The organism is Gracilimonas mengyeensis, from assembly GCF_900182705.1.
Lineage (GTDB): Bacteria > Bacteroidota > Rhodothermia > Balneolales > Balneolaceae > Gracilimonas > Gracilimonas mengyeensis.
On record NZ_FXTP01000014.1, the window covers coordinates 1 to 57671 of the forward strand.

Below are 57671 nucleotides of genomic sequence, written 5' to 3' on the forward strand. Positions count from 1 at the left end.
AGCTGCAGCTGCCCGTTGCCCGTGTTGGCAATCGTCCCGATCACGTTGCCACCGGCCGTTACCGTGCCCCCGCCGTTCGGACCGCCGGCTACCGTCAGGTTGCCGCCACTTGCCACCGACAGGCGGTCAAACCCATTGGCCCCGCCGTTTCTTGCAATGGTCAGGGAGGCCCCGGCGTAGTTGCCACTAGCCCCGTTCAGTGCGTCCAGCTCTTCGTCGGAGATCGTGACATCCCCGTCAAGGGTCACCGCACTACCACCTTCGGTGAAGGATGGAGTGGCATCAAGGCCTGTTAATACAGGTGTATCGTTGGAAGCAGTAATGTCAATATTTACGGTACCCAAATTTACATCTCCGGAACCAGCCCCGTCATTGGCTTCAACCGTTAAGGTAGCCACATCGTTACCTGACACATTGTTAGCCCCGGTATATTTAAGATTGGTGGCCGTATCCAGGTAGGTATTAATGTCTCCGGCAGCACCGGCAAGCGTAACCGTGGTGGCATTCACCAGGGTTTCTGTTACTCCAGCACCATCAACGGGAGTACTGAAAGTACCGGCCGAAGCGGTTAAGGTAACCGTAATATTATCACCGTCTATATCGTTGAATGTGGCCGATGACAGATTAACGTTACTTTCTGTGTCTTCTGTTACGGTAATATCGGTTGGCAGTCCGGAAACACCAGGGGGATCGTTTGTTCCTGTAATATCAATATTGACCGTACCCAAGCTGACATCCCCCGAGCCATTTCCATCGTTGGCTTCCACGGTGATGGTAGCCGCATCGTTGCCGGACGCATTGGAGGCTCCAGTATATTTAAGATTGGTAGCCGTATTCAGGTATGTGTTAATATCTGCGGCAGCACCGGCCAAGGTGACCGTAGTAGCATTGACCAAGGTTTCGGTTACTCCGCCACCTACTCCCGAGCCATCAACCGGGGTACTAAAGGTTCCAGCCGATGCAGTCAGGGTAACGGTTAAACTATTGCCCTCAAGATCGCTGAAAGTCATACCTGACAGATCCACATTGCTTTCCGTGTCTTCTGTTACGGTGATATCGGTAGGTATCCCAGAGACTGTTGGATCATCATTCACCGGGTTTATGGTGATAGAAGCATTATCCGTAGCAGTAGAGAAGGCGGTTGTTCCTCCATTTGTGGTTGCATCTGCGGTAGCTCCTGCGCTGCCTGAGGTTTTATCCCAGGCGCGGAAAGTGATGGTTGCAGAACCGCTATAATTGGCATCCGGAACAAAACGGATTTTTTGAGTAGATCCGCCACTCAATGTACCGTCTAACAGGCGTGCCGCACTGGAAATATCAACCGCACTGCCGGTGGTACCCGAGAAGTTGGACCAACTGCTTCCATTATCGGCGGAGTATTGCCAAACTCCATTGGTGTTATCCACATTGGTTACCGCGATGGCTTCCACTGCACTGCCATCGGGATCGGTGATGGAACCATCTACCACCATAGAAGCAACGGAAGTCCCGGGATTGTTAGAATTATTGATGGCGTCATCATCTCCATCGGCCCCGGAACCGTCATCGTCACCGGCATCTTCAGAAATAGCTGTCAGGGTCGGTGATTGGGCATTATCCAGCACAGGAGCATCGTTAGTCGTTGCAACACTGATGGTGCGCGTGTCATTGTTAGAGCCTGCGTTTTTATCGGTAGCCGTGAGAGTTACCGTCCGGTTTGAAGTGCCTGGGTTATCAGAGGTATTGCGATAACGTAATGACTGTAATACCTCCTGCACAATGGCATTGGTAGCATCTGCATCGAAGGTAATGGTAAGGGCGGTTCCGTTGGTAACCACCCCGCCTGAAACACTTAAGTCTCCGATATCGGTGGCATTCGCAAAGATATTCGTACCGCTGACGGTGATGGCCGTCCCATCCCCGTCGGTATCGGAAATACTGATTTCGTCACCCGCTTCATTGTTGGCGGTGATTTGGGCTTGAAGGGTCCCGCCGTTCCATTCAGCATCTCCGTTGGGATCATTAACCGTGCCTGCCGGATCAATCTGAGCGGCTGCATCGCCTTCGGTAAAGGCAAGCTTGGTATTATCAATGGAAATGGTGGGATTGTCGTTAACAGGTGCTCCAAGATTGGCTACCTGAAAATTGTCCAGTTTGATAAACATGGTAGCCGATGCATCAATAGTCAGGGATGTAATTCCGGTAACATTGGAGTATGTACTCAGGGATAGTGTTTTTCCGGCAAAAGAATTAAGAGTCTGAGAGCTGGCGACCGTACCTGCACTACTGAGAATATCAAAAGTGATTTGAGAACCTCCGCTGTTATACATATACAGGTTAGTTCCATCAAAAGCCTCTCCACCTGAAAAGGATAGCGTTACTGCGGTTTCTCCCGAAGAAGAATACACGTGCTGAAAGAAAGCACCATTATAAGCTCCGGTACTAAAGCTTTCACCATCTACAACGAGCGTATAATTCTTTGAAGCACTCTCATAAAATTCAGCGTTAATTGCACTGCTTCCTCCTGCATAGCTTCCCGTTGTTTTAACTTGGGTAAAATCAATAGTTCCGTTAAACTGCAACGTTCCCGTAAAATCCTTCATTGCAATAGATTCAGGCAATGGAGCAGCTTCGATATCTCCTTTCTGAATTTCCAATTCCCAGTTACCGCCAAAGGCTTCGTTCCCGGTTTTATCGATGGAAGCTGCTACATCGGCATGGGTGTTGTTTTTGATGATTTCGAGAAAGTCATTCCCTTCGTCACCCTGTGCTACATCACAGCCGTAAATCATTAAGTCACCACCCACGCGAATGGCTTTATTTATAGCAGCAAATCCGGCAACATCTTCCTGTAATTCTTTTTGGTCAATACGCTGTCCGCCCAGATAAATCGCTCCAGCTTCGGCATGTGAAACCAGATGCACTGCATCCAGATTAGTATAGCCAGACAGAATTTTCATCAGCTCTACCATACCATCTTTACCTTGTGGCACTTCCAAAATATCCACTCCGGATCTGGCTTGCTTGAAGATCATGTGCTTGTCTTCTACAGCTCCGTCCACAATAACAAGTTCCCGTACCTTTTGGCCTTTATTCAGTTCCAGATCCGAGCTTCTATTTTTAATCACTGATTGCAAATCTGCATCATTTTTGCTGATGGATGTAGATGCCAGCGGCTTGAGGTTAAGATTAGCCGTGATGGCGCTTCCGGGACTATAATGTCCACGCTGAGCACGATAATAGGAATGTCCACCACCGGAAAGTGCGGTAGCGGAAATAGCCAAATGAGCTGCTGTTAATCCTGCTTTCTTTAAAAAATTGGTACGTGATTGCATAGCGTATTCCGTTGAGGTAGTAGTGAATTAATTTTTTTCTTTTTTTGGAGCAATGACATGTGCGGCCGACCCTGAGGTATCTTCCCAGAATGCCATTTCACTGTATTTTTGAAAAAGGTCGGGGGGCAGAATGGTTCTGCGTGGAGTGAATTCTACTTTTCTTTTTACCGTGTGAAGGCCTTTGGCTCCCAAGTTAGCATCAAACTCATCCTGCGAATATTCCACATTGTCGAAATCGTGATCATAGTATTCTTCCCCTATAAATTGGTAGATCAGCTTTATCGTGTTTTCGGGGTGTTGCGCAAGCAGGTCATAATCTACCAGTAGTAAACGGTCGGAATATTCTCCGTAAAAGGCCTCCTTAAGGGCCGTCCAAGATGCCCCCACAGTACCACCGTTAATCATACTTTCGCAACGCGAATAGACCGTAGCTCGGTTACCCGCTCCGTAAATTTTGCTGTAGTCAAAAGGGTTTTTGCGATAGATCTTTTCAAAACTGTCCATCACCCAAGCCGGGTTACGTACACAGCAGATTACCTTAAAGTCATCGTATAATTCGGTAAGCTGGTGCAGCCGGGCAGTCCACATACGGTTGGTATCAAAAATAATGCGTTCATCTACATCCGCGTAGTAAGAGTCAAAAATTGAAGTGCAGACCCGCTTACGTTTTACTTCATCAAAAAAAGTATAAAATTCGCTGCCCGCCCCAATCTGTTCAAGCATACCATTTATAAGCGAACCCACCGGGCTGCTCATCCCCGCATGAAAATCCTGGTTTTGATTTAGAATTCCTGAAAGTAACGTGGATCCTGAGCGTGGGAGTCCCGAGATAAAGTGAAACTGCATATATCTTATTAATTTTGATGAAACCTGAATTTCTTAGTCTGCTACCCCTACCTATTTGATAAGCAGACACGTCAGAACATTAGTATTTTTTAATGTTAAAACCAACCAATACCTTATTAGCCTAAGCCTCATACGTTATTATCGGCAACCACCTCAGAAACTTAATTCTCTACCTTTAGCCTCTCTTTTCAAACTCAAATTCAAAAATAGTCCCATTTTCAGAATACCGTTTGCACTCTGCATTTAGTTGCTTGGCCAGCGTTTTGATGACCGTCATCCCCAAAGAGCTATGCACCCCATTTTCGGATTGATCTGGTAGGCCAATACCATCGTCTCGTAGTTTGAAATAAAGCTCGTTATTACTGCTCGTTAGCGAAACCTCAATTTCGCCTTTTTCCCGACCTTTAAAGGCGTGTTTATAGCTATTGGTTAAAATTTCGTTAAGCAAAAGTCCGCATGGTATAGCCTTTGTGATTGGCATTTTAACAGGGTCTATAGCAAGATTCACTTTCACGTCCGCTTCGGGTTTTTTAATATTTTTATGGATAGTTGCTGCCAGTTCCTCAAAATACTTGTCTACCCTTACCTGGGATAAATCCTCTGTTTGGTATAATTTTTCATGGACCATGGCGATAGAATGCACCCGCATCTGGCTGTCTTTCAATACGCTCTTGGCTTCTTTGTTTTGTACAGAAAATGCCTGCAGCTCTAACAAGCCGGTGATGACAGCCAGGTTATTTTTCACACGGTGATGGATCTCCGCCAAAAGCACTTCTTTTTCATGCAGCGATTGCCGTACCTGATCTTCTGCCTTTTTGCGGGCCGTGATATCCACGTAAATACCATAGATTCCCACAACTTCCTTTCCCACAACTACGGGAATGGCATAAATAATCATATCCAGGATCTTACCATCCTTGCGAATTCTCTTTTCCGTAACCTGCCTGATCCGATCCGACTCATTTAGTTTTTTGGCATCTTTATGTTTCTGATCCGGAACAATCACTTTATCCAGTTCTTTACCTTTAAGCTCTTGCTCGCTATAGCCAAAAAGATGCTCAAAGCCATCATTTACCATCTCTACTTTATGCTGTTCATCTAACAAGGCAATACCAATGGGTAAAGAGTTAAATAACTTTGAGAACAGGCCTTCCCTCTTTTTCAAGGCTTCCTGAGATTCACGTTGCTCCGAAACATCCCGCTCAATAACGATCAGTACATCTTTTCCAAAGTAGTTACCGCTGCTTACAATAAGGTCGGTTGGAAAAACCTGACCGTTTTTTCTACGCCCCCAGCCTTCATATTTGCCATTTTGTCCATTGTTTGCTTTTTCAATGATCTCATAAATACGATTTTCATTGTATTTATCGGGGTCGGCTAAGATGCGGGTGTGCTTTCCTACCACCTCGCTTCGGGTATAGCCAAAAGTTTTTTCGAGCCCCTCATTGGCTTCAACTATCATTCCCTCTTGATCCACTAAGTAAATGGCATCACCAATAGAATTAAATAAATCCTCATAGCTTTTGGTGCTTCGCTTAGCGTTTTCAAAGGCTAGCTCACGATCAGTTACATCATGAGCATAGGAGTATATTCCCGTCACTTCCCCACCCTGATCATATAAAATTGAATTATACCACTCACAATAAATCACTTCCCCATTACCGGTAATAACCCGGTTTATATGAGAACTATCCTGCTCTCCGTTGGCAATCGTATTCCTAATACTGTCCCTTACCACAGCAAGGTCTTCGGGATGGATAAACTTTTCAAGCAACCTCTCCTCTGATTTCGCTTGTTCAGCCGAGTAGCCAAATATCTCTTCTGCCTTCTTTGACCATTCCAATACATTTAAATTCGTGTCCCATTCAATTTCAGCCAGCGGAAAATTATTAAGCGCCAGCTTGCTGGAAAGCAATTCTTCGGGATAGGCTTTCCCGTTATTACCATTCATTAGTTGATGAGCCACAACCAGTTTGGCAGGCTTTCCTTTGTGATGTATCAGCTGGCTGGAAAGCTGAAAATAAATCTCTTCATCCCGGTTATTCCGAAAACACCATATAGTTTCATCAGAGAGCCGCGATGCATATCCGTTTGTAATCAGTGAATCGTCCGCAGAAATCCGGTTCCCTAATTCTGATAGTTTTTTCCCGACATAATGGGTTTTAGGATGACCAAAAACTTTTTCGGCGGCGGTATTAACGTCAAGTATAGCAAGATCAGACTGTGCACATACAAACATAGCCTGTGCATCGAAGAAACTCTCTTCGGATTTAAACTTCATGTAACAACTGTAGATGATTATTTCATTGCCGCAAGAATATTACGTTTATGAACATCTAAATCCAATGCTAATTGCTTTGAAATTATCGCAGGAATAAGGCTGTGTGTACATACTATTTTTTTTATCTTACGCAGCAAACAAATTTTGAGAACAATTATTGAATGGCAGACCAACAAATTACGCTTACACTACCCGACGGATCTGAACGTGAATATTCATCAGGGGTAACAGGACTTGAAGTTGCCCAATCTATCGCAGCCGGCCTGGCCCGTGCGGCCCTTAGTATTACGGTAAACGGAGATATTCGTGACCTGGATCGACCCATCACTGAAGACGCCGAAATTGCAATTAACACCTGGGACAGCGAAGAGGGTAAATATACTTTCTGGCACTCTTCCGCTCACCTTTTAGCAGAAGCTATTCAAGAGCTTTATCCCGAGGCAAAATTCGGCATTGGTCCGCCCATTGAAAATGGCTTTTATTATGATATCGACTTTGGTGACGAGCAGGTAACACAGGAAGACCTGCCGAAGATCGAGAAGAAATTCATCGAAAAAGCACGTCAGAAATCTGAATTCGAGCGCAGAAATGTATCTAAAGAAGAAGCCCTCTCCCACTACGAGGATAAAGGCAACGAATACAAAGTTGACCTGATTAAGGATTTGGAAGATGGCAACATCACCTTTTACACCCAGGGAGATTTTACCGATTTATGCCGCGGCCCTCACATCCCCAACACCGGCGATGTGAAAGCCGTGAAACTCACCAGCCTGGCAGGTGCCTACTGGCGGGGCGACTCGGAAGGCAAACAGCTGACCCGTATTTACGGCATCAGCTTTCCCAAGCAAAAGATGCTGAATGAGCACCTTGAGCGCATTGAAGAAGCCAAAAAACGAGATCACCGTAAGCTGGGCAAAGAGCTTGGCATTTATATGATTGACAAAATGGTAGGCAGTGGCCTGCCCCTGTGGCTGCCCAACGGCACGCTGATGCGTCGCACGCTGGAGGCTTTTCTGCGCGATGAACAGAAAAACCGCGGCTACCAGGAAGTGATCACTCCGCACATCGCCAATATTGAACTGTACAAAACCTCCGGGCACTATCCTTATTATAAGGATTCCCAGTTCAATCCCATGGAAGTGGATGAGGAAGAATACATGCTCAAGCCCATGAACTGCCCGCATCATCACCGGATTTATTCGAACGATTTGCGCAGTTACCGTGACCTGCCTTTGCGCCTTGCTGAATTTGGCACGGTATACCGATATGAACAATCCGGGGAGCTCAGCGGACTTTCCCGCGTACGGGGATTTACCCAGGATGACGCGCACATTTATTGTACACACGATCAATTAAAACAAGAAATCAAGAACGTAATTGAGCTTACCCAACTGGTATTTAACACCTTTGGGATGCCGGTTGACATCCGCCTTTCTTACCGGGATGAGAATGAGAAAAAGTACGGTGGAAACACGGAATATTGGGATCGTGCCCAACAAGAAATTCGGGAAGTAGCCGACGAGATGGAGCTGGATTATACCGTGGCTCCAGGCGAAGCCAGCTTCTATGGACCCAAAATTGACTTTATTATCCGGGATGCCATTGGACGTAAATGGCAGCTTGGAACCGTGCAAGTTGATTACGTTATGCCGGAACGATTTGATCTCACTTATGTGGGTTCAGATAACGAAAAACACCGTCCTGTGATCATTCACCGGGCACCCTTTGGTTCCATGGAGCGATTCATGAGTATCCTGATTGAACACTTTGCAGGAGACTTCCCACTGTGGCTAGCTCCGGAACAAGTTCGCATTTTGCCGATATCAGATGATCAGATACCTTATGCGAATGAACTGAAGGAATCTTTCGAGAATATCGATGTTCGGGTGTCGGTTGACGGACGAAGCGAACAGATTGGCGGAAAAATCCGTGATGCTGAAACGAGCAAGATTCCAATTATGTTAATAGTAGGTAGTAATGAAGTAGAAGACGGCACTGTATCCGTCAGAAGACATAAGCACGGAGATATTGGAACTTTCAAATTTTCTGAGTTTATTTCCGATGTCCACGAAGAAATTAAGACAAAAGCTTTACCTAAGAATCAAGATTAACTAAACAACGAGGTTACTATCGCAAGAAGAAACCACCGAAGACGACCACAAAACGATGATCGTCCTCGCATTAATGAAGAAATCAGAGCTGACCAGGTACGAGTCATTAAACCGGATGAGGGACATGAAGTCACTACGGTAGATCGTGCCCTGCAGATTGCAGAATCATATCAACTGGATTTAGTAGAAGTAGCACCTAAAGCCAAACCACCGGTTTGCAAGGTGATTGACTTTGGTAAATTCATGTATGAAAAAAAGAAAAAGGAAAAGGAAGCCAAGAAAAAGCAGCACACCATTTCGGTGAAAGAATTGCGTTTCCGTCCTAATACCGATGATCATGACCTTGAGTTCAAAACCCGCCATGCCCGCGATTTCCTGGAAGGTGGCGATAAAGTAAAAGCTACCGTGCAGTTTCGGGGCCGGGATATGCTTTACACTGAAAAGGGTGAATTGCTGTTGCTGCAACTGGCAAAAGAACTCGAAGATGTCGGCAAAATTGAGTCTAAGCCCACTATGGAGGGGCGCCGCATGATCATGATGCTGGCTCCATCGAAAAGTTAATTCCCTCGTTGCTTACCGCCACAATTCTCCTTACTTTATAAGTCTTTAAATTTTCACAAAAGTGGTGTATTTCCATGCCAAAAATGAAAAGTAATAGTGGTGCTAAAAAGCGGTTTAAGGTTACCGGTTCCGGTAAAATTAAGCGTAAAAAGGCTTATAAGCGTCACATCTTGACTAAGAAAAGTAGTAAAACTAAGAGACAGCTTGGAAAAGACACATTGGTGGATAAAGCCGATGAGAAGTCTATCAAAAAGCAGATCCCTTATAAATTTTAAATTCTAAAAACACGACAAAATGCCACGTTCAACAAACCTTGTGGCTTCCCGTCGCCGTCGCAAGAAGATTATAAATCAAGCGAAAGGTTACTGGGGCAAGCGTAAAAACGTTTACACGATTTCTAAAAATGCGGTTGAGAAAGGTCTATTGTACCAATACCGCGACCGAAAGAATCGTAAGCGTAATTTCCGTCGTCTATGGATCACCCGCATCAATGCGGCAGCAAGATTAAACGATACTACCTATTCGAAGCTCATCCACGGGATGAAGCAGAACAATATGGAGATCAACCGTAAGGTTCTTGCCGATCTGGCCGTACGAGATGCAGATACGTTTGCTGCTATTGTAAAGGAAGCCACTGCTTAACAGCATTGTTTTTATATAAGAAACCGGTAGATCTTTTTCATAAGGTTTACCGGTTTTTTTATTTTAGGGACTTATTAGTTTTTAGTTGATAAGGAAATAGGTAGATATGGGTTTGATACATAATTACTTATTCCCCAGTTATTTTTGGTTCCAACGCAGAGCGTAGGAACCAGTACACATATATCCTATTCTCCTCGCTCCACACGCTCCGCGTTGGAGTGAAAATATTCAAGTGACGGAGAACGCTGTACCCAAATCACTTATTTCCTTATTAACTTATTCCCTTATACACCAATCAACACAAAAAGCATCACATGCTTGATGACATAAAAGTTTTAGAACAAGAAGTTCAGGAATTTGAAGTAAACAACGAAGACCAACTGGAAGCCTTCCGGCTGGAGTTTCTTTCCCGTAATGGTAAAGTGCAGTCTATGTTTAAGAACATGGGCAAAGTACCTAAAGAAGATCGTGCCCAGGTTGGAAAAGCCATGAACCAGGTGAAGATGCTGGCTGAATCAAAGTTTGAGGATGCTCAGCAATCTTTGGCTCAGGATCAAAGCAAGGACCTGAGTGCTAAGGATGATCTCAGTCTTACACCTCCATCCTACCCTCTTGGCTCTTTACATCCGCTTACGCAGACTCTGGAGGAAATGAAATCTATTTTCTACCGGCTGGGTTTCACGATTGCCGACGGACCGGAAATTGAAGATGACTTTCACAATTTTACGGCTCTCAACTTCCCTCCTAATCACCCGGCACGGGATGAACAGGATACGTTCTTTATCCGAAAAAATGAGGATCCCGACGTACAGGATTTAGTACTGCGTACCCACACCTCCCCGGTCCAGATCCGCTTGATGGAAAATACGGAACCACCCATCCGGGCTATCATGCCGGGACGCGTGTACCGTAACGAGGCGGTATCTCCCAAATCGTACTTCCTTTTCCACCAGGTAGAAGCCTTATATGTGGACGAAAACGTAAGCGTAGCCGATCTCAAAGAAACGCTGGTAACTTTTGCCAAGCTCATGTTTGGCACGGATGTGAAATACCGTCTCCGTCCCGGTTTCTTCCCATTTACCGAACCCAGTCTGGAAATGGACGTTTGGTGGGGATCAGAGAAAGACGGCAAATGGCTGGAAATTCTTGGCTCCGGTATGGTGGATCCCAATGTATTTAAGCACTCTGGCGTAGATCCTGAGAAATACACCGGCTTTGCCTGGGGCATGGGCGTAGAGCGCATCGCCATTCTCCGACATGGAATTGATGACATCCGCACCTTTTACGAGAATGACGTGCGCTTTCTGGAACAGTTTAACTAAAGCGTTCCAACGCAGTGCGTGTGGAACGAGAAACTGCTTTACCTAATGAACAGTTTAATTGATCTCAGATTGCTTTATCTTCTTTAAATGGCTGTCAAAACCCTGCATACTAAAGATGAAATCCTGAAGCTTCTGGAAGAAAACCGGGAGCAGATTAAGGAGTTTGGTGTGTCTAAATTGGGGCTGTTTGGTTCGTATGCCAAGAATGAGCAGACTGAGGAAAGCGACATGGATTTTCTTGTACTCTTTGATGAAGGACAAAAAAACTATGATAATCTATTTCATACGGCAGAATATCTTGAATCCCTTTTTGGGTGTGAGGTAGATGTATTGACCGATAAATCCATATCCTCCTGGCTCAAGCCTTATATTGATGAACATATTGTCTATGTCGAATTTAACGATTGATTTCTTACGACATATTCTTAGTGAAATTGAGTTTTTATTGAATGAAACTTCAGGACTTAATTACAATAACTTTGTAAAGGATGAAGTCCGGAAAAGAGCCTACATTCGTTCTCTTGAAATCATTGGTGAAGCTGTTAAAAATTTACCCAAAGAACTTTTGAGAGAGTATCCTGATATCAATCTAAAAGGAGCAGCAAGAATAAGAGATCGGCTCATTCATGGATATTTTGACATCGACTATGCTATTGTTTGGGATGTTATCCAAAAAGACATTCCGAAGCTCCAACAACAAATAAATTTTCTAATTGAAGATCTTCAGAAACATAAATGAAAGTATCCTACAACTGGCTTAATGAATTTATTGACCTTCCGCTTTCGCCGGAAGAAACCGCAGAAAAACTAACGCTCATCGGCCTTGAGGTTGAAGAGATTGAAGAACATGGCAGTACGCTGGATGGCGTGATTGTGGGTGAAGTGCTGGAAGTGCGCGAACACCCCAATGCTGACCGGCTTCAGGTTTGTGATGTTAACCTCGGTGATTCCAAAACACAGATTGTTTGTGGCGCTAAAAATGTAGCGGCCGGACAAAAAGTGCCTGTAGCCACCGTGGGCTCTACCCTCCCTGTAAAGCTTGATGATGGAAACTATCTTAAGATCAAAAAAGCAAAATTGCGCGGGGAAGTTTCTGAAGGGATGATTTGTGCGGAGGATGAGCTTGGACTCGGACATGATCACTCCGGAATTATGGTGCTTGATGGAGACCTGGAAGTAGGCGTTCCCATTTCAGAAGTGTTCGACCTTTACCAGGATACCATCATCGACATTGCCATCACCCCAAACCGCCCGGATGCTACCTGCCACCTTGGAGTAGCCCGTGATTTGGCTGCAGCTCTAAACCTGGAGCTGAAAAAGCCAGAGGTTTCTGAAGGTACTGCCGTACAGGAATCCGATGACATCACCATAAAAATTGAAAATGCTGAAAAATGTCATCGCTATGTTGGTAAGATGGTGAAAGGCGTAGAGATCAAAGAATCCCCCAGTTGGCTGAGAAATAAGCTGGAAGCCATCGGTGTACGTCCCGTCAACAATGTAGTGGATGTGACCAATTACGTAATGTTTGAATTAGGTCAGCCCCTGCATGCTTTTGATTACACTACCATCCGTGGCAAAGAAATTGTAGTGAAAGATTACGACAAAGAGATTGAATTTGAGACGCTGGATCATGTGAAGCGCAAATGTTCGCCAGGCACCTTGTTTATTTGCGATGGCGAAGGCCCTGTGGCTATTGCCGGTGTGATGGGCGGCGTGGATTCTGAGGTAAGTGATGACACCACCGATATCCTCATTGAAAGTGCGTATTTCGATCCTGGTTCTATCCGAAAAACAGCTAAAGAACAAACCTTGCAAACCGATGCTTCCTATCGTTTTGAGCGCGGTATAGATCCCAATGTGCAAGCTATTGCTGCTGAACGTGCAGCCCAGTTAATCGCCGAAGTAGCGGGTGGAGAAGTTGCCAAAGAAACCATCGATGTACATCCTACTAAAACTGAAACCCACGAGCTTACGCTTCGCAAAAGTTATGTAAACCGTTTGCTGGGAACCGATTTTGACACACAAACCATCAGCAACATCCTGGATGGACTGGAACTGGTTGAAGTTGCTAAAGACGACGATACCATCACCTACGAAATACCCACTTTCCGTCCCGACCTGGAGCGTGAAGTAGATCTCATTGAGGAAGTAGGTCGCTTGTTCGATTACAATAAAATTCCTTCTCCGGGACATGGTATTTTTGTTTCATCAGAGCCGATTAACGATTGGGAAAAACTGAATCAAAAAATCCGGGAAACCGCCCTGCAGTTGGGTTTGCGTGAAATCTATTCGAACTCTTTGATTGCGGAGAAAGATGCGGCCCTGTACGGTGATCTTGATGACATGATTGACGCCCTGAATCCTCTGAATAAAGACAACAGCACGCTGCGACCTTCCCTGTTGCATGGATTTATGAAAGCAGCCTCTTATAACTTTAACCGACGCACAGAAGGAGTTCGCTTTTTTGAGCTTGGACACGTATTCAACAAATCCGAAGAAGGCACCTACTACCCCGGCATCGGTGAAGAAGTGCATGTACTGTTAGGCGTAGCCGGACTGAAACAAGGGGATCATTGGTCGCACGAAGCCGAGTCTTACTCTGCTTTTGACTTGAAGGCGCTGCTTCACGCATTCCTAAAAAAACTGAATCTTCTGGAGCATGTATCCTCCAAAACTACCGAAGATAATGTACTTGAATACTTTTGGGGTGATAAGAAAATTGGCCGTCTGTTTACTCCTTCCGAGGACTTAAAACAAGCCTACGACTTTGAACAGGATGCATTTGTGGCAGAACTTTCGGTGAGTCAGATTGCCGAAGCCCTGAGTGTGATTCCAGAAAACACCTTCAAGGCCGTTCCCAAGTTTCCCTCTTTTGAATTCGACTTTGCCGTGGTGATTCCCCAAACAGTGACGGCCGGAGAGCTGATGAAAGCCATCCGTGAGAAGGCAGGATCTCAGCTGGAACACATTGATATTTTTGATGTTTTCGAAGGCGAATCTCTCGGCAAAGGGAACAAGAGTCTGGCCTTCAGGTTAAACTTCATTGATCCCAACAAAACCTTGAATATCAAAGAAGTAGAACCTATTATTCAGAGAATTGTTAAATACCTCGAAAACGAGTTCTCAGCAAAACTTAGATCATAGCTTCTGCGCTCATGAATAAACTCACTCAAGAAACAGACCGGTTCCGACATCTGCTGGATGAAGTGGGTTCTGAGGTGGAAACCCTCAAGCAGGAGATTAAAGAACTGAAACGTGACAACGCAAAGCTCAAGGCCAAACTGGAAGAAGAGCATGAAAAACAGACCGATATATTTTCGGCCATCACCGAGTCGGAACGCCTTGCCCTGCGACAGCATATTCAGGACTTGATTTCAAAAATCGATCATCATTTAGGCAGCCATTCATGAAATCGATAAAAGTTACCATCCTTGGCCGTCAATACCCTCTCAAAGTGGAAGATCACGAAGAAGAGGCTATGGTTCGAATTTGCAATTTTGTAGACGATCGGTTTAAAACATACCGGCAGCAATTGGCCAAACAGCCCGAATCTACGGTAATGGTGCTGGCTGCCCTCAGCATTGCTGAAGAACTTTTCGAAGCCCGTAAAGCCAACAGTGAGATGGAAAGCAGTGAAGAAGTACTCATGGAACGGGTGAACAAGAGTTTGGAGCGTTTACTTTCCGATATCAGAGAATCATAGCAATCCCAATAGCATCATCATTCAGAGGAGTTTATTTTGGCTGAATCCATCAGCATTTTTTTTGTGGGAGATATTGTCGGCGATCCCGGCATCGAAATGGCTAACACCTTTCTTCCCAGTCTTATTAAAAAGTATAACGCCGATTTTGTAATCGCCAACGCCGAAAATTCCCATGAAGGCTTTGGCACCAACCGCCATATCATTAAAAACCTGCTGGATCTGGGTGTACATGTAGTCACCGGTGGCGATCATTCTTTCGACAAATGGAAAGTATTTGATTATATGCGGGAGCATGATCACATTTTGCGCCCGTTGAATTATCCCAAAGGTAATGCAGGACTCGGCTTTAGCATCTTCCCTGTTCCCGGAAAAGAAGAATACAAAGTAGGTGTGTTAAACCTGCAGGGACGTACTTTTATGCGAGCCATTGATGATCCGTTTAGCACCGCCGAATGGGCACTGGAAAAGATCCGCGAAGAAACGAACCTCATTTTTATTGACTTCCACGCCGAAGCTACTGCCGAAAAAGTATCCATGGGCTGGCATGTAGATGGGAAAGCTTCGGTAATAGTTGGAACTCATACGCACGTACAAACCAACGACGCCCGCATCTTGCCCCAAGGCACAGGCTATCTCACCGATGCCGGTATGACGGGCTCCTTCAACTCCTGCATTGGGATGGATAAGAAAGTGGCTCTCAAACGTTTTCAAACCGGTGTACACCAAAAATACCAGGCTGCTAAAGGCGATAACCATCTAAATGGGGCTTTTGCCAAAGTAGATCCTGAAACCGGCAAATGCGTGCACATTGAACCCGTTTCATACCCTGGGTTAGAAAACAGCAAATAGGTAAGTACACATCACTGATTGCTAATTCTATTTATTTCGTACTTTCATTTTTTATTATATACCGACAGCTATTAATAAATGAGCGAAGCAAAAACCGTTATTGAAGCCAAAGACCTCTACAAAAGTTTTGAGGGAAGTTCCGACAAGCCCAGGCTGGAAGTTTTAAAGGGAATGAATTTTACGTTGCCGGAAGCCAAAATCACTTCGGTCATTGGCTCCAGCGGCAGCGGTAAAAGTACTTTGTTGCACATTTTGGGAGGATTGGATCATGCTGATAAAGGACAGATTTTATGGGACGAGCGGGACATCACCCAATACAAACCCGATGACCTCGCTCAGCTCAGAAATTCCTACATTGGCTTCGTCTTCCAGTTTCATCACCTGCTACCAGAATTTACTGCTTTGGAGAATGTAGCCATGCCCGCTCTTATTGCCGGTAAAGATGCCAAACAGGCTTATGACCGGGCCCACACCCTCCTGGCCCGTTTTGGCGTTGAAGACCGTCAGGATCATCGTCCCGCACAACTATCCGGCGGCGAACAGCAGCGGGTATCTATGGCAAGAGCTCTCATGAATAATCCACGGGTAATCCTGGCTGATGAACCCACCGGCAATCTGGATGATACCAATACCAACATCATTCTGGATCTTTTATTTGAATTGCGCGATACCGAAGGCATTTCCGTTTTGCTGATTACGCATGAAAAGGATATTGCATATCGCTCCGATCATGTACTGGAACTTAAAAACGGTGTACTTACCTCGTAATTTTTTTCGAAAAATATTGCAAAATATTCACTTACGAATATAGATTAATAGCCTGAATTTTCACCTTAGAGGTGTAGTACTTTTGCATGATTCAGGCAACAGCTATTCTTACACCTTACAGTTACCCCCCTTATCCAGAGTACTGTGCAAATTTTCCCACTCTCAAACCGCTCTAAAAGTGTCATAAAAACACTTTAAATGCATTATCATAGAAATAGAGGTGGAAATTATTACCTGCAAAATTTGCATTTAAAAGCAATTAATTGCATAATATGTGCAAATAATTTGCATTAGCATTATTGGTTACCATTTTCCAAAAGAGTTTTGACAGGTATACATTTTGGAATGGTCTAACAGGGATTCTCTAATTTAGATTTTCGGAAACAATGGAAGCGATAGTGTAACTATCAAAGCTGCAAATCCACATATTTAAGATTGATGGAGTCGATTTTTATGTGTGGTTTTTGAATTGCCTAACTCTAAATGAATTCGGCAGCATAGAATCCAACAAGATTCACACAATTAAAAACCTAATTAATCGGGGGGCACATGAATGCGGAATAAGGCCCAAACCCGCTACATAACGGGACAAACTGGATCACTAACGAAGGCAAGGTATATACCCCTCTCTGCATTGCCATTTAATACCAAAATGCTTTGGTGTTTTAATTACACATCAAGCTGATATGTAGGTATTTCAAATCCTTTTAATTGCAAAACAACACTAACCAACTAACTATAATACCAATCAAACTGTATATGTTATGAAAAAAACTATACTAACATTAACGTTATTATTAACCTGGATATTTACCTATGGGCAGGACCTAACGGTAACAGGGACTGTAAGTGATGCTACTGACGGAGCACCATTACCGGGAGTAAATATAGTACTAGAAGGAACTATGACGGGTACCACATCGGACAGAGATGGCAACTACGAGATCACGGTTCCAGCGGATACATCCGTTTTGGTTTTTTCCTATATAGGGTATGAAACCACGCAAGTTTCTGTAGATGGCAGATCCAATATTGATGTACAATTGGTTTTGGAAACTCTTGAAGGGAGTGAAGAGCTGGTTGTTGTTGGATACGGTACACAGAAGAAAAGCTTGGTTACCGGCTCAATATCAACTGTAGATTCTGAGTCTATAACAGGACTTCCCGTTACCCGGGCTGAGGAAGTGTTGGAAGGCCGTACTGCAGGAGTTACTGTACTGCCTACCTCTGGTTCACCAGGTGCAGGCATGCAAGTTCGTATCCGCGGCACCGGCTCAAACCAAAGTTCACAACCGTTGTACATTGTAGACGGAATGAAAACCGGGGATATAAACCACTTATCACCTAATGATGTTGAATCTATAGAAGTACTAAAAGATGCGGCCTCTTCCGCTATTTATGGTGCAGAGGGTGCCAATGGAGTTGTACTGATTACTACCAAATCAGGTAATCGACGAGGTACCGAAGTTAGTTACGAACTGCAATTAGGTGTGCAAAGTGCAGGAGATATCACCCAGCCAATGAATGCAGATCAATATATTGCATATATGACAGCGGCAGGTAATGATGTTTCACCTTCGGTTTCCGGTACTGATACCGACTGGATTGAACAGACTTTTGAACCCGCTCCCTTTCAGAAGCATTATCTTTCATTTAGCGGAGGAAATGAAGCTTCCACATATCTTTTTTCCGGGTCTTATACCAATCAGGATGGTATAGCAGGTGGTGATAAAGCTAATTTCGAACGTTACTCAGCCAGACTAAATTCAACCCATGATATCAAAGACTGGCTACAGGTTGGAAACAATTTATCTTACACAAGTTTTGATCGAAGCACGATTGCAGAAGATGATGAGTTCAATGGCGTTATTTCAAACGCATTAATGTTTGACCCTACTGTGCCCGTCACCTACGGAGGCTCTCCTCCTTCTATCATCAGAAATGCTCTTGATGATGGAAATTTCCCGGTTCAGAACAGTAATGGGGAATATTATGGGGTTTCCACCAACGTTTTTGGGGAAATAGTGAACCCCCGAGCCATGTTCCAGACTACCAAGGGCTCAACCAACCAAGATAAGCTTCTGGGTAATGTATACGCCAGGATGACTCCTATTGAAAACCTTGAAGTCACCTCACGTATCGGTGTTGATTATGCTTCGCAATTGTATCATACCTGGACGCCTACCTACTGGTACTCAAGCGAACGATTAAATAGTGCCACTAACGTACGCGACAATCAGGATGAATGGTATACCTGGTTATGGGAGAATTTTGCGCAGTATCAAACCAGCTTCGAGAAACACAATGTGTCTTTCCTTGCAGGTTTTTCTGGCGAAAAATATACCCACAAATATCTTACCACATTATCTGGCCCTATGTTCAAAGAGGGTGACAGTTTTGCCCAGCATGGTGCTACCGAAATTGAAGGTCAGCTTAGCGGCAATCTAGCCGTTGAAAAGCAATCGTCTTATTGGGGCCGTATTAACTACGACTTTGACGATCGATACCTCCTTGAAATAGCCTTTAGACGTGACGGCACCTCACTGCTTGCTGAGCAAAATCGCTGGGGTAATTTTCCGTCTGTTTCTGCCGGTTGGGTACTTTCTTCGGAAGATTTCTGGACCACCGACGTACTTACCTTCGCGAAAATCCGGGCCAGCTGGGGACAAAATGGTAGTTTGTCTAACCTCTCCCCGGATCAATATCGTGGATTAATAACCACTGACGGCCTACGTTACCCCAATAATGCCGGCGGTTATTACACAGGTGCAGAACCAGACATCTTGGCTAATCCCGAACTTAAGTGGGAAACAAGTGAACAAACCAATTTTGGAGTTGAATTGCGAGCGCTTAGTGACCGACTGCAATTTACAGCAGATTACTATGTTAAAATCACGAAAGACCTGCTGACCCCCGGGGCTCCTCCCCTTTCGGTTGGTAACGATGCCCCTTTTGTTAATGCTGGAGATGTTACTAATAAAGGGTTCGAATTTGAAGCCAGTTTCTCTGAATACAAGCGAGACTTCAGCTATAATATTGATCTTAGCCTAAGCTTTAACAACAACGAAGTTACATACCTTAATCCACTTCTTGAACGTGTATCGGGTACACAGGTGGGTACCGGTTGGACGGCCACTTATTTTGAAGAAGGTAAACCCATTTGGTACTTCCGTGGATACGCAACCGATGGCATCTTCCAAAATCAGGCTGAGATTAATGCATACCTGAGCGAACAGGGTATTTCTTCAGAGGATTATAATCCCTCCCCCGGAGACCCAATTGTAGTCAATAGTAATGGCGACAACCTCATAAATGCGGAAGACATGGTTCAAATTGGAAATCCGCATCCTGATATGGTTTTAGGCGCTAACCTGAACTTCAACTACAAAGGAGTTAATCTGGGAGTTTTTCTTTCCGGAACCTTTGGTAACGATGTGTTGATGGGCTGGAACCGTGTTGACCGAGGTACTTCCAACAGACCCGCATTTTTCTATGAAGATCGCTGGACCGGCGAAGGAAGCACCAATTCCTGGTTTGCTCCTGATACAGAAAGTCCCTACGCCTATAACAGTGATTTAATGGTATTTGACGGATCATATGTACGCGTCAGAAATATTCAATTGGGTTATTCATTACCCGTAAGTCTATTAAGCGAGATCGGTCTCAAAAAAGCGAAGCTTTATGTTTCACTGAATAACTTCTTCACTTTCACCAACTACCCCGGGGTTGATCCTGTAGCCGGTAGTGGCAATGTGCAAAGTTTAGGCATAGACCGTGGTGTTTACCCCGTTTCCAGAAGCGTTATGACCGGTGTTTCATTATCGTTCTAATTTTTAATCAAATCTGGAAGCGATTTAACGATGAAATTTAGTCACTATGTATAACTCGAAATTTTCTCACATTATGAAAAACAAAATCTTGTCACTTTTTATGATGATTGTTCTGGCGATGTTCATGACAATCTCTTGCACGGACCAATTTTTGGATACCGAACCTATTGGTAAAGCTGGTATTGAGCAATTTTACCAATCGGATGATGATGCATTGAAAGCCATTATGGCAACCTATGATGTACTGCAATGGGGCTACGCCCGAGACTGGAACAGTCCCTATATGGTAAAAACACTCCCTTCTGATGAAGTAAATGCAGGTGGTTCAAGCAGCGGCGACCAGCCTCCTTATCAGCGGATAAATGACTTCAGCTTTTCTGCTGAAAATGCGCCTATAACTGCTTCGTATCAGTCTTTCTATTACGGAGTGTATCGTGCTAACCAGGTAATCAACAATGTAGACCCAAGTGCTTCGGCACAGCGTGAACAAATTGTTGCTGAGGCCAAGTTCTTGCGTGCATGGTTCTATTTTGAACTTGTTTCCATGTTTGGCGGGGTTCCGTTAAACCTCAAAGACCTGGCTCCCAGTGAGTATTCTCAACCAAGAGCCTCTGTTGCTGATGTTTACGCACAAATCGAACAAGATCTCACAGAAGCAATATCGGTACTACCGCTAAAAAGCGAATATCCGGTTGTTGATTCATTCCGCGCTACCAAAGGTGCAGCCCAAGCTCTTTTAGGTAAAGCCCATCTGTACCAGGAAGAATGGAGCGAAGCCGCTGTACAATTTGATAATGTCATCAGTTCAGGCGAATACGAACTAGTGGAAGACTTCAGCACGGTATTTCTTGAAGAGCAAGAATTTGGCTCTGAGTCAGTTTTTGAGATATCCTACGTTAAAGACGCCGGTTACGATTGGGGGAACTTCCCATGGGGTACCCGTGTGCAAGAAAGCAATATTCACTGGCAATTAACCGGCCCCCGCGTAGACAATTATACCGATGGAAATGGAACCGGCCTGCGAGGTGGCTGGGGATTCCTTTGGCCCACGGATGACATGTATCAGGCATATATCAGCGAAGGAGATAGCCTGAGACGCGTTAGCAGTCTGCTTAATGAAGCCGAACTGGAAGCACGCGGTGATACCATGAGTGGATCCCCTTATCAATATGAGGGATACATTCGTGTTAAGTATGGAACAATATGGGATGAAACCAGTGATGAAAATGGACAGGTGCCTGATCTTAATTATGGTACCAATATCCGTCTGATTCGATACGCTGATGTATTGCTTATGGCCGCTGAAGCCAATTATCACACCGGAAATGAAGCGGAAGCTCTGCGACTTCTGAATGGACACAACAGTGCATTATTGGGAGTTCGAGAAAGAGCGGGATTAGAACCTGTCACTTCCTCCGGAACTGCATTATTTGAAGATATCAAAGAGGAACGCAGGCTTGAACTGGCCTTTGAAGGCGTACGTTATTTGGATCTGATACGCTGGGGAGATGCGCCCAGGGTACTGGGGCCACGCGGCTTTGTTGAAGGAAAGCACGAATTATTCCCCATACCGTCGGATGAATTGAGAAGAAACAGCGCCATAGGAGAAAACAACCCCCGTTGGTAATACCCCATGTACTTTAGAATACAGTGACGAGGTAAAAAGCAGTAGTCTCTCTTAGCTTAATATCATTTACCTCATGGGTGCCTGCAGTTATTGCAGGCACCTTTTTATTGATATTTAAGTTGGGCAAACACTTAGGAATAATTTGAAGTAAATGATATTATGTAGATATGACATGTTAGGGAGATGTTCAGAAGTGATGATAGCCCTCACTTCATCTACATACTCTAAATAGCTCGTAAAAAATTTAAAATTACAATCAGAGCGCTTTGATTTAAAAATTTTAAGCACTTTGTTAAAAAATAATTTGTCCAACAATAGTTATACATTTGGACGTTGTTTTTGACTAATCAGCAAAATCAATGTATAAATGCTTTTCATTACTGATATAATGGAAATTATTTTGTACTTGCCTTATATCCTGCTAATGGAACACCCTAATTTATTTGTTTGACATAAAGAAGCGTTGCCCCCACTTAAACCAATAATCTACCGGCAGGTCTAAACTACATCTGTCGCTATATTATAATGTGGCGCAAGCTGTTATGCCTCAAAACAGGCATCAACATTGCAGAAAATAGGCCAAATTATCATCATAGCTCATGAAAGTTACACTTAAAGACATTGCAGAGAAGTCTGGATATTCTATCTCTACCGTATCAAGAGTTCTAAGCGGTAGCGGCAATATCAGCACTAAAGTCCAAAAGGAGATAACTAAAATAGCGGAAGAGGTTAATTATCCCTTTTCTAAGTCCAAAGTTCCCATTTATTCTTCTGGAAGACTTCACATAGCTTTGATTACTGATTTTAGAGAGGGTGAATTCTATGCCTCCTTTTTTTATGGATTTAGTATAGCTGCAAGAGAAACCGGCGTTAAGCTCTCCTTAATTGATGTATTCGATCATGAGGAAGATCTTATAGAAACTATCAATGATTTTGACGAACAAACAATAGATGGACTTTGCCTGTTTATGCCGGAAATGGATCACGAAGATTACAATAATCTTCTGGATAAAATAGACCAAAACCTTCCCATGGTTTCAAATGCCATGATTCAAAGTCCTGTAATTCCTACCATTACTTTTGACGGTTACAGCGGCGGGCACCTGGCAGCAGAACATTTTATTTCAAAAAACTATACATCATTTGGAATTATTAAAGGACCTTTCGAAAAAGCTGAATCAAGATTTCGTTATAACGGGTTTAAAGATCATCTGGAACAATCGGGGCAAACATTAACCTGGGAAGCCGATGGTGATTTTATGTTTGAAAGTGGAATTGATGCATATCAAAAGTACAAAAAACTGCAAAAAAAACCGGAAGCTATATTTATCAGCAATGACCTAATGACCAAAGGGTTTCTTGAAGCCGCAAAAGATGATGGGTTAAAAATACCCGAAGAACTTGCCATAATCTCTTATGATAATACTCCCATGTGCCGGGAAAGCTATCCTCCTATTAGTGCTATAAGTACCAATTTTATTGAACTTGGTAAAGAAACATTTAAAGTTTTAAAGGACATTTACGACAATAATCATCTTCAAAAAGGCACTCTCAACCTTATTCCTGTCTCTCTTGTTGACAGAGAAACTACTTGATAGAATTATACACAAGTATTTCATTCTCCTGGATTATATCACACCTGTTTACGGCTGTACAAAATATACTAACGAAACCAGCTCAAAATGCCACATGGAGAGATCATTTTCTTGTTGAAGTGATTTTGAAATACAAATCATTTTGTCTGTTTTTTAAAATAACATTTACACTTTGGTAAGTCCCAAAACAGTCCTATTTTTACAGCCCGAAAAATCACACTTATTTTAAATAGGAACACATGTCAAAAAGGCTTTCAAAAGAAGAATTAGAATCCGACCCGTTGATCGAGAATTATAACCGGGCGGTTAGTTTCTATCAAACCAACAGAACAGCTATAACCTCCATCGCCATTGCTCTTATTGTAGTTATTGGCGGAACCATCGGCTGGAACTACTATACTGCCCAGCAGGAAAATGAGGCCCAAAGCTTGCTCTCTATCGCAGAATCATACTACATGCGTGGCGAATACGAAGCCGCCCTGTACGGAGATGATTTCGAGCTCACGTATGGCTTCGAACAAATAGCCGATGAATATTCCGGAACCAATGCCGGCAATATGGCCAATTATTATGCATCCGTCTCCAGTTACGAACTGGGAGATATCGGAAATGCTCTAGAATTCATTCAAGAATTCGATGTACCTGAAGGTATTCTCGGCGTAGGTCCGCTTAGCTTCCATGCTAATCTGCTGTTGGAAAACGAAAATTACGATGCAGCCGCTGAAAAATACATCGAGGCCGCACAGTGGGATCAAAACGATATGACCACTCCCCTCAATCTTTACAAGGCCGCACAAGCTTATTATGAAGCGGATAACTATGATCGTGCCGAAGAGCTGACCTCTCGCATCATTGAAGAATATCCCAACAGCAATCAGCTGGTGGAAGCGCAGAAGCTGAGAGGAATGATTGCAGCTAATAACTGATCAGCTTTTAGCTCTCCCCTTTTATAGATTTTATAAAAAAGCTCCTTATTTCAGGGGCTTTTTTTATGTATGTATACCAATGGTTATGCAAATTTAGGAAAGTCCTTTCTTGTAATTCATTATTACCTTCATTGTGGAGTTTTTTTAAAGCAATCCCCGGGATATGTTCATTTAAGATGAAACAATAGTTAGATAAATACCGCTTTAAATTTACTCAACTGCTAAAACCCAACTAATTGTGCTAACAGCACCAGTATTCTATTCAATTATTCAGGGTACCCCTTCTTCTACCATTTTTTTCAACCAGACTGACTCATTCCAGCTTTAAAAGCTGCTAATCTCATTATTATTTAGCTCTTTTGATAATTATTCGCAATATTACGCAAAATATTTTCCTATTTTTGCACAAACTAAACAACCGCCATGAAACTAATCTATATCCTTTTGATCGGCGTGCCCCTGTTGGCCGCATGTACCGCTACAACCGATACTACTGAAAACTATGAGTTGGTATGGAGTGATGAATTTAACTCTACAGAGCTAGATACCTCTAAATGGGATTTTAACACCGGTACAGGAGCAGAAATAGGCCTTATTGGATGGGGAAATAACGAACTTCAGTATTATCGCGAGGGAAATAATAATGTTTCGGTAACCGATGGAAATCTGGTTATTGAAGCCCGCAAGGAAAATTATAGCGATATGGAATACACTTCCGCTAAATTAGTAACTCAAAACAAAGCAGCATGGAAATATGGGAAGGTTGAAGTGCGTGCCAAGGTTCCGGAAACACAGGGAATATGGCCGGCTATTTGGATGATGCCCACAGAGTCGGCATACGGCAATTGGCCCCGAAGCGGTGAAATTGATTTAATGGAATTATTGGGGCATCAGCCGGATACCGTGTATGGAACGGCACATTTTGGTAATTCTTTTGAGGATCGCGGTCACTTTACCAAAGCTATAACCCTGGAAGGGGGTGAGAATTTTTCCAACGCATTTCACACCTATGCTGTTGAATGGAAGCCGGATACCCTGAAATGGTTCTTGGACGGTGACCAATATCATACCATGAGTAGTTCAGATATTAAACCCTATAACTGGCCTTTTGATAAACCCTTTTATCTAATTCTAAATGTAGCCGTAGGCGGTAACTGGCCTGGGAATCCAGATGAAACCACCCGCCTTCCTCAGCAAATGAAAGTAGATTATGTCCGTGTGTATCAAAAAGCGGGTAATTAGGAATGAAATATCTATCCTTTCTACTTTTCTTTCTTTTTGCATTACATAGTTTGGCATCAGCCCAGCGATACGAACTTAGCTGGAGCGAGGAATTCAACCAGGAAGAGCTGGATGAAGATACCTGGATTAAATGGCATCGTACGGCTTATAACGAGGAGCATCAATATTATACCTCGCGTGATACGAATGTGTACCTTGATGATGGCATGTTACACCTGGTAGGATTGCGAGAAAACTTTGGTGGACGAAAATGGACCTCCGGCCGCATTGAGTCTGATAATAGATTTGAATTCCAATATGGACGGGTTGAGATCCGAGCCAAACTCCCCGAAGGCAAAGGACTTTGGCCTGCTTTTTGGATGTTGGGCAGTGATATCTCACAAATAGGATGGCCTTACAGTGGCGAGATTGACATTATGGAATACCGGGGACATTTACCCAGCCAAACTTCAGGCACCGTCCATTTTTCCAGTGTAGCACCACCAGGCTCCGGCAATGCAAATGCCGACCGACGGTATATCGGCTCCGACTATGACTTACCTTCCGGCTCTTTTTCGGAAGAATTCCAACTCTTTCAGTTTGAATGGACTGATTCCATGATGACCTGGTTTATCAATGATCAGGAATTTTTCCAGCTTTCCCGTGAAGAAATATTAGCTCAAACTAACTACTATCCGTTTGATCAGCCCTTTTACTTCATTTTGAATCTGGCAATTGGCGGAAATTTCCTGGGTGACCAACAGCCGGACGCTTCAACCCCCAATCGTAACGAAGTCTTAGTAGATTATGTACGGGTATATCAGGACATCAACAAAAAACCGGTGATTATAGCAACTTACGATAGCCTTCAAGCCGTTCAAACTTTAGAAGCCTTTGAGCTGGAAGCCGACGTGACTGATGAAGATGGTGAAGTGGAATGGGTGCGTTTTTATATCAACGATGAAAGAATAGGCATCGATACCGAAGCCCCGTATACCGCCACCTGGACTCCCAAAATAGACGGTTGCTATCCCTTAAAAATCGAAGCCTACGACAATGATAATGGCATCTCAAGCTACTCAGGTGAAGTTACCCTTGTAGCGGGCAGTGGCTGTGAAAAGGCATCTTTTGGAGAAGAACCGGCCCAATTTCCCGGCACCTTGCAACTGGAGTGGTATGATTACGGAGGCCTGGATGTTTCCTATTATGACACCACCCCCGATACCAACCTGGGTAATGGCTCAGGCAATGACTTCCGCACCACCGAAGCGGTGGATATCATCCCCGACGAAAATGAATCAGGCAATTACCTGATTTCCAATACCGAGATCGGAGAATGGACCAAATACCAGCTGGAGATCGAGGAATCCGGACTCTATGATATTGAGTTGCGGACGGTACCCGGAGAAGGTTCTGCCCGAATTGACTTCAAGCTTGACGGTAAGGAATGGATTTACTTTAACCGGATTTCAAGCAGGGAAGGAGAAAACTATCATATCAAGACCATCAGCGGCGAACAGCTTGAAGAAGGGACACACGAGCTGGAAATGTTCATTAGCATCGCTGGCGGGGTGCAACCCGACTACCTGAAAGCTACGCTCACCCAAAGCACCTCCACCGAGCATCCTTCTCAAGCATTCCCTGCCTCCATTACATTGGCCCAGAATTATCCCAATCCATTTAATCCTTCCACTGAAATTGCCTTCAACTTAAGTAAAGCGGAGAGTGTACATTTAGCTGTTTATAATAGCATTGGCCAGCATATTGAAACCTTGCGTTCTGGGCGCTTCCATGAAGGTTCTCACTCGGTGCGTTTTAATGCACAGAATCTAAGCAGTGGGATCTATTACTACCAGCTTAAAACGTCTGCCACAGTGATTACCAGAAAAATGATTCTGATGAAATAAGGCCATTACTAACAGTTCTTCCTGGTTAAGGAACTACGAACTATTGCCAGAGGTACTTTGAATTGCCTCGTAAGGCAGGATCATCCATATGATCCATAAGCTTTTCAAAGGAAGCGGTATCTACTTTGGTTGTTGATGAAGCTCTCAATTGCTTTAACTTATTCACCACATTGTAGTACCGTTTCATTTCAGCGAGCAACTCTTCCCTTGCCTCCTCAAAAGAGGTTTCCTTCTGCTCCCGGTCTTCTACATACAAAACAAAAAAAGTGTCATTGCTTCCTACAATCACTGGCGCTCCCATTGGAGCTCTGAAGATGTGAGAACTGAGTGTACCAAAGGTTTCTGCTTTTTCATTTTGGTACTGCTTATATCCATCAAACGATGCCGGAGTTCTTTCCCCTTCTTGAATTCGTTCCTTTATGCGTTTTGCGCCTGCAATATCTCCGGCATTTATTATCCAGCCGGTAAACCGTTTATTGGTTATGGTATTCATTCCCAAACCTTCAAATGCTTCTCTCTGCTCTTCTTCAGATATCTCAGGTACCGGTTGATTGGCCAGGTATTCTTTTACCCGGTATGCTTTATAAAAAGTAGTTTTGTATTCCACATTATTTGCTACAATAGGATCTTCCCCAATGTTTTGCTCCATCCCCGCTTCATAAAACACTTGATTCCTCAAAGCCCGGCCCACGGAAGCCATTGTTCGCGTACGAGCTTCTTCCATAGGGATGGTTTTTAGCCAGTCCGCATAATTTTCGGCAGTAAAGTATTTTTCTTCTCCCAGATGCTGATAACTCGCCAATATTGTTCCGGGGGTAAGGTCTTCTCTTACCGATTGCACTTCTGAAGTACTGGGGTAAGACTGTATTTGATCACTGCGATTCAGTGGATTATTTGTTTGTTGAGGCTTTAGGTTTTGTAAAGCCATAAAAAGTTGCTGTATCGCCTCCTGATCCACTTTCACGTCCAGGCTCTGCATGTAGGTCTGCACAAAAGCGTCCCCTTTCAGGTTTTTAATGCGATTTTTAGTGAGTCCTGTGATCCCCCTCTTTTTGTATTCAAATTCTGATTGAGTGATCAGCGGGTTTCCAATGCGGTGATCTACATAAATAATATGATAGCCCTGCCGTGAGCGTACAGGTTCGGAATATTCACCGGCCTTCAGCTGGTAAGCGGCCTCTCCAAAGGCATCATCTACATTAAAGTAGCTTATCTCCCCTATATAACCGGCTGTAGAATCGTATTTAGACAGATGATAGATCTCATTTGCCAGATCTAAAAATTTCTCCCCATCCTCCAGGCGCTGATAGGCTTGATGGGCTTTCTCCTGATTCGTAAAGAAAAGATGGCTAACATGCAGCTTAATTTTGCTGTTATAAAAAGCCGCTTGTATTTGCTCCTCGGTGGGTAACGACAGCGTGTCCAGGAAAGAGGATGAATAAAAGCGGTCAGCTATAGAAAGGCGACGTACCTGATCTTTATAATCGAAAAAGGCCTCATCCAATACATTAAATTCTTGCGCCTGCTGGGCTAATAACAATTCATCCCGTAGCTTTTGCAGAAAGCGATACCTGTTTTCCCGGGTATCGTTGGCACCGGTGTTGATCAGGTGTTCGATATACGCCTTTTCAAAAAAATGAGACCTGACGGTATCGGTATTAACAATCGCTACAACCGGCCCTTCACTAAAACTTTGCTGAGCTTGAGGCTGCCCATCACCGCATGAGCAGATATACAGTGAGATCAGGACTAAATAGATTGCTGTTCTCATATAGAAAATAATTCTTATTCGCGCTTTATTATTATTGAAAGCTGGATTAGGCGTATATGTCAGAAATGCTGGTTACTGATGATGAATAGTAAGGCTTAAAAACAAATCAGAAATAAATCCTGAAATCTATCATCCGTACATTTTCAAGATAATTTTGCTGAGCAATTGCGAAATCAAATCCTACCCGCAATGAGCTTAATGCCATATCCAGGCCGGCTCCGTAACTCAAATGATTATCAACATCATCAATAAACAAATCTTTATAGCCTACACGCACATAGAAATTTGTAGAATTGGTTGAAAATACGAACTCACTGCCAAAGTCTCCGTTCAAATACTGATCGTTGGTTTGATGTGATTCTCCCATTAACCGAAGCTCATAATACTCATCCTTTATCACCGGGACCATCACTCCAAACTTAAAAGAAAGTGGAAGCTTCCATTCCTGGGTCTCTCTTCGAACAAAAACCCGTTCGTTATTTCCCTCATAGTTTTCATCCGGGTCGTAAGTATCCCGAACATTGATACCATCCATCTGCATTTGTCCACCAAAATTCTGGATGGAAGCCGCAAGAGTGAGTCCATTGATGTAGTCGGTGATCAAAGTAAGACCAATATCTACCGCCACCGTGTTGGCGTTCATATCCCAGATGCGCTGGGTGATATATTTAGCTTGCCCGCCGATAAAGAAGTTACTGGTGAGCGGTTGGGCATAACTGATACCAAATACCATATCTGCCGCATCAAATAACTCTCCGTTGCCATTTGGGTTTAATTCTGTAGTAACCTCCATGGTTCCGTAATCCAACATGGCCCCACTGATACCAATTACGCCTTTTTCGGTTATTGGAAGGGTGATGCCCAGCGCATTGTATTCAATGTCTGCAAACATTTTGTAATTCGTCAGAAATACACCTCCGCGTTTGCCTTCGTGGGGAATGGCAATGCCTGATGCATTCCAAAACAGTGCGTCTACGCCCCGAGCTGAAGCTGTATAAGCATGGCCTAATGCTGAAGCCCGTGAACCGGTTCCCAAGGTCAAAAAAGGCGCGGCAGTGGTACCAACTTTACTTTGGGCCATGGCCTCTCCGGCTGCTAACAGCACGATAAAGACAAACAACAAACAGCTACGCAATGACTTTTTCATGATTTTGTTTCTAAACATCTAATCTATTTTACAATTGCAAATTTACCGGTCATCTCCCCTATTCCCGGGGCTTTTACATGATACACATACACGCCGTAGGCCAAGTCCAGACCATCCTTGGTGCGCAGGTCCCAGTCAAGATCGCCGTCATTGGTATTGGTGTTATGTTCCAGGGTTTGTATGGTCTCGCCCCGGACATTGAAAATTCTGATCGTACACTTCTGGGGCAGGTTGATGAACTTTATTTTGCGTTCTCCCCGTCCTTCCAGCGAACTACTAACTCTTGGCTCATATAAGGAATAGGATAAATATGGGTTCGGAACCACCTTGATATCCTTGAGTTCATCCGCCGCTCTTTCTTCATCAACAGAAGCTCTTGAAGTGGTAAACTGGAAGAAATCGCCGGTAGCAAAAGGCTTCCGGTTTGCAATCCGCAGTACTTCGCCCTCTCCAGGAGGAACCGAGCTTTCTCCGGCTGGCAGACGGAAGTTTATGTTATGGCGTAAAAGCCGCACGGCAGCCGAAGGTTGCTCCATAATGATCAGTTCATCGGCATAATCGAACTCTTCATTCTCGTTATGATCCAGAATCAATAACTCTGCCAACTCACCGGTTTTCAGGTTCACCGCAATCACATTCAGGGAATCTCTCAAATAGGTGGCAGTTTGAAAACGCGGTGGATAATAGATGTCTTCATCCGACCACCGAAGCTCAAAGTTGTCCGGCGTACGTACGCCATTCGGTGAATCGTTAACCTCAATTTCTGCCACCCAATTGGTTTCATAGCCATCTACACGGCGGGGATCAAAATTGTACTGTTCGTTCTCTTCTCCGTAGTTGCCAATCCAGCCAGACCTGCTCAGGTCATATCCTATTTCAAGATCATTCTGAAATTGAAGGATAATGCCTTCTGAAACCGGTGAAGATTCTTCCATCCCTCGATGGCGCAATAAGGTATCCCCTCTGGTCATGTTGATTAAGTCATAAAAAGCAGTCGTATAAAACTCAGGGCTGTCGCGGGTATCGGCAGAATCCTGAAATTGCACTTTGTAGGTATCTCCGAAGTTCACCTCTTCTTCGTCTACAATGGTAACTGACATGGATCCTGTACCTACTCCACCTGTAACACTACTAAGGTCTTCTTCCGTCCCGCTTTCAATGTATCCTGCCGGTTTCGCTCTCGGCGTCACAGCACGGGCATTTTGGGACGAGCCTGTAAGGTTGAAGAACTGGTCAACCCCGAAGTTGAAAACGTTTTCCTGTGGATCAATTTCCACTTTACCCGTCGAATCCACTACTCCACGGTCGTATGCAACCAAAGCGTAGTAATAAGTTACCCCATTGGTCACGTCTTCATCTACATAGAAAAACTGGAGACCGGTATCATCCCCCAAATCGTAGGATGCTGTATTGTCTAAAACCGGCAAGGTTCCGGTGACGCCGTTTACCAGATCCCACTGGGCCAGTGGTTTATAGAAGGTTGGCGTTCCGTTTACGTCTGTTATGGTACGAGCATCACTTAAGATATTATTGGTACCTTTGTAGAGCCTATATCCTTCAAAATCAAATTCCTGGGTAAACCGGTCAAAGCTTGCAACTGATACCGAATCCCACCCAAGCGTTACCTTGCCATCGCCAGCGATAGCCGTTAAAGTTGGGGCGAATGGAGGCTGGGCAAAGTTGTAATTGGCATCGTATATATTTTGTACGGTGATGCGGTTTTTGAAAAAATCAGATTCATTCTCACCAAACAACCACGACAAAGAGAAATAATCACTAACCCCGGGCGGCAGCACTACCGGACCTGAAGTAAACATGATAAATGGTTCGTTGTTATTGAGTACTTCCGGTTCTTTCCCAATCTCCCCAAACAGATTCTCCTTCACACTTTCCCAAATAAACTGATCTTCTGCCATGATGGTGTTTTCATAGTTAGAGCGAATACCCAGCTCAAAACCAGTTAATCCAATTTGGTCTGATTCGTTGATATCCAGACGGTCAAAATCTCTTTCGCCTTCCTGTGGAATACCATCGGCTTCACCAAAATCGGGGCCGTTGTACCCCAGGTCATTAGGTCCCAAACCGTCAACACCGGTATCATCATTTAAGAATTCTCCCGGATCCCACCGATCATTGTTATTGGCATCGTCGAAGGTAGTCCAGTTGCCGTTTTCATCCCCGGTCCAGAATAAACCGGCCTGATAGGCGGGCAGCTGTTCAATGGGGCCATAAAAACGCTCAAAGTTAAGCACGTCATAATTTCCTTCGATGTAAGTTCTGATGGCACTTTGTCCTTCAATCATCATCCCGGCACCAGAGTCACGTCTTTCATCCGCGATACCATCTTCATCGTTATCAAGTCCATCGAAGGGAGCCGCGGGACTTTCAAGAAATGCAAAACCCGTATATCCTACATCATAGGAACCTCCATTGGGCAGCTCACCAAGGCCATCACTGTCCCAGCCATAAGCAATATCCAGTTGGGCGTTAAAGGCTGCATTATCATCTGTTTCATCATTATCACCGCCTAATCCATAGTCATTGCCTTGTGCAAAAAAGAGGCTGTCGTGCTGGGTTTGCCCCACATTAGAAATACGATAAAGCATAAACATCACATCTTCAGCCAACACGTTGGCCCATTGAAGCAATCGTACCTCAATTTGCAGTCCTAATCCGCCTTTGGTAGAGTCGGTTGGGTCCGGGTAATACACGCCATATTCACTAAAAGGGTTGCCTGTTTCCGGGTCCAATTGATATCCCCGGTTATTTAAATCGTCCAGTACATAGTACGATTCAAGGTCAGCATTCAGGATTCCCTTACCGAAAAGCCCGTTCCATGAACCTGACCAACCGGGATCGTTGGGATTGTTCAATTTATCCGGCCATACATCCGGCCAGCTTTTGCTGTCGTTACTGATGGCCGGTATACGTTGGAAAGACCCGCTGATGGGGCTAATCCGATTTCTGTTTAAGAATCCTTCAACGGGCTGCATACTCCATAAGTCTCCCGAAGGACTTCTTCTCTGCCCCGTATCCCTGAAATTAATTGCAACCGGACTTAAGGTGGTATCTCGTTTACCGGGATAAAATTCCTGCCATTTTTCTCTTTCACCGGGCACTTTTCCTACAATAAACAATCCAATACCATCTATATGGCGGCCACCAATAGAACGCGGCCAGATGCCATGAGGGATATCTCCCCAGCGAGCCATTTCCCCGGTATTCCGGTAATTGGTTTCGATGAGGTTACCATTCATCACCCCTCTCGATATCCAGTCGGGATCGCCACGGTATTCATCCGGGATCGTAGTTTGAGCCTGTATTTCCGCGGCCCAGGGCAAGATGGTAAGCCCTGCTAATACAATGATAAATAATGACCAATACTTCTTGAACATAGACTTCATTAGATGCTAAAAATTGATACTTAATCCCAGAGTAATTCTCCGGGGAGCTGATAAAAACTCTGGTCTTGTAAACCAGTCATCATAGGTATTGAGGCCAATAAGCCGTCCCTGGCGGGCATTAATTTCATCCCGGGTAAAATCAGGTCTGCCGGAATCTGCATATACTTCCTGCGGAGCTTTGGAATCGAATATATTCTCAATCTGCAAAATAAGCTGGGCCTGTTGCCAGGGTAAGGTATAATACGCTCTCAAATCAGATAAGAAAGTGGTAGGCCGGTTCACGTTATTGGGGATATATGATCGGACTCCAGATCTCTCGCTGGTATAGGGGCGACCGGTATTTAATCGATTCACCAGTGTGATATTGATTTTGTTATTAGGCACATAGGTAAGCACGCTATTCAGTACATGTCTTCGGTCCCATCCCAGCCGGGAAAGTACCGTAATATCATCAAGACCGGCCTCGCGCCTTAATTGGCTATTACCAGAGATGAAGGCACTTCCGTCTGCAAATTGCAGCGTATAATCCACATTCCAGCGGATGGCACCTACCGGCCGCTTGGACAACGACAAGGTGAAACCGCGGACGGTGCCATAATCCTGGTTTTCGGGTCGGGTTACAATCCCTGAAGTGGCTTGATTACGTTCAATCAGCGTGGCCGTCAGGTTTCTGATATCTTTGGTAAACAAGGTTAGATCCAGGCCAATGTCCTCGGTTAGGCCTTGCTGCAATCCAATTTCAAATGTCGAAGTCTGCTCAGGATCAATATTGGGATTCCCAAAACTGGTAACAGATGAGCCTTCCAGTACAAAATATTCAGGATTCAGATATATGCTGTTGAACGAAGGAGTTTGAAAGAATAACCCATAAGAGAAACGTACCACGCCGGTCTCGCTAATGGGAAACGCAATACCTACACGTGGACTTATCTGAGTTTTGATCGAAGCCGGCTTCCGGTTGGATACAGAATCAGCCGGGTTGTTTATATCGGGGATGACCTCCTGCCCTCCCAAGGAATAATTTTTGGGTACTACAAAGTCCGGATCAAAATAGTCAAAACGGATCCCGGCGTTGATGATGATGTTATCCAACTCAATTTTATCCTGAATGTAAGCCGCAAATTCTACCGGGTTCACATCAAGATCTCTGAAGCCCGTTCCGGGATCTCTGCTGGGATTAATCTCCGGTTCAAAACCAGTGCTGGAATCAATGATTATACCATAGCTGTTACTTGATACATCATGCAAACGAACCTGCCCTCCCATTTTAACCTGGTGCACCCTGTTTATTTGGCTTGTAAGGCTCCCCACAATGGTATGGGTTTGGGTGATGTCGTTTCCGTAGCCTAAATCATTGCCTCCAATAGCAAATGCATATGCTCCCGTTTGTTGTCCATATCTTGGCCGAACCAGCCGGTCATCTAACACATCACTGTATAATTTACTCTCTGCTTCAGAGCGCAAATAACTGTAGGAAAGATTCCCGAATGTTTTAGATGAAAAAGCCTGACGAAGGCTCAGAATATGGGTCTGATTATAGGAATATTGAGTATTTCTTCCATCAGGAACGTATTTACGATCGTGGGCAAAGTAGGTACTTTCTCCATTCTGAAGGAAAGCATTATAATCTAATTTCGTTTTTCCGGTGAGATTATAGGTCAGCGACCCATTGATGGAATATCGTTTTCCGCCACTTAGCGGTACATAATCTCCGTTACCGGTAGATTCAATTATCCAGTCGTTCTCTGGATTTTCAGGATCGGTATATCCGCCCGGAGGCGATGACTGCAAATAGGAAGATGAGTCAGAGGGATTAAATAATTCTTTACCAAAAAGTGTCCCTTTATCATCTACATACCGGCCGGTTATCTGGAACCCTAATTTACCGGGAATGATGGGGCCTCCGGCATTTAACTGCAAATCTAGCCGGTTCGGAATGCCTGCCACTTCGTAATAAGGCACCTTTTCGGTTGTGAAATCTAAATAACTTAAATCAGAACCCGGTCCCCCTTCACGATCAAGGAAAATCAGTTTTCTGTTACTTGCTATAGCCCTGGCATAATTTTTAATATTGAAAGTCCAGTCCGAAGGCACATCCTTGGTGGTAATATTCACTACGCCCGAAAGAGCCTGTCCATATTCAGCATTAAAAACCCCGCTGATTACCTCCAGATTTGACACCATATTTTGTTCAATTTCAAAACCGGCACTGTTGGTATAGGCGTTATTGATGGGCACTCCATTCACCACATAAGCAACCTCTCCAATACGGCCGCCCCTGAAGTGTCCCTCTACTACCCCAGCCTGCAGGTTTACAACTTCGCCTACTGACTGAACCGGGAGGTTCTCAATCTCTTTAGAACTTACGTATGAAGTAGTGGTCGTGCGATCTTTTTCAACGATGGGCCGTTCTGCTGTAATAATTACTTCTTCCCCTTCAATCACCGATTCTCTCATAGTGGTACTGATTTCCGTAGTACGGTCGGTAATCACCTCTACGTTTTCTACACGTACATCTGCAAAGCCAATGTATTTAAAAACGAGAGTATAAATATCGGGATCTACATTTATCAAACTGTAATAACCATCGGGTTCCGTGATGGTACCCCGGCTTGTGCCTTCCAATATTATTTGAACGCCAACCAGAGGCTCTCCGCTTTCATCGGTTACACTCCCCGTTATTTTTCCTTTGCTCTGAGCAAATCCAACAAACGGTAAAAGCAAGAGTACTAAGAAAATACCAGTTGTTCGTTTTTTTAGAACCATGTAAATAATGTTGTAGTTAGTTGAATAAAGAGGGCACCTTCACGTGCCCTCTTAGCAAATTTATACTGTTATTTGATCAGCATCATTTTCTTAGTACTAATATAGCTTCCCGCTTCCAGCCGGTATACATACATGCCAGAACTCAGTGAACTTGCATCAAATTGAACTTTGTGGTTTCCGGATGCATACTTTTTAGCATTCACCAGGGTAGCCACTTTTTGCCCCAGGATGTTGAATATCGTCAGGTTTACTTCTGCCGCTTTAGGCAGGGTAAAGGCGATATTGGTGGTTGGGTTAAATGGGTTCGGGTAATTCTGTTCCAGGCTGAAGGTTCTTGGGGTTTCGCCCGGTGTAACTTCATTGCTGGTTGGGAGACCACTTCCTGCCATGGCCACAGTACCCAATGAGCTTAAACCATCTTCCCATTCGTTGTTACCGCCGCCGGCTATTGCTGTTGGATAGGCAATCACATGAGAAGGATTTTCCCACCAGTTGCCGGTATCACCGCTGTCTTTATCCCATAGTTCAAAACTAATAGGCAGGTATTTCAGCTCGTCTTGCGAGGGGAATTCGAGTGGTGCATCAATAGGGCTTCCACCATCGGTGGCGACCAATAAGTCAGACACATCGAATGCGACCATAGCCTTCCATCCTACACGAGTTTCTCCTTGCATAATGTTTTCATACAGAGAAGAGAATGTGAATTGATGGTTACTGTTATAGTACAAGGTATTATAAACTACATCTGGGTCTTCATAGTTATGTTCGGTAACCCAGAATCGGGTGAGCATTCCATCCGGTCCGGCTTCCAGGTCATCAGGGCTTACTTTAGGCTGTAATGACAAGAAGTAATCTGGCTTTTCACCACGGCTGCGGAACTCATTGGTCGTACCGGTTACGAAGTCTACATCATAGGTTCCAAAGTGAATTTTAAGCTGGTCTTTGAGATAGTAATTCCATTCCAGATCAATATCTTCATCAGCAATAGTTGGAATCCAGGTTGCTTCATTGGCCGGATCGGGATAAATGGTAGTTCCCAGCATATCAGAAGGAGCATTTGCCGGACCTGCTAATATATCATCGTCCATGGCTTCGGTGTAGATATACAAGGTTTGATAGCCTTCAGCACGACCAAAAGCCATCCATATTTTTGCAGAAGCGTCTGCCTCACTTACATCTGCTTCGTCACTAGTTAGCTCAAAAGGCTTGTATTCGTCGGTAGGCCAGCTTTCAGCATTGATAGTGCCACTTTCCAGATCAGAAATAATTTGCAGCTCTTGCTCTTCGCTTAGTTCAAAGATGTAAGGCATGCTTTGACCAGAAGCTACTACGCTTTCTGAGGCAAAATTAGTGGATGATTTAACACTGTACTGAGTAGTTGGTACTACCGCATAGTGATAGGTAACCCCCGAAACGGAGGGATGAGGTCGTTCCACAAAATGAGCGAATTCAAGATCATCCGTTGTTCTGAAGCTTCCAATAAATTTAACGCCTTCGTCTTCAATATCAGCAATTTCACTGCCGCTATAGAACAGTTCGTAGTTATAGATATTGGAGTTGGAATCATGCTCCCAGCTTATGCGAACGCTGTCATTTTCAGCAGTTGCAGAAACATTGCCTGGCAAATCAGGCAGACTTGTAGCTTCGCTTAAGTCGGTGGCTGATTTGGAGCCTACATAAAAATCATCTACATAAAAGGTTCCACTCTGATTGTTGCCCAAGCTTAATGCAATGCGGCCGAGGTTTTCCCATTCAGGATCTCCACCCAACTCAGGATCGTTCGGAGAGATATCAGCCTCACCATTCCAGGCTGTAGGAAATATCCAGTTCATCTGCTCTTCACTGTACTGCTCACTTTCTGGTAATGGATTTCCATCCAGATCGAGACCTTTCTTGGCAGAATCATGCTCCGCAATCGTTGGCTTTGGTAATGGAATAGCTAGCTCATGCCATTCATTGTCATATAATTCACCCGAAAAAGGATAGGAAATACCCCACTGTAAATTACTATTGGTTCCATTGGTAACATCGGCTAACACAAGGCTACCGGTAGAACGTAAATTTCCTTCTGCATCGGTATGATCGGCCGGATTGATTCGAATTCTGAAGTAAACCGTATCCACATCCGCCATGTTTTGAGTAAAATCAATTCCGCCGGAACCGCCCATATCCCAGAAATATCCAAGCTGGAAAAACGCACCTCCGGTAATACGATGTACGAGATTGCCTTCCTCAACCACATCTTCCACTACTTCACCATCGATATCGGGAATCAGGACATTAGGTCCTTCGACAAATAAGATTTTGTTGTCGCCAAATTCAGGATTTGGTGGAAGCGGTTCCCCGCTACTTAAAACTTCAACGTTATCAAGGTAGAAATCATCGTTGCTCAATCCAAGCTCAAAACCCAGCTTCATAGCAGAAAAGGCCTGAGTCACTTCCACTTTATAAGTGTAGGTTTCCATGCTGGTTGTAAGGGTAGTATCCTTAGCTGCGAGAGCAGTAAAACTCCCCCCGTCTTCTCCAAAAAACATCCTTATGGGCCGGCCTTCCACATTCGACCTGGCATCAAACTGAACGGTATATACTTCACCGGGCACCAGCATTCCAATTTGATCAGTGGTTAAAATCTGATTGAACTGTACATGCCAGGTTGCACCACCTGCACCTTCGATACTTGTTACTGCAGCTTCACCGTCCGTTACTCCAACCTGAGCAGAAACTCCCGCATCTGCATGAATGTATGTAGTCCATGCTGCGGGAAGTTCATCCTCAGCAAAATCACCATCCACGATAATATTATCCTGGGCTGATGCAGGCTTTGCTGCTATAAACAATGCAAAAGCAAAGCAGAACATCAGATATCTGGATATTGTAGCTTTTTTCATAATCATCTTATTGAGTTAAAATTTTTAGAGAAGCGCTTTTATTAAAGCTGACCCAATGTACTTTTTCGATAAGTCTGATGCAAATTTTAGAAAATATTTTGCGTTAATTTGCGTACATATTTTTCAACCTTCACGAAAATATTCTATAAATATGCTTTTTTTACAGTTACTTACGGTAATTATTAGTTCTTCACCTCTGTATAACCCTATAGAGTGGCAAGTAAAGACATCCCATAGTGAGATATTTAGGAAAATTTCTATCAAATATTTGCATTATATTCGGTAAAAATATTCGCGTAGGTTAGCCATGTTATTTTTTCACAATGGGTTTTCACTTTTTCCAATACAAACCCAACCTATTACCATGCAAGGACTTAATTGACCTTGCTACCATTTATATTACATTTTATTGACCTCCTCTTTCCTAAACACATGCACAGGAAGTAAACCTCTATCAAATTACTCATGAAAGTTACACTCAAAGACATTGCAGAAAAGTCAGGATATTCGATATCAACTGTTTCGAGAGTTTTAAATGGCAGCGGAAACATCAGTACCGAAGTGCAAAAGCAGATCATCAAAATTGCTGAAGAACTCAGCTACCCTTTCTCCAAGTCAAAAATCCCTATTTACTCCAGTGGCAGCCTGCATATCGCTTTAGTCACCGATTTCAGGGAAGGCGAATTCTATGCTTCTTTCTTTTATGGTTTTAGTGTAGCAGCAAGAGAAACCAATGTTCAGCTCTCCCTGATTGATGTAGTAGACCATGAAGATCACCTCATTAAAACCATTAATGACCTTGATGAGCAGATAATCGATGGATTGTGCCTTTTTATGCCGGAAATGAACCAGGAAGACTATCATAACCTGCTTAATAATATTGTCAGTGACCTGCCGATGGTATCAAACGCAATGATACAGAGCCCGGTAGTACCCACTATAACCTTTGACGGCTATAGCGGCGGTCATCTTGCGGCTGAACATTTTATAACTAAAGGATATAGCTCCTTTGGTATTGTTAAAGGCCCTTTCGAGAAAGCTGAGTCAAGGTTCCGTTATAATGGTTTTAAAGATTACCTGGCTCAATCAGGGTATGAGCTAAGCTGGGAAACCACCGGGGATTTTATGTTTGATAGCGGAGTAAATGCCTATCAACAGTACAAAGAGCTAAACAACAGGCCCAAAGCAGTTTTTGTAACTAACGATTTAATGACCAAAGGTTTTTTAGAAGCTGCTAAAAATGATGGCCTACAGGTCCCAAAAGATCTTGCGTTAATTTCATACGATAACACTCCTATGTGCAGGGAAAGCTACCCCCCAATAACCGCCGTAAACACTTCATTTTCTGAGTTGGGGAAAGAAACTTTTAAAGTACTTAAAGACATCATTGCCAAAAAACATACACAAAACGGCACTCTAAGCCTGATTCCGGTAGATTTAGTGGAGCGAGAAACTGCCTGAAAATTTTAGGCAAAATTTTGTTTATTTTTTGCATAAATTTGCATTAATTCTCATAGCAATTGTGAATTGCTGCTCAGATTAATCAAATTTAGCCTTGCCTAATGAAAACTCTCTTTCTATTCACCTTTTATTTGCTATTCAGTCTCGGAATTTCAGCTCAAACTGTTGAGCCTTACAAAAACCCCGACCTCCCCATTTCTGACCGCGTTGAAGATTTATTGTCAAGGATGACACTGGAGGAGAAAATTGGCCAAATGGATCAGTTAAATATTACCCTGATTAATACAACGGGTGAACAACGCGATGTGGAACTGGTAAAAAGCAAAGCCCGCGAATACATTCTCAATCATCATATTGGTTCTTTTTTAAATGGGGAAGCGGTTCCAGCCCAGCAATGGTATGAGTTCACCAAGGCTCTGCAAAAAATTGCTGTCGAAGAATCAAGGTTGGGTATTCCCATTATCTATGGCATTGATCACATGCATGGAGCCAGCTACCTGGCAGGGGCCACTATTTTTCCCCACAACATAAACCTTGCTGCTACTTTTGATGTTCAGCATTCCATAAACAACGGGCATATTACCGCCCTCGAATCCGCAGACCTTGGGCATCATTGGATTTTTGCTCCGGTACTGGATCTTGGTCGGAATCCCAAATGGCCCCGTCTGTACGAAACGTATGGTGAATCATATCATGTAGCCTCAGAAATGGGTAGCGCTTATGTAAAAGCACTTCAGAATAACCCCGATATAAGCCCTTATAAAGTAGCTGCAACAGGCAAGCACTTCTTAGGTTATTCAGATCCCAGATCAGGCTGGGACCGAACCCCCGTTGATTTATCCGGTCAATCTATCCATGAATTGCATGCACCCGCCTTTCAAGCTGCCATCGATGCAGGTATGAAAACCATCATGGTGAACAGCTCTGAAATTAACGGCATACCAGTTCATGCTTCCAAAGAAATTCTAACCAATCTGCTTCGCGGTCATATGGGATTTGACGGTGTGATTGTTACAGACTGGGACGATATTGGCAAACTGGTGAACTATCACTATACCGCAAAGGATTATACGCAAGCTACAGAAATGGCTCTGAACGCCGGAATTGACATGAGTATGACCCCTACCTCACTGGCATTTAGCGAATCAGTGATGGAACTTGTTAAAAGTGAACGAATTTCAGAATCTCGTATTGATGAATCTGTGAGAAGAATCTTAACCCTAAAATTTGAACTCGGTTTATTTGAACATCCTTATCCACGCAACGACCGCTTTGAGCGTATTGGCAGTAATGCGAACAAAGCCAAGGCAAGAGCTGCTGCTGAGGAATCTATCGTACTTCTAAAGAATGAAAATGCAGTACTTCCTCTTGTAAAATCACCTGAAAAAATCTTACTGGTCGGTCGCTCTGCAAACTCCAAGCGAAATCTTTCCGGTGGTTGGACCGTAGGTTGGCAGGGCGCTGAAGAGGAGCGTTATCCGAAGGATATGCATACCATTTATACAGCTCTGAAAGCTGAATTTGACCAATCTACCATTACCTTAATGCCGGAAAATACATCAACCAAAGACTTGCAGTCAGCTGCCAGAGAACATGACCTCATTATAGCTGCCATCGGTGAGGAACCTTATACAGAATTTGTGGGTAACTTAACCACACTTGAACTTCCTGCTGATCAGCAATCACTGATAACCACCGTAGCCGCTTCAGGAAAGCCCGTTATCGGAATATTTGTAGGCGGTCGCCCCTTAATTGTATCGGATGTATTGGATGAGATGGATGGCTATCTATGGGCCGGGCTTCCTGGTTTCGAGGGAGCTGAATCCATTGCTAATATTTTAAGCGGGGATGTCAATCCAAGTGGTAAGCTTCCCTTCTCCTATCCGATCTACCCCAGTCACTTTGTTCCCTACAATCATAAACCCAGCGATGTATATTTCTTTGATCCGGAAGAAGCCAATTCCATCACACAAGGAGAAAAAAATGTATGGCAATGGCCGTTTGGCTTTGGGTTGAGCTACACCGAATTTGAATACTCGGATTTTACCCTTTCTGCGAACACTCTTAGCGTAGATGAAACGATTACTGCAAGCATAACAGTGACCAATACCGGTGAAAGAGCGGGTAAAGAATCTGTAATATGGTATTTGCATGACCAGGTAGGCACGGTTACACGTCCCGTAAAGGAAGTAAAGCATATGAAAAAAATATTCCTGGAACCAGGCGAATCAAGCATCGTTCAGTTTACCATTGAGCCAGACAAAGATCTGGGATTTCCTGATGAAAATAGACGCTATAGACTCGAGCCCGGGAAGTATACGGTTATGGTTAATAACGAGAAAGTTGACTTTGAGCTTCTACAAAATCAGACCCCATAATTTACTTTTAGCGTCCTGCGATCCCTGAGTAAACAATTGTCTAAACAATAGCTTTAGTATAACTTGTCAATTACACTGTAATCTAATTTAGATTCCCCATATGACTGATCAGAACAAGTCTTACCGCACCGCCTTCATCGTTGTAACTGTACTATTTTTCATGTGGGGATTTATCACCGTTTTGGTCGATGCCCTAATCCCTCGTCTCAGGGATGTATTTGAGTTGTCTTACTTTGAGGCAGGTTTAGTCCAATTTGCTTTCTTCACGGCTTATTTTGTGTTTTCTATTCCCGGAGGCTACCTCATATCACGCATTGGATACAAAAAGGGGGCAGTCACTGGTTTGGTCACTATGGGACTCGCCTGCCTGATGTTCTATCCTGCTGCGGAATTCCGCGTCTTCCCCATTTTCCTGATGGCTCTTTTTGTGTTGGCCGGAGGCATTACCATTCTGCAGGTAGCGGCCAATCCGTATGTAGCCGCTTTGGGCCCCGACCGGACCTCATCAAGCCGTCTAAACCTTGCTCAGGCTTTTAACTCTTTGGGAACCACTATTGCCCCTTTGGTGAGTGCGGCCTTTATTCTCAGCAGCAGTGTGGCTTCCTCTCAAGAAGTTGCGGCTATGACTGAGGCTCAGCAACAAGCCTACTATCAAACGGAAGCAGCAGCCGTACAGGGACCCTTTATCGTACTGGCCGTAGTGCTGATTATACTTGCGGGCCTCTTTGCTGCCTTCAATCTGCCGAAGATACTGGAAGGTGATGAAAACAAAGGTGGTAGTTACCGGCGTGCCCTAAAGTCCAAACATCTGATGTTTGGAGCCCTGGGGATTTTCGTATATGTTGGCGCCGAAGTGACTATTGGCAGCTACCTGGTAAACTATTTCCTCTCTTTGGATATCGAAGCACTGGTAGCCTCAAGTGCTGCCATGACTTCCATAGCTTCTTTTCTTTCAACCATCTTTTCCGATGTCACCATTGCAAACATGACGCCCCCGCAACTTGCCGGCACCTTTGTATTCTTCTATTGGGGCGGAGCCATGATTGGACGATTTATTGGTGCCGGTTTGATGCAGAAGCTTAACGCAGGGAACCTGTTGGCTATCTATGGCGGCATCAACATTGTTCTTATTTCTTTCAGTATGATGAGCGGAGGCTTAACCGCTATGTGGACTTTACTCTGTGTGGGTTTGTTTAATTCTATCATGTTTCCCACCATTTTTACTCTTGCCATCAAAAAGCTGGGACCAGACACTGCCCAAGGCTCCGGAATTCTATGTACGGCTATTGTCGGAGGCGCTATCATCCCTCCTCTCTACGGTGCCTTAGCGGATTCTTTTGGATTACAGATTGCACTGCTATTGCCAGTATGCTGCTACCTGTACATTTCCTGGTATGGTAAGATAGGCTCTAAAATCGCTTTGAATACTGTCTAAGCTTAGTAATGTGAGTTCGATATAAACCCGTCATTGCTGTAGAGATTAGGTAATTAGGTAACAAAATTTTGTTAGTAAGACCCTGAAAGGGTTTAATACGAATAGCCCAGGGTAAAACCGCCTAAGCGGGAGCAACCCTGGGTAGCGTGTCAGCAATAAAGAACCCGAGGCTTGTAGGATGTTAAGTTATGAATGTTTGTCGAGGGTTTGGCAAATATGTGATCTTTGGGGGATTAGGTGCCCAAGCTTCGTTCATCGCCATCAACCTGTCTACCTTTGGGGCGAAGCTTGTTTTTTCTATCTCCGACACCCCGGGTTGCACCTGTTTGCTCCCCGCAAGCTGAGGCCCCTAAACAAGCTTACCCGGGGCTATTGATGTTTGACCCTTTCAGGGCCTTCATAGTAACTAAAAGTGTCTGCAAATTATCTAACATCTACAATTTGCGAAGGCTGCCGTGACCGGAGGGTGCACGACCTGTGGCAATCTCCAGTATAATGCCTTTGAGCGTTGTTTGGGAAATCGCTTCGATCCTAATTCCTCGGATGATGATCAGGCCTTTTTTACATCATTCTTATCTCAAACTCACGTTAGTTTTCTCTCTTTCTTAATAGACTTCCTAAAGCATAAGGGAATAACTAATCCTGTTGTATAAGATGAGGTATAGGATCTAAGAAATTCTGATGGGCGTTCATCTTTTCTTTTATGGACAACATTTCTTCTTTGTTTGAAAACTTTTCTTTAGTGACAAGAAATGCGGACCTGGCTTCATCAATAAGAATTTTAGATTCAATGCCAAATGTATCTTTTATCTTCCTGGCATAAGAAGTGGCTTCGCTTTTATTTTCGAACACACCAAGTTGCAGTCGATACTCAAAACTGGAGTTTAAAGTAGGAATCTCCCGTTCTGACTTTGAAATAAACAGGCTTTCTAAATCGGTAGATTCAAGCTGTTCTCTTTTATAGTCCTCTGCGGCCTCCTCAGAGTCGAAGTTGCCGGCTCGAACCATATACAATTTATTCTCCGGATCTTGTTCAACGAAAACCTTCGAAACTCCATAAGCTTTTTCAAGCTCGCTGAGATATGCTCTTGCTCGGTTAGCATTAGAAAAAGCCCCAAACTGTACGCTATAGCTGTTCGGTACATTTATCTTTCTTGCACTGCTATCATAGCCACAATTAGTGACCAAAGCCGCTTCTTTTTGGTCTTCAGAAACCGCATCAAATACTGAACTTACTTCCCCCAAAGATTGATAACTTTTCGTTCGGACCATGTACAAACCTGTGGCTTCGTGCATGATCACATGGGCCTGTTCTTTATTGAGTTGGTTGGCTACTGAAGATGCTCTACTTAATGTCTCAACAGAGCTCACCTGAACACAATACTCCTGCTTTCCGCTTTCAATTGATTCAGTGCCAATGTTGTATTCTTCCGATGCTCCTTCTCTTATATTAACTGGATCGTCCCCTCTACCCATACCCGTTTGTTCACCTTGAAGAGCATCTGAAGAAGACTCTTCATTTTGTTCTTCAGGCACCAACAAGAAATTTAATCCCTCTACAAAATCCCCTTCCGGGATAGCCTCAATTTCAAAACGCAAGGTATCAGGTACGGATTTGACCCCAAGTTTCGTGAGGTTTCCGCTATCAACCACCATGTAATACCGCCCCGGTGGTATCTCATAAGAATAAAAACTTCCGTCAGAGAAGGTTCGGATTTCTTCCTCGTAATCACCCTCTTCTTCACGCAGTAATAAGCGTAAACCAGCCACTCCTCTCGTGCTGCCATCAGCATATCTGCGTTCAACTACTCCTTCCATCACGCCCGACATATAAAAGGGAATCTCTACCTTCTTAAATCGATTGGGATCGGTAATCAAGCCAAACTGTTCGAATTCAGGAACCAGCATCGGATTGGCTAACGCCCCTTTATTCATTTCAAGATTGTAGTAATAGTAAGGCTGCATTTGGGTAAGATATAAAACCCCGTTTTTCATCACTGTCTGAGCACCGGAGCGTTGTACCCGAACGGCATTGGCATTTATCTCTTCATCCTCTGAGTCGTAGCTATTGTTGCCATTATTATCCACATATAATTTTACCGCCGTACCTGAGCGGCCGACCTGGTCCCGGCTGGTGAAAATGAAATTATCGTAGTTAGAGTCATACCCTATAGAGCCCCGGACATTTTGTGTAAAGTTGCCTGTATTTCGAATATTGCTGTAAGTGGAATTGGTACGAACTTTTCCAAAGTCAATCACCATGCTAAAGCGAATGGTGTTAAATCCGCCGGTAAAATTGCGTCCTGCTGCTACCTGGAAACGACCTTGTTGGAAAACATGCCTGGATAGCAAAAACTCTGCATTATCGACTTGCTGCAAGTTGGGTTGATAACGCATGGAAGCTCTAAGGAAGACGCCTCGCATGTAGGCTGGCAAATTTCTGTTCCGGGAGATGTTGTAGGTGGCAGCGCCCTCCATGTAGGCCGTTTGGGTAGGGTTCAGCAAATCAATAGTACCGGTATACCGGTCGCTATATCCCAGCCTTAAATTCAACTTACCCAGGCGCATATTGGCATCCAGGCGTACGGTTGCGGTATTCGCTGATTCCCGGATGCGTGAAAAAGTAGAAGCCCTCACACTTATGGGAATACCCAGAAGTTCTACCGGGTAAAAAACACTGGCCGTTATTCTTTTTTGGTCATTGGAAGGATTATAAAAGCCCACATTACTGCCTTCCATAAAATCGGTATAATCAATATTGATACTGGCAGAGTTTGGGTAAATAGCACTGAATATCCCACGATAATATACCTCAGAAGCCACTTCTGCAGTTAAGATATATTTCTTTAAGATGCGGGAAGATAGAGAGCTTGTGAATGTGGGTAACTCTTCATGATAATCTTCATAGTATTCCACTCCTGCTTTGGCCGTCAACCAGTCCGTGAGTCCATAGGAACCCGTACCCTGTGCAGTATAACTCAATTCCGTACTACCCAAAATCGGATTGTCCAGACGACCCGCATTTAAGGTGTAGTTAAACACCCCTTCAGGTTGAAAGGTAAACGGCACCTGTATACGCTGAGCCCGTTCAATAATCTGTCCTGTAGGGCCATAAATTCTAAGGTTTAGTCTTGACGTCCCATAGGTTATGGGTGTCAAAAAGCGATAATCCCCCATCTCATCCGCCTGTTGAAAATCAATGAGGGCATTGTTCAGGTATAGCTCAACTTCAGAGTCCGGAATCGTATTCCCCTCAATCTCAAACTCATCAAAAAGCCTACGGGGCTCAATAGGTTCGTTGGTCAGCCGTATGCCGGTATATTGGCTTCGGGTTACACCATCGGTGGTAGTTTGGCCTATAGTCAGCTTGCTAAGCCATGACTGATCACGATACATATATCGCCAACGGAGATTGTTGGTTCCGAAATTGCCAAACTCATCCGAATAACTCCCAAAAATGGCACCTTGTAAATCCCCACCATACAACTGGAAACCCACATTCGTATTAAAATTATACACATTTTGGGAAGTGGAAACATTAGAAGAAAGATTGTAATCGATGAACCCGGCATCCAGAAATGGGCGTTCCCGATCATATCGGAGATCGTAGCGTTGTTCTCTGAATTGATTCTGATCGGCCAGTTGACGGCGCTGTCTTCGCATGGCTTCTGCAATGGCAGGCAATTCGCGAAAGGTTTCCAGGTTCAGCGTCAAGTTGTTAAAATCGATGGTAAAATCCAGATCAAATGCTTCTGCAAATATATCCGCCCGGAGATATGAGTCTAACTCTTTATGAATATAGTCAACGGAGGATATCTCTGTTCTCTGCTCCCCAAACCGAATGACATTGGATTCAAAGTTGATTAGATAGGGAATTTGATCGACCCCAAATTGTCCTGCTATATTTAAGCCTTCGGAGCGGTGATCAATACTAAACAGGGAGAAAAGCTCACTGACTGGGAGAAAGAATTCGTTATCCCGATAATAGGTAATGACTACCGTATTAATTACCCCTCTGTGACGAAAGTCGAGGTAAACCTCAAACTCTTCCGGATCCTCGTTTTGTGCTTGTAACGGTTTCCAAAAAGCCTCGATGCTACAGAGACCAACTATTGCTGAACCTATGATTGCAAACCGCCAAAAATTTTGCACTTAGTCAGGGAATCGTTACCGTCGTGGTTGCAGTTACGGGTTGCATTTGGACGAGTTCGTCTGCGGGGATATCACTACGTCTCGTTTCATACTGTATTTCAATGGTATAATTTCCTGATTCTATATCATCTATCGTCAATTCTTCCCTGTGGGTACCATCAAAGTATAAAGTAGTAGAAGTCACATTTTCTTTAACTACATTGCCAGAATCATCTTTAAGCTGGGTTGTTATCGTTCCTAAAAAGGGTGAATTACCCAACCTTTGAAAGTCTGCTAAAACAATCAAGGAATCATTATTTATGAGTGGCCTGATTTCTTCTACTTCAATACCCGTACTTACCTCACCTTTCTTTAAAAATATTCCTGAGATTTGCTGAATATTTATTCCCACTCTTGCCGTAACATTGTCGGAAGATTCTACTTCGACAGGAGGACTGACCGGGTTAGAAGAAGTCCTAATTCGTGCCCAATAGGTTTTTTCATCAAGATTAGCTGGAGGATTAACCCTTATTCTTACAACCTGTCTGCGCCCCGGATTTAATGTAAAATCCTGAGGAAAAGCACGCATATATTCCACAAGTGAATACTCTGATGCAGTCGTAGAATCGTCAAATACCAAACTTCTTATTCCAAGACTATCAGTAGAGGTATAACCAAAAAGAAAATCAACTGATATCTCTTGGTTCTCCTGCGAATTATTAATTACCAGATACGTCGCAAAATTTGAATTAGCATCTATAAACAAATTTGTAGGTGCAATAGCAACTTGTGAATAAGCATTAGTTGCTATGAAAACCCCCATTACCAAAAATATATATCGCTTCAAAACTTTTTCCATCATAGTATATTTTAGTATTAATCAACTAGAAGCTAATAAAAAAAGACCAACATTAATTATTTAACCAAAAAAAAGTCTCACTTGGTCAAGTGAGACTTTAAAATAAATCAACTGATACTTTTAATAACTGACTGTGACTGTCAATGCAGTACCACCTGCATTTGAGGTAGAATAACTTCCTGCAATTGCACCTGCTGAAGATAAGGAACCACCAATACTAATAGTCGCTTCACCGCTACCATCTAATGACAAAGATGCTGTTTTACTGGTTCCACCACCAGCTCCTGCTTTCTCTGTACTATTATGAGACAAAACTGGTTGAAAATTGATGGTATTTGTACCATCGCTGAGAACAACATCTGTATTCCAAACTATTTCAACTGTTGTGTTATTAGCACCCTGACTAATTGAAACAGCTCCAGGAGTATCTGAACCAGTATTGCTTGATGCAGTTTCTCCAGTGAAACCTGCCTGTATGTAAGCATTTGTGTTGTTGTCAACATCTCCAAAAACAATATCTGAGCCGCTTACTTGTAATACGTTTAATACATTAGCACTCGCATTGACTATTGCTTGCTGTGCCAAAGCCCCTGTTGATAAAATAGCCGCCAGGGCAAAAGCGGATAAAATGGTTTTTAAAGTTTTCATGAGTAGAGTAATTGTGGGGTTAAAAGTATGTTGTAAAATTCTTTAAAAATGTAATCAAGGTAATAACCGCCATCAAGTATACCTCTCTTTGTTAGAGGGTCTTAATACATAAGCTTGAAACCTTTTTTAACACTTTAATCAGTATTTAGACAACGCAAATTATACGCATAGCAATCCTGACTTAAATTTAGAATTTCTTAATGCAGGAGGTGCGAGGTGCGAGGTGCGAGGTGCGAGGTAAATTTTTATTTTCTGATGCAAGATTACAAATGATCACTACAAAAGGGATAAAACGCCGGCACTAACATACTTGCTCCCATACGTTTATTTCTGTTAGTTTTTTTTAATTTTCTGAAAATCTGTGCGGGGGAGAGAGATTCAAAATTGAAGATTAAAGATTGGGGTGTTAGAGAGAACCCAAACCTGTGCTAATCTATCAATCCGAATAATCCGCGATTTTACATGATGAAGTAGTGACTAAAACTTTATCGGTTTTGTGGTGTGAAGAGAACCATCAGACGGCCCTGAGAAATCGTAATCACAGGGCTTCAAACCAGACGTCAGATGGTTACCGTTCTTTAATTTGGACATTAGTCGGAGAAAAAATGAGGCAAAAAAGGACTGGACATTATCCGAGAGATTGCCACAGGCTGTGTTCCCTCCGGTCACAGCAGCCTTCGCAATGACCGGTTTTATATCGACACACGTTAATCTTCAATCTTCAATCTTCAATCTTCAATTTTGAATTTCCTGTCCCTGCCAATCCCTTTCATTCCGCGTTATGGTAAAGCTCCAGATTATCCCGGCCAGCACCATAATGCCTCCGTAAATCATAATCAGCGGTTTAACGGTTAGCCAGCCACTTTCCAGTACCAGCGAGGCAATGACCACAGAGATGGAATTCCCAATCGTAAACAAAAGCCATTCAGTGCTGAAGATCCGCCCCCTGAAGGTATCCTGGGTTCGCTTTTGCAATAACACCGTGCTACTTACCCAGTTGGCGCCGGATGCGGAATGGGCTAACAACACAAATATCAACATCAGGGTGATGCTATTTACAAAGCCTACCACCATGTACATCACCCCACAAAACAGGATGCTCAGCCCCATCATCTTCACCCAGTCCTTTTCATCCCTAAAAATTCGCCGGCCTATAATTGGGCCAATACCGGTCCCAAAACCCCGCGCCGCATACAGCAGTCCCAACCCAATGCTACCCATCATCAGTACTTCTTCACTTACGATTATCAGTAAATACACCAGTCCGCCCAAAAACATGGTGGAGGTTCCTTTGGCCAAGCTAGGTCTTAGAATGTGCCGGTTGCTTAGCAGGTAGCGCAGGCCCTCACTGATCCCTTTAAATGGATTACGGGTTCGTTTCAGTTCGGCGTCTGAAAGACTTTTTTGGGGAATGGCAGCCCGGTAGACAAACCAGGCAGATAGCAAGTACGTGAGGGTATCTAATATCAGCACGCGATCGGTGCCCAGCCATTCGGTGGCAAAACCTCCAATCGCCATTCCGGTGGTAAAAATAATGCTCCAGGTTGCTGTAGAGATGATATTGGCATTGGTGAGGTCTTCCTCGGAAGTGACGTTAGGGATGGAGGAAGTTTTGGCAGGCTCAAATACGGCAGATAGCATCATCTGTACCGCGGTCAATACATAGGCCAGCCACAGCATTTCGGGCGACTGCACCAGGATAATCCCCAGTACAGCCAGTCCGCGTAAAATATCACACCAAATCATCAGGCGCCGGCGATTGAAGCGGTCTGCGAAATAGCCCGCAATGGGAGAAAAGGCAGCCAGGCTGAGCATCTTAACCACGATAATCAGTCCCAGTAAAAACTCAGAGTCGGAATACCTGCCGATGATGGCATAGAGTGCCAATAGCCCAAACCAATCCCCGAAATTGGATATAGATTGTGCCAGCCAAAGCCGGCGAAAGTCGTGGTTTTCTTTTATGAGTTGAAGATAGGGACGGAGGTTTTCGATCATAATTCCTGACCGCCTATTTCCGAAATGCAGTTAAATTTGTTAAAGTTTGGTAGATTGTTAAAATCAGGAAGGACGTAACCGTTCAAAATTCCTTGTTCATTATTCGATATTCAATGTTCAAACACCTGTGCTTCCAAACCCGCCGTCGCCGCGTTCCGTTTCATCTAATTCGTCAACTTCCACCATGGGAAACTGCTTCACCGGGGCAATCACCATCTGGGCAATCCGGTCACCGTGTTCTACCACAAATTCTTCCTCGCCATGGTTGATAGCGATCACTTTGATTTCACCGCGGTAGTCGGCATCAATGGTTCCGGGCGTGTTTAGCATGGTGATGCCATTTCGAATCGCAAGGCCACTCCGGGGACGTATCTGCGCCTCAAAACCTTCAGGCAAGGCCATTTGTAAGCCGGTAGGAATAAGCTTGCGCTCTCCGGGCCGTAAAGTCATAGGCGCTTCCAGTGCTGCCCTAAGGTCCATGCCTGCCGCAGACACCGACTCATAGTTCGGCAATGGTAAGTCTTTGGCATGTTCCAGTTTCTTGATCAATACATTCTTCATAGTTCTTCGCGGTTGTATTCAATTAATCTCACAATGACGTTGCCCCAAATGACTTTCACACGGGCTTCAAGGGGCACCCGCAGGTCGTCGTCTAAAAACCAGGCCCTGAAATCTCCAGAGAAACCAAAGGGCCCTGAAATATTTTCTGTAGTGCCATTCATCTTATAGGCCATGATGGAGTCATCAAAAGGCTCATAATTTCGCTCTTCTTTTTCGGTAGAATTTTCAGCAATTACATACCCTTTCTTCTTGCTCACATAAACCGGCATTTTGTAGGATTCCTCACTGCCGGCAAACAATCGGGAAAAGTAAAAGATGACATGACCGGAAGTTGCCGGTTCTTCCAGTGCCAGGGTGTCGCGGGTATCGTCCTCTTCTTTGTAATGAACAATGCCTTCTTCGCGATCAAAAGTGTAGACAATTTCTTTGAATTCCTCTTCATCCACATTGTCTTTCCAAAATTTGGATTCCACCGGCAAGCCCTCATCATTCACAAAAAACAAGCTGTAGTAGCGATCCAGTTCTTTGCCAATAAAGGGGATGCTGGAGTTCGACTCCATCTCGGTAAGCAAAAGTTTATGCTGTTTTCCTTCATAGGTAGAGTCGCTGAGCAGCTCCACATTCACCCATCCCAGTTTAAAAAATCCGTACTTCACCTCGTAGCGAAAGGTTTCTTTGACGTTAAAAAGATCTCCCATTTCGGGTGGAGAGGTACTTTCAGAGGGGAAGCCATGTTGGGCAATAGCCGGTGAGGAAATAAACAGGAAAACAGGCAATAGAAACTTCAGCATAAATATCTCAATGTGTTACTACAAAATTACACTCATTGCTCTTCTTCCTCATCCAGAAAAGACTCAAACGATTCTTCATCATAGCCCACCATCACGGCTTCATCTTTAATAATAACCGGTCTTTTTATCATGGTTTGATGGTTTAGCAGCTCTTCAAACAATTCTTTGTCACTGAGGTCTTTTTTGGCCAACCCCAGCTTCCGCCACATCATTCCGCGCTTGTTCACAAGTACATCCAGCCCCACTTTAAATTCCAGTTCTTTAAGCTCTTCACGCGATAGCGGGTCTTTTTTTACATCAACGAATTGATAATCTACCTCATGGTCTTCCATCCATTTTTTGGTATCTCTGATCTTATTACAGTTTTTAATCCCTACTACGTGAAGCTTGGCCATTTTTTGTATGAATGTTTTGTATTATTTGATGTGCTAAAGATACGGTTTGTTTTCCGAAATTCGAATGTAATGAACAACTTCTTCCCCCTTTTGATGCCCAGATATTTTTCAGTCATTGTCCTTTCTGTTTTTGTGATTCTCGGTGCCGGATGTGCCCAAAATAGTGACCAGCGAGAATTTGAACAGGAAGCCTATGGTCCACCTCAGAATTATACCGAAACCAGCTTTGATGGTGAAATTCTTTCTACCGATGAAGATGACTGGCGCACCTCTCCCCTTTACCAGGGATTGGTACGCATTCAGCAACCTCCCTTTCCCAATCCTGTCAATACCTCTACCGTGATACGCTTTAACATCTATGTAACCGGCGTTCAATCCGTAAATGGCATTGAAGTATTTACGCGCTACAACAATGGTGAATTCAGCTCTCCCCTCTACTTTGATTATGAGACCTTATCCCCCGGAGAGACAGAAATCCAGATCAACCCCATGGAACTGGGCCGCTTTAACAATGTGGAAAGTGCCCGCGGCCTGCACCGTATCTTTATATTTACCGGCAATCAGCAGATGATTTCTTACGGCGATGTGCTGGTGGAGTGAGTGGGATTCAAGATTCAAGATTCAAGATTCAAGATTTAAAATTGAAGATTTAAGATTGCCATCCGGTATCCATCTGACGGCTGAATTAAAGCCACGTAACCATAATCCTGCTCCGAATTCTCGGGGCCGTCTGATGGATTTATCCGGCATAAACCACCTTCATCTCTGAGATAATCTGAAATTTTCAATCTTTAATCTTCAATTCATTCTTCCGTTTGAAAAACGCTTCCAAAAACCCTAATCTTTTCTACAATTCAGAATCATAAACAGCATAGTTACATGAACGTTAAAAAAGTAGCAGTGATTGGTGGCGGAACCATGGGTAACGGCATCGCTCACGTATTTGCCATGAACGGCATTTCCGTAAATCTCGTAGAAACCAAGCAGGCCTTCGCTGACCGAGCCCTCGATACCATCAGTAACAACCTGGACCGGATGGTGAAAAAGGAAAAAATCAGCGAGGATGACAAAACTGAAACCCTGGGTAACATCAGTATCTACCTGGATGTAGGCGAAGGTGTGGAGGATGTAGACCTGGTGGTTGAAGCAGTACCTGAAAATTTTGAGCTTAAGAAGAAAGTGTGGAAACAAGCCGATGATGCAGCTCCGGAGCATGCGATTCTGGCATCCAACACCTCTTCAATTTCTATCACTAAACTGGCTGCACTCACCTCTCGTCCCGAGAGTTTTATTGGCATGCACTTTTTCAATCCCGTTCCCGTGATGAAAATGGTTGAAGTGGTACGCGGACTGGAAACGATCGACAGTGTGTATCAGACCGTAAAGGAAACCGCTGAGCATTTAAATAAAGTACCGGTTCCGGTCAATGATTCACCCGGCTTTGTATCCAACCGCGTGCTGATGCCCATGATCAACGAAGCCATTTTCACCGTGGGTGAAGGCGTTGCTACTCCCGAACATGTGGACGAAGTAATGAAGCTTGGTATGGCACATCCTATGGGACCATTGCGACTGGCAGATTTTATCGGGCTGGATGTGTGCCTGGATATCCTGAACGTATTGTATGATGGATTTAAAGATCCGAAATACCGCCCCGCTCCCCTGCTGGTAAAAATGGTGGATGCTGGCAAGCTCGGAAACAAAACCGGCGAAGGCTTTTATAGCTATGATTAGATAACCGATTTGTTAAAGGCGATTGGGAATTGGGTGTACTCTACCTACATCCTTTTCCCATCTTTAAAATGAAGATCCTAAAGTCTCACAAGATCTCTTAAGTCTTACAGCGAGCCTTATAGTACCATGTCTACCGAGCGCTGACTTAAGAGCACAAGTCCCGCAAGTCTCTGACTTGCCTCATCGCAACTACCCTTCTGCTTACCAATTGCCCTCAGTGGAAGTCGGAGACTCCCTGAGCTACTACTTTCCAATTACCGCTTCGCTCAAACTGAAAAGATCACTTGATGGGTTATAGCGAAGAATCAATCCTGTAAACCCAGGTTCAAAACCTACAGCTGGGACACCGCATAATGATAAGCCCCTAAAGTAATCGCCTGACTCGTCCCCAGCCGGCTCAACCCCACCCCCGATTTCTTCTTTTCAAAATACGGCACTTTCCTTGATGTAGACGGAAGTTCCACCTCCTTCACTTCATTCTTCAGGAATTCCTTTAAGGCCCAGTCTTGTTCAATGTTGTACATCTTTTGAATGATACGGGATGATTTCTTTCCATTCAGCAATTCAAAAGAGCTATTCAGTTGATCCATCATCGCCCCGGCGAAAAGTGGGTATGCGCCTGCAATGCCGCCTCCTATCACTATCAGTCCGTCGAAGATGGAAACCAGGGTGGCCACGGCATCGCCGAGCACTTCGCCGTATCTCAGGAAAGCTTCCCGGGCGGCCGGTTGAACGCCTTCGGCTTCTCCTTTCGAAATTTTGTAGATTTCGTAGGGTTCAGGTGCTTTAGCAGGATCCATCGCAATTTGTTCAGCGTACATACGCTTAAGCGCCCGAATACTGATAGTATCTTCCGCAAAGGAATACGGATGGCGTTTGTTGCGGAATTTCCACGCTTCCGCAGCCGCACTGTTGTCCCCTTCCAGCATCATACCGTTGATAGATACGCCCACGCCAAAACCGGTTCCCAGCGTGATACCCACCAAGTTTTTGTACCGCTTTGGATTCCCGGCCTCTTCCAACCGTTTATTCACCCATGGCAAAAAACCCGCTTTAGATTCACCGTACGCAAACAGGCATCCGTCGTTGTTGATGAAGACGGGCAGTTGAAACTCCTCTTCCAAAATGGGGCCTAATGGAACCCCGCCACCACGAAAAGCCGGCAAGTTGGGCAGCTCCCCGATTACGCCGTGCCGGTAGTCGGCCGGTCCCGGAAAGGCAAAGCTGATGGCAGACGGTTTTTGATCCAGTTCCTTAATAAGCTCGAGGAATCCCTGTTTCAGATAGGCTATGCATTGATCTAAATCTTCAGCCTGAGCAGGCAGCGCTAGGGTATCACCCAGCTGCTGTTCCTGTTGGATGGCTGAAAAACTAAAATTGGTTCCCCCTGCATCAAGGGTTAGTATAATGGGCGGTTGTTTCATGATGCCCAATGATAGCCAACCGGCCGGAAGGTTACAATGTTGGTTATTGGGAATTGGGAATTGGGAATTGGGAATTGGGAATTAGGAATTGGTTACTGGTTGATACAACATCGTAACCTCGTTCCCAACGTCCTCGTTGGGAACGTCTATGTGAAGCTCCTGCTTCATAGGATATGAGGCACCAATGTTAATGGTCCCTTAAACAGAATAACGAATAGTGGAAAAACCAATAAACCGATTTGTGATGCTAGCCCTGCCGGTCGTTAGGATCAATACTCCCTCCTTTCCGTGCTTTAGTGCTTCCGTGGCAAACCACACCATCCCCAACAAACCACTAACAACTAACGAACCCCCACCTTCAGCCAAAAGAAACGCGGCCG

40 protein-coding genes (1 of these 40 running past the window's edge) are annotated in these 57671 nt (G+C 44.1%); 23 read left to right on the forward strand and 17 right to left on the reverse strand.

Annotation, left to right across the window (positions count from 1 at the left end; genetic code table 11):
* The 3 genes from FN815_RS14950 to FN815_RS14960 all read right to left on the reverse strand — a co-directional run.
* A partial coding sequence (locus tag FN815_RS14950; protein ID WP_142455461.1) for a DUF4347 domain-containing protein occupies positions 1–3314 on the reverse strand: 3314 nt, incomplete at its 3' end.
* Between the two features lie 27 nt (positions 3315–3341).
* On the reverse strand, positions 3342–4160 hold the full coding sequence (locus FN815_RS14955) for a sulfotransferase family protein (RefSeq protein WP_142455462.1): 819 nt from the start codon (positions 4158–4160) through the stop codon (positions 3342–3344).
* Positions 4161–4335: 175 nt separating this feature from the next.
* Positions 4336–6441, reverse strand: coding sequence for a PAS domain S-box protein (locus tag FN815_RS14960; protein ID WP_142455463.1), 2106 nt, complete (start codon positions 6439–6441; stop codon positions 4336–4338).
* A 161-nt stretch (positions 6442–6602) separates the two neighbouring features.
* On the opposite strand from FN815_RS14960, the gene thrS reads away from it, so the two are divergent.
* The 18 genes from thrS (at position 6603) to FN815_RS15050 (ending at position 27503) form a co-directional block, all read left to right on the forward strand.
* On the forward strand, positions 6603–8552 hold the full coding sequence (thrS, locus tag FN815_RS14965; protein ID WP_142455464.1) for a threonine--tRNA ligase: 1950 nt from the start codon (positions 6603–6605) through the stop codon (positions 8550–8552).
* Positions 8553–8570: 18 nt separating this feature from the next.
* On the forward strand, positions 8571–9113 hold the full coding sequence (infC, locus tag FN815_RS14970) for a translation initiation factor IF-3 (protein WP_142455465.1): 543 nt from the start codon (positions 8571–8573) through the stop codon (positions 9111–9113).
* Between the two features lie 74 nt (positions 9114–9187).
* Positions 9188–9388, forward strand: a complete 201-nt coding sequence (gene rpmI / locus FN815_RS14975; RefSeq protein WP_142455466.1) for a 50S ribosomal protein L35 — start codon at positions 9188–9190, stop codon at positions 9386–9388.
* Positions 9389–9407: 19 nt separating this feature from the next.
* Positions 9408–9755 (forward strand): 50S ribosomal protein L20, encoded by a 348-nt coding sequence (gene rplT, locus FN815_RS14980; protein WP_142455467.1) that lies wholly within the window; start codon positions 9408–9410, stop codon positions 9753–9755.
* Between the two features lie 314 nt (positions 9756–10069).
* Positions 10070–11077, forward strand: a complete 1008-nt coding sequence (pheS, locus tag FN815_RS14985) for a phenylalanine--tRNA ligase subunit alpha (RefSeq protein WP_142455468.1) — start codon at positions 10070–10072, stop codon at positions 11075–11077.
* Between the two features lie 87 nt (positions 11078–11164).
* A complete protein-coding gene (locus FN815_RS14990; protein ID WP_221930332.1) occupies positions 11165–11485 on the forward strand; it encodes a nucleotidyltransferase family protein in 321 nt (106 codons plus the stop codon).
* Positions 11466–11816: a HepT-like ribonuclease domain-containing protein gene (locus tag FN815_RS14995; protein WP_142455469.1), complete on the forward strand. Its 351-nt coding sequence runs from the start codon at positions 11466–11468 to the stop codon at positions 11814–11816. Before FN815_RS14990 ends, FN815_RS14995 begins: the two co-directional genes overlap by 20 nt.
* Positions 11813–14221, forward strand: a complete 2409-nt coding sequence (pheT, locus tag FN815_RS15000; protein WP_142455470.1) for a phenylalanine--tRNA ligase subunit beta — start codon at positions 11813–11815, stop codon at positions 14219–14221. Before FN815_RS14995 ends, pheT begins: the two co-directional genes overlap by 4 nt.
* Positions 14222–14232: 11 nt before the next feature.
* On the forward strand, positions 14233–14487 hold the full coding sequence (locus FN815_RS15005) for a hypothetical protein (RefSeq protein WP_142455471.1): 255 nt from the start codon (positions 14233–14235) through the stop codon (positions 14485–14487).
* The gene (locus FN815_RS15010; RefSeq protein ID WP_142455472.1) at positions 14484–14780 is read left to right on the forward strand and encodes a cell division protein ZapA; all 297 of its coding nucleotides are present in this window, start codon (positions 14484–14486) and stop codon (positions 14778–14780) included. The genes FN815_RS15005 and FN815_RS15010 overlap by 4 nt, the downstream gene beginning before the upstream one ends.
* A 36-nt stretch (positions 14781–14816) precedes the next feature.
* Entirely contained in the window at positions 14817–15629 is an 813-nt protein-coding gene (locus tag FN815_RS15015; protein ID WP_142455473.1) for a TIGR00282 family metallophosphoesterase, read from the forward strand.
* Positions 15630–15707: 78 nt separating this feature from the next.
* Entirely contained in the window at positions 15708–16397 is a 690-nt protein-coding gene (locus FN815_RS15020) for an ABC transporter ATP-binding protein (protein WP_142455474.1), read from the forward strand.
* A gap of 764 nt (positions 16398–17161) precedes the next feature.
* The gene (locus tag FN815_RS15025) at positions 17162–20227 is read left to right on the forward strand and encodes a SusC/RagA family TonB-linked outer membrane protein (RefSeq protein WP_142455475.1); all 3066 of its coding nucleotides are present in this window, start codon (positions 17162–17164) and stop codon (positions 20225–20227) included.
* A gap of 73 nt (positions 20228–20300) precedes the next feature.
* Positions 20301–21854, forward strand: a complete 1554-nt coding sequence (locus FN815_RS15030; protein WP_142455476.1) for a RagB/SusD family nutrient uptake outer membrane protein — start codon at positions 20301–20303, stop codon at positions 21852–21854.
* Positions 21855–22453: 599 nt separating this feature from the next.
* Positions 22454–23449, forward strand: a complete 996-nt coding sequence (locus FN815_RS15035) for a LacI family DNA-binding transcriptional regulator (RefSeq protein ID WP_142455477.1) — start codon at positions 22454–22456, stop codon at positions 23447–23449.
* A 239-nt stretch (positions 23450–23688) separates the two neighbouring features.
* Positions 23689–24375, forward strand: coding sequence for a tetratricopeptide repeat protein (locus FN815_RS15040; protein ID WP_142455478.1), 687 nt, complete (start codon positions 23689–23691; stop codon positions 24373–24375).
* Positions 24376–24798: 423 nt separating this feature from the next.
* Entirely contained in the window at positions 24799–25617 is an 819-nt protein-coding gene (locus FN815_RS15045; protein WP_142455479.1) for a glycoside hydrolase family 16 protein, read from the forward strand.
* Between the two features lie 2 nt (positions 25618–25619).
* Positions 25620–27503, forward strand: coding sequence for a family 16 glycosylhydrolase (locus tag FN815_RS15050; protein ID WP_142455480.1), 1884 nt, complete (start codon positions 25620–25622; stop codon positions 27501–27503).
* A 40-nt stretch (positions 27504–27543) separates the two neighbouring features.
* On the opposite strand, the gene FN815_RS15055 is transcribed toward FN815_RS15050, so the two are convergent.
* The 5 genes from FN815_RS15055 to FN815_RS19175 form a co-directional block, all read right to left on the reverse strand.
* On the reverse strand, positions 27544–29274 hold the full coding sequence (locus tag FN815_RS15055; RefSeq protein WP_142455481.1) for a peptidylprolyl isomerase: 1731 nt from the start codon (positions 29272–29274) through the stop codon (positions 27544–27546).
* 106 nt (positions 29275–29380) lie between these two features.
* Positions 29381–30421, reverse strand: coding sequence for a PorV/PorQ family protein (locus FN815_RS15060; RefSeq protein WP_185957319.1), 1041 nt, complete (start codon positions 30419–30421; stop codon positions 29381–29383).
* A gap of 23 nt (positions 30422–30444) precedes the next feature.
* Positions 30445–33825: a fibronectin type III domain-containing protein gene (locus FN815_RS15065; protein ID WP_142455483.1), complete on the reverse strand. Its 3381-nt coding sequence runs from the start codon at positions 33823–33825 to the stop codon at positions 30445–30447.
* A gap of 6 nt (positions 33826–33831) precedes the next feature.
* Positions 33832–36549 (reverse strand): TonB-dependent receptor, encoded by a 2718-nt coding sequence (locus FN815_RS15070; protein ID WP_185957320.1) that lies wholly within the window; start codon positions 36547–36549, stop codon positions 33832–33834.
* A 110-nt stretch (positions 36550–36659) separates the two neighbouring features.
* Positions 36660–39479: a T9SS type A sorting domain-containing protein gene (locus FN815_RS19175; protein ID WP_246075316.1), complete on the reverse strand. Its 2820-nt coding sequence runs from the start codon at positions 39477–39479 to the stop codon at positions 36660–36662.
* Positions 39480–39944: 465 nt separating this feature from the next.
* Here FN815_RS19175 and FN815_RS15080 point away from each other — a divergent pair, with 465 nt between their 5' ends.
* From FN815_RS15080 to FN815_RS15090, 3 genes are all read left to right on the forward strand, one after another.
* The gene (locus FN815_RS15080) at positions 39945–40940 is read left to right on the forward strand and encodes a LacI family DNA-binding transcriptional regulator (RefSeq protein ID WP_142455486.1); all 996 of its coding nucleotides are present in this window, start codon (positions 39945–39947) and stop codon (positions 40938–40940) included.
* A gap of 101 nt (positions 40941–41041) precedes the next feature.
* Positions 41042–43318 (forward strand): glycoside hydrolase family 3 N-terminal domain-containing protein, encoded by a 2277-nt coding sequence (locus tag FN815_RS15085; protein WP_142455487.1) that lies wholly within the window; start codon positions 41042–41044, stop codon positions 43316–43318.
* A gap of 100 nt (positions 43319–43418) precedes the next feature.
* Complete coding sequence (locus FN815_RS15090; protein WP_142455488.1) at positions 43419–44753, forward strand: sugar MFS transporter; 1335 nt, start codon at positions 43419–43421, stop codon at positions 44751–44753.
* Between the two features lie 636 nt (positions 44754–45389).
* Here the strand turns inward: FN815_RS15090 and FN815_RS15095 are convergent.
* The 7 genes from FN815_RS15095 to FN815_RS15125 form a co-directional block, all read right to left on the reverse strand.
* Positions 45390–48905 (reverse strand): SPOR domain-containing protein, encoded by a 3516-nt coding sequence (locus tag FN815_RS15095; RefSeq protein ID WP_142455489.1) that lies wholly within the window; start codon positions 48903–48905, stop codon positions 45390–45392.
* Positions 48906–48909: 4 nt separating this feature from the next.
* Positions 48910–49746 carry a hypothetical protein gene (locus FN815_RS15100; protein WP_142455490.1) on the reverse strand — a complete coding sequence of 279 codons (837 nt, stop codon included), beginning with the start codon at positions 49744–49746 and terminating at the stop codon, positions 48910–48912.
* Positions 49747–49863: 117 nt separating this feature from the next.
* Complete coding sequence (locus tag FN815_RS15105; protein ID WP_142455491.1) at positions 49864–50391, reverse strand: hypothetical protein; 528 nt, start codon at positions 50389–50391, stop codon at positions 49864–49866.
* A 735-nt stretch (positions 50392–51126) separates the two neighbouring features.
* Positions 51127–52386 (reverse strand): MFS transporter, encoded by a 1260-nt coding sequence (locus FN815_RS15110; RefSeq protein ID WP_142455492.1) that lies wholly within the window; start codon positions 52384–52386, stop codon positions 51127–51129.
* Between the two features lie 117 nt (positions 52387–52503).
* The gene (gene dut / locus FN815_RS15115; RefSeq protein ID WP_142455493.1) at positions 52504–52947 is read right to left on the reverse strand and encodes a dUTP diphosphatase; all 444 of its coding nucleotides are present in this window, start codon (positions 52945–52947) and stop codon (positions 52504–52506) included.
* On the reverse strand, positions 52944–53738 hold the full coding sequence (locus FN815_RS15120; protein WP_246075317.1) for a DUF3108 domain-containing protein: 795 nt from the start codon (positions 53736–53738) through the stop codon (positions 52944–52946). The genes dut and FN815_RS15120 overlap by 4 nt, the downstream gene beginning before the upstream one ends.
* A 32-nt stretch (positions 53739–53770) precedes the next feature.
* Positions 53771–54133, reverse strand: a complete 363-nt coding sequence (locus FN815_RS15125; protein WP_142455494.1) for an arsenate reductase family protein — start codon at positions 54131–54133, stop codon at positions 53771–53773.
* Positions 54134–54202: 69 nt separating this feature from the next.
* Between FN815_RS15125 and FN815_RS15130 the strand changes: the two genes are divergently transcribed.
* Complete coding sequence (locus tag FN815_RS15130; protein WP_142455495.1) at positions 54203–54733, forward strand: hypothetical protein; 531 nt, start codon at positions 54203–54205, stop codon at positions 54731–54733.
* Between the two features lie 279 nt (positions 54734–55012).
* A complete protein-coding gene (locus FN815_RS15135) occupies positions 55013–55867 on the forward strand; it encodes a 3-hydroxybutyryl-CoA dehydrogenase (protein ID WP_142455496.1) in 855 nt (284 codons plus the stop codon).
* A gap of 332 nt (positions 55868–56199) precedes the next feature.
* Here the strand turns inward: FN815_RS15135 and FN815_RS15140 are convergent, their stop codons facing one another.
* Both FN815_RS15140 and FN815_RS15145 read right to left on the reverse strand, forming a co-directional pair.
* Complete coding sequence (locus FN815_RS15140; protein ID WP_142455497.1) at positions 56200–57291, reverse strand: ROK family protein; 1092 nt, start codon at positions 57289–57291, stop codon at positions 56200–56202.
* Positions 57292–57632: 341 nt separating this feature from the next.
* A protein-coding gene (locus FN815_RS15145; RefSeq protein ID WP_142455498.1) for a DUF4185 domain-containing protein crosses the window boundary here: on the reverse strand, positions 57633–57671 show its 3' portion. 1206 nt of this gene lie beyond the right edge of the window; 39 of the gene's 1245 nt are visible here — the last part of the coding sequence; the start codon falls outside the window, past its right edge; its stop codon occupies positions 57633–57635.

Bases quoted from the DNA above. Each gene is read 5' to 3' on its own strand.
- FN815_RS14955 (WP_142455462.1), bottom strand. From the start codon at position 4,160: ATGCAGTTTCACTTTATCTCGGGACTCCCACGCTCAGGATCCACGTTA.
- FN815_RS14960 (WP_142455463.1), bottom strand. From the start codon at position 6,441: ATGAAGTTTAAATCCGAAGAGAGTTTCTTCGATGCACAGGCTATGTTT.
- thrS (WP_142455464.1), top strand. From the start codon at position 6,603: ATGGCAGACCAACAAATTACGCTTACACTACCCGACGGATCTGAACGT.
- rpmI (WP_142455466.1), top strand. From the start codon at position 9,188: ATGCCAAAAATGAAAAGTAATAGTGGTGCTAAAAAGCGGTTTAAGGTT.
- rplT (WP_142455467.1), top strand. From the start codon at position 9,408: ATGCCACGTTCAACAAACCTTGTGGCTTCCCGTCGCCGTCGCAAGAAG.
- pheS (WP_142455468.1), top strand. From the start codon at position 10,070: ATGCTTGATGACATAAAAGTTTTAGAACAAGAAGTTCAGGAATTTGAA.
- FN815_RS14990 (WP_221930332.1), top strand. From the start codon at position 11,165: ATGGCTGTCAAAACCCTGCATACTAAAGATGAAATCCTGAAGCTTCTG.
- FN815_RS14995 (WP_142455469.1), top strand. From the start codon at position 11,466: ATGTCGAATTTAACGATTGATTTCTTACGACATATTCTTAGTGAAATT.
- pheT (WP_142455470.1), top strand. From the start codon at position 11,813: ATGAAAGTATCCTACAACTGGCTTAATGAATTTATTGACCTTCCGCTT.
- FN815_RS15005 (WP_142455471.1), top strand. From the start codon at position 14,233: ATGAATAAACTCACTCAAGAAACAGACCGGTTCCGACATCTGCTGGAT.
- FN815_RS15010 (WP_142455472.1), top strand. From the start codon at position 14,484: ATGAAATCGATAAAAGTTACCATCCTTGGCCGTCAATACCCTCTCAAA.
- FN815_RS15020 (WP_142455474.1), top strand. From the start codon at position 15,708: ATGAGCGAAGCAAAAACCGTTATTGAAGCCAAAGACCTCTACAAAAGT.
- FN815_RS15025 (WP_142455475.1), top strand. From the start codon at position 17,162: ATGAAAAAAACTATACTAACATTAACGTTATTATTAACCTGGATATTT.
- FN815_RS15030 (WP_142455476.1), top strand. From the start codon at position 20,301: ATGAAAAACAAAATCTTGTCACTTTTTATGATGATTGTTCTGGCGATG.
- FN815_RS15035 (WP_142455477.1), top strand. From the start codon at position 22,454: ATGAAAGTTACACTTAAAGACATTGCAGAGAAGTCTGGATATTCTATC.
- FN815_RS15040 (WP_142455478.1), top strand. From the start codon at position 23,689: ATGTCAAAAAGGCTTTCAAAAGAAGAATTAGAATCCGACCCGTTGATC.
- FN815_RS15045 (WP_142455479.1), top strand. From the start codon at position 24,799: ATGAAACTAATCTATATCCTTTTGATCGGCGTGCCCCTGTTGGCCGCA.
- FN815_RS15050 (WP_142455480.1), top strand. From the start codon at position 25,620: ATGAAATATCTATCCTTTCTACTTTTCTTTCTTTTTGCATTACATAGT.
- FN815_RS15055 (WP_142455481.1), bottom strand. From the start codon at position 29,274: ATGAGAACAGCAATCTATTTAGTCCTGATCTCACTGTATATCTGCTCA.
- FN815_RS15060 (WP_185957319.1), bottom strand. From the start codon at position 30,421: ATGAAAAAGTCATTGCGTAGCTGTTTGTTGTTTGTCTTTATCGTGCTG.
- FN815_RS15065 (WP_142455483.1), bottom strand. From the start codon at position 33,825: ATGAAGTCTATGTTCAAGAAGTATTGGTCATTATTTATCATTGTATTA.
- FN815_RS19175 (WP_246075316.1), bottom strand. From the start codon at position 39,479: ATGAAAAAAGCTACAATATCCAGATATCTGATGTTCTGCTTTGCTTTT.
- FN815_RS15080 (WP_142455486.1), top strand. From the start codon at position 39,945: ATGAAAGTTACACTCAAAGACATTGCAGAAAAGTCAGGATATTCGATA.
- FN815_RS15085 (WP_142455487.1), top strand. From the start codon at position 41,042: ATGAAAACTCTCTTTCTATTCACCTTTTATTTGCTATTCAGTCTCGGA.
- FN815_RS15090 (WP_142455488.1), top strand. From the start codon at position 43,419: ATGACTGATCAGAACAAGTCTTACCGCACCGCCTTCATCGTTGTAACT.
- FN815_RS15100 (WP_142455490.1), bottom strand. From the start codon at position 49,746: ATGATGGAAAAAGTTTTGAAGCGATATATATTTTTGGTAATGGGGGTT.
- FN815_RS15105 (WP_142455491.1), bottom strand. From the start codon at position 50,391: ATGAAAACTTTAAAAACCATTTTATCCGCTTTTGCCCTGGCGGCTATT.
- FN815_RS15110 (WP_142455492.1), bottom strand. From the start codon at position 52,386: ATGATCGAAAACCTCCGTCCCTATCTTCAACTCATAAAAGAAAACCAC.
- dut (WP_142455493.1), bottom strand. From the start codon at position 52,947: ATGAAGAATGTATTGATCAAGAAACTGGAACATGCCAAAGACTTACCA.
- FN815_RS15120 (WP_246075317.1), bottom strand. From the start codon at position 53,738: ATGCTGAAGTTTCTATTGCCTGTTTTCCTGTTTATTTCCTCACCGGCT.
- FN815_RS15125 (WP_142455494.1), bottom strand. From the start codon at position 54,133: ATGGCCAAGCTTCACGTAGTAGGGATTAAAAACTGTAATAAGATCAGA.
- FN815_RS15130 (WP_142455495.1), top strand. From the start codon at position 54,203: ATGAACAACTTCTTCCCCCTTTTGATGCCCAGATATTTTTCAGTCATT.
- FN815_RS15135 (WP_142455496.1), top strand. From the start codon at position 55,013: ATGAACGTTAAAAAAGTAGCAGTGATTGGTGGCGGAACCATGGGTAAC.
- FN815_RS15140 (WP_142455497.1), bottom strand. From the start codon at position 57,291: ATGAAACAACCGCCCATTATACTAACCCTTGATGCAGGGGGAACCAAT.